Source organism: Achromobacter sp. ACM02 (genome assembly GCF_014851605.1).
Classification (GTDB): Bacteria; Pseudomonadota; Gammaproteobacteria; order Burkholderiales; family Burkholderiaceae_B; genus Achromobacter; species Achromobacter aegrifaciens.
In genome coordinates this window covers 226,322-282,480 of the sequence record NZ_JACUZY010000002.1, presented here as the reverse complement: position 1 = coordinate 282,480, position 56,159 = coordinate 226,322, and the positions used below count along the sequence as shown (strand labels likewise).

56 protein-coding genes and 2 pseudogenes (2 of these 58 running past the window's edge) are annotated in these 56,159 nt (G+C 63.9%); 22 read left to right on the top strand and 36 right to left on the bottom strand.

The genetic code is table 11. The annotated features are described in order from the left end of the window. From IB258_RS06125 to IB258_RS06100, 6 genes are all read left to right on the top strand, one after another. A protein-coding gene (locus IB258_RS06125) for a hydroxyquinol 1,2-dioxygenase (protein WP_192328613.1) crosses the window boundary here: on the top strand, nucleotides 1–1,014 show its 3' portion. Its footprint begins 6 nt before the window's first position; only the last 1,014 of its 1,020 coding nucleotides appear in the window; its start codon lies beyond the left edge, outside the window; it ends in the stop codon at nucleotides 1,012–1,014. A gap of 35 nt (nucleotides 1,015–1,049) precedes the next feature. Next, complete coding sequence (locus IB258_RS06120; protein ID WP_119449282.1) at nucleotides 1,050–2,510, top strand: aldehyde dehydrogenase family protein; 1,461 nt, start codon at nucleotides 1,050–1,052, stop codon at nucleotides 2,508–2,510. 9 nt (nucleotides 2,511–2,519) lie between these two features. Next, complete coding sequence (locus IB258_RS06115; protein ID WP_175164162.1) at nucleotides 2,520–3,392, top strand: intradiol ring-cleavage dioxygenase; 873 nt, start codon at nucleotides 2,520–2,522, stop codon at nucleotides 3,390–3,392. Further along, nucleotides 3,367–3,738 (top strand): Rieske 2Fe-2S domain-containing protein, encoded by a 372-nt coding sequence (locus IB258_RS06110; RefSeq protein ID WP_054452499.1) that lies wholly within the window; start codon nucleotides 3,367–3,369, stop codon nucleotides 3,736–3,738. The genes IB258_RS06115 and IB258_RS06110 overlap by 26 nt, the downstream gene beginning before the upstream one ends. A gap of 82 nt (nucleotides 3,739–3,820) precedes the next feature. Then, complete coding sequence (locus IB258_RS06105; protein WP_119449280.1) at nucleotides 3,821–5,011, top strand: FAD/NAD(P)-binding oxidoreductase; 1,191 nt, start codon at nucleotides 3,821–3,823, stop codon at nucleotides 5,009–5,011. Further along, entirely contained in the window at nucleotides 5,008–5,436 is a 429-nt protein-coding gene (locus tag IB258_RS06100) for a DUF1641 domain-containing protein (RefSeq protein ID WP_175164159.1), read from the top strand. Before IB258_RS06105 ends, IB258_RS06100 begins: the two co-directional genes overlap by 4 nt. A gap of 94 nt (nucleotides 5,437–5,530) precedes the next feature. Here the strand turns inward: IB258_RS06100 and clpB are convergent, their stop codons facing one another. Continuing rightward, a complete protein-coding gene (gene clpB / locus IB258_RS06095) occupies nucleotides 5,531–8,137 on the bottom strand; it encodes an ATP-dependent chaperone ClpB (protein ID WP_054452508.1) in 2,607 nt (868 codons plus the stop codon). 137 nt (nucleotides 8,138–8,274) lie between these two features. Here clpB and IB258_RS06090 point away from each other — a divergent pair, with 137 nt between their 5' ends. The 8 genes from IB258_RS06090 to IB258_RS06055 all read left to right on the top strand — a co-directional run bounded on the left by IB258_RS06090 (nucleotide 8,275) and on the right by IB258_RS06055 (nucleotide 14,257). Continuing rightward, complete coding sequence (locus IB258_RS06090; RefSeq protein ID WP_054452511.1) at nucleotides 8,275–8,709, top strand: gamma-glutamylcyclotransferase; 435 nt, start codon at nucleotides 8,275–8,277, stop codon at nucleotides 8,707–8,709. Between the two features lie 97 nt (nucleotides 8,710–8,806). After that, entirely contained in the window at nucleotides 8,807–9,535 is a 729-nt protein-coding gene (locus IB258_RS06085) for a helix-turn-helix domain-containing protein (RefSeq protein ID WP_013394848.1), read from the top strand. A 14-nt stretch (nucleotides 9,536–9,549) separates the two neighbouring features. After that, nucleotides 9,550–10,734: a hypothetical protein gene (locus tag IB258_RS06080; RefSeq protein WP_225590301.1), complete on the top strand. Its 1,185-nt coding sequence runs from the start codon at nucleotides 9,550–9,552 to the stop codon at nucleotides 10,732–10,734. Nucleotides 10,735–10,896: 162 nt separating this feature from the next. After that, nucleotides 10,897–12,201: an MFS transporter gene (locus IB258_RS06075; RefSeq protein WP_054452516.1), complete on the top strand. Its 1,305-nt coding sequence runs from the start codon at nucleotides 10,897–10,899 to the stop codon at nucleotides 12,199–12,201. A 61-nt stretch (nucleotides 12,202–12,262) separates the two neighbouring features. Continuing rightward, nucleotides 12,263–12,715: a helix-turn-helix transcriptional regulator gene (locus IB258_RS06070; protein WP_119449275.1), complete on the top strand. Its 453-nt coding sequence runs from the start codon at nucleotides 12,263–12,265 to the stop codon at nucleotides 12,713–12,715. Next, the gene (locus tag IB258_RS06065) at nucleotides 12,601–13,065 is read left to right on the top strand and encodes an SRPBCC domain-containing protein (RefSeq protein ID WP_119449274.1); all 465 of its coding nucleotides are present in this window, start codon (nucleotides 12,601–12,603) and stop codon (nucleotides 13,063–13,065) included. The genes IB258_RS06070 and IB258_RS06065 overlap by 115 nt, the downstream gene beginning before the upstream one ends. 54 nt (nucleotides 13,066–13,119) lie before the next feature. Next, the gene (locus IB258_RS06060) at nucleotides 13,120–13,821 is read left to right on the top strand and encodes a DUF899 domain-containing protein (protein ID WP_119449273.1); all 702 of its coding nucleotides are present in this window, start codon (nucleotides 13,120–13,122) and stop codon (nucleotides 13,819–13,821) included. Beyond that, nucleotides 13,772–14,257, top strand: coding sequence for a hypothetical protein (locus tag IB258_RS06055; protein WP_225590300.1), 486 nt, complete (start codon nucleotides 13,772–13,774; stop codon nucleotides 14,255–14,257). Before IB258_RS06060 ends, IB258_RS06055 begins: the two co-directional genes overlap by 50 nt. On the opposite strand, the gene IB258_RS06050 is transcribed toward IB258_RS06055, so the two are convergent. The 3 genes from IB258_RS06050 to IB258_RS06040 form a co-directional block, all read right to left on the bottom strand. After that, entirely contained in the window at nucleotides 14,238–14,573 is a 336-nt protein-coding gene (locus IB258_RS06050; RefSeq protein WP_054452532.1) for a 2Fe-2S iron-sulfur cluster-binding protein, read from the bottom strand. The two genes, IB258_RS06055 and IB258_RS06050, sit on opposite strands and share 20 nt — an antisense overlap. Nucleotides 14,574–14,598: 25 nt before the next feature. Further along, nucleotides 14,599–15,186 carry an NUDIX domain-containing protein gene (locus tag IB258_RS06045; protein ID WP_054452535.1) on the bottom strand — a complete coding sequence of 196 codons (588 nt, stop codon included), beginning with the start codon at nucleotides 15,184–15,186 and terminating at the stop codon, nucleotides 14,599–14,601. A 93-nt stretch (nucleotides 15,187–15,279) separates the two neighbouring features. Next, a complete protein-coding gene (locus IB258_RS06040) occupies nucleotides 15,280–16,299 on the bottom strand; it encodes an NAD(P)-dependent alcohol dehydrogenase (protein WP_119449272.1) in 1,020 nt (339 codons plus the stop codon). A gap of 236 nt (nucleotides 16,300–16,535) precedes the next feature. On the opposite strand from IB258_RS06040, the gene IB258_RS06035 reads away from it, so the two are divergent. Then, nucleotides 16,536–17,456, top strand: coding sequence for a LysR substrate-binding domain-containing protein (locus IB258_RS06035; protein ID WP_119449362.1), 921 nt, complete (start codon nucleotides 16,536–16,538; stop codon nucleotides 17,454–17,456). 5 nt (nucleotides 17,457–17,461) lie between these two features. On the opposite strand, the gene IB258_RS06030 is transcribed toward IB258_RS06035, so the two are convergent. The 13 genes from IB258_RS06030 to IB258_RS05970 all read right to left on the bottom strand — a co-directional run bounded on the left by IB258_RS06030 (nucleotide 17,462) and on the right by IB258_RS05970 (nucleotide 27,752). Then, a complete protein-coding gene (locus IB258_RS06030) occupies nucleotides 17,462–18,715 on the bottom strand; it encodes an Hsp70 family protein (RefSeq protein ID WP_054452538.1) in 1,254 nt (417 codons plus the stop codon). A gap of 65 nt (nucleotides 18,716–18,780) precedes the next feature. Next, nucleotides 18,781–19,959 carry a RhtX/FptX family siderophore transporter gene (locus IB258_RS06025; RefSeq protein ID WP_370539824.1) on the bottom strand — a complete coding sequence of 393 codons (1,179 nt, stop codon included), beginning with the start codon at nucleotides 19,957–19,959 and terminating at the stop codon, nucleotides 18,781–18,783. Nucleotides 19,960–19,984: 25 nt separating this feature from the next. After that, a complete protein-coding gene (locus tag IB258_RS06020; protein ID WP_119449271.1) occupies nucleotides 19,985–20,413 on the bottom strand; it encodes a cupin domain-containing protein in 429 nt (142 codons plus the stop codon). A gap of 56 nt (nucleotides 20,414–20,469) precedes the next feature. Further along, nucleotides 20,470–22,587: a TonB-dependent siderophore receptor gene (locus IB258_RS06015; RefSeq protein WP_370539815.1), complete on the bottom strand. Its 2,118-nt coding sequence runs from the start codon at nucleotides 22,585–22,587 to the stop codon at nucleotides 20,470–20,472. 115 nt (nucleotides 22,588–22,702) lie between these two features. Beyond that, complete coding sequence (locus IB258_RS06010) at nucleotides 22,703–23,581, bottom strand: AraC family transcriptional regulator (RefSeq protein WP_175164269.1); 879 nt, start codon at nucleotides 23,579–23,581, stop codon at nucleotides 22,703–22,705. Nucleotides 23,582–23,681: 100 nt separating this feature from the next. Next, the gene (locus IB258_RS06005; RefSeq protein ID WP_054452546.1) at nucleotides 23,682–24,011 is read right to left on the bottom strand and encodes a hypothetical protein; all 330 of its coding nucleotides are present in this window, start codon (nucleotides 24,009–24,011) and stop codon (nucleotides 23,682–23,684) included. A gap of 168 nt (nucleotides 24,012–24,179) precedes the next feature. After that, nucleotides 24,180–24,404, bottom strand: a complete 225-nt coding sequence (locus IB258_RS06000) for a DUF3820 family protein (protein WP_192352299.1) — start codon at nucleotides 24,402–24,404, stop codon at nucleotides 24,180–24,182. Between the two features lie 5 nt (nucleotides 24,405–24,409). Beyond that, on the bottom strand, nucleotides 24,410–24,559 hold the full coding sequence (locus tag IB258_RS05995; RefSeq protein WP_225590299.1) for a hypothetical protein: 150 nt from the start codon (nucleotides 24,557–24,559) through the stop codon (nucleotides 24,410–24,412). 23 nt (nucleotides 24,560–24,582) lie between these two features. Beyond that, on the bottom strand, nucleotides 24,583–25,140 hold the full coding sequence (locus tag IB258_RS05990) for a GNAT family N-acetyltransferase (protein WP_192352298.1): 558 nt from the start codon (nucleotides 25,138–25,140) through the stop codon (nucleotides 24,583–24,585). Further along, nucleotides 25,121–26,050 (bottom strand): sigma-70 family RNA polymerase sigma factor, encoded by a 930-nt coding sequence (locus IB258_RS05985; RefSeq protein WP_192328636.1) that lies wholly within the window; start codon nucleotides 26,048–26,050, stop codon nucleotides 25,121–25,123. Before IB258_RS05985 ends, IB258_RS05990 begins: the two co-directional genes overlap by 20 nt. Nucleotides 26,051–26,061: 11 nt before the next feature. Then, a complete protein-coding gene (locus tag IB258_RS05980; protein ID WP_054452557.1) occupies nucleotides 26,062–26,508 on the bottom strand; it encodes a carboxymuconolactone decarboxylase family protein in 447 nt (148 codons plus the stop codon). Nucleotides 26,509–26,619: 111 nt separating this feature from the next. Next, nucleotides 26,620–27,267, bottom strand: a complete 648-nt coding sequence (locus IB258_RS05975; protein WP_054452559.1) for a glutathione S-transferase family protein — start codon at nucleotides 27,265–27,267, stop codon at nucleotides 26,620–26,622. A gap of 11 nt (nucleotides 27,268–27,278) precedes the next feature. After that, nucleotides 27,279–27,752, bottom strand: coding sequence for an OsmC family protein (locus IB258_RS05970; protein WP_054452562.1), 474 nt, complete (start codon nucleotides 27,750–27,752; stop codon nucleotides 27,279–27,281). A 163-nt stretch (nucleotides 27,753–27,915) separates the two neighbouring features. Between IB258_RS05970 and IB258_RS05965 the strand changes: the two genes are divergently transcribed. Beyond that, on the top strand, nucleotides 27,916–28,341 hold the full coding sequence (locus IB258_RS05965; RefSeq protein ID WP_054452565.1) for a copper resistance protein NlpE: 426 nt from the start codon (nucleotides 27,916–27,918) through the stop codon (nucleotides 28,339–28,341). An 80-nt stretch (nucleotides 28,342–28,421) separates the two neighbouring features. Further along, nucleotides 28,422–29,159: an ABC transporter substrate-binding protein gene (locus IB258_RS05960; protein ID WP_119449266.1), complete on the top strand. Its 738-nt coding sequence runs from the start codon at nucleotides 28,422–28,424 to the stop codon at nucleotides 29,157–29,159. Between the two features lie 74 nt (nucleotides 29,160–29,233). Here the strand turns inward: IB258_RS05960 and IB258_RS05955 are convergent, their stop codons facing one another. Beyond that, nucleotides 29,234–29,566, bottom strand: a complete 333-nt coding sequence (locus IB258_RS05955; RefSeq protein WP_125472600.1) for an FmdB family zinc ribbon protein — start codon at nucleotides 29,564–29,566, stop codon at nucleotides 29,234–29,236. Between the two features lie 10 nt (nucleotides 29,567–29,576). Further along, on the bottom strand, nucleotides 29,577–30,806 hold the full coding sequence (gene fmdA, locus IB258_RS05950; protein ID WP_054452573.1) for a formamidase: 1,230 nt from the start codon (nucleotides 30,804–30,806) through the stop codon (nucleotides 29,577–29,579). A 368-nt stretch (nucleotides 30,807–31,174) separates the two neighbouring features. Between fmdA and IB258_RS05945 the strand changes: the two genes are divergently transcribed. Next, nucleotides 31,175–32,221 carry a glycosyltransferase family 9 protein gene (locus IB258_RS05945; RefSeq protein ID WP_054452574.1) on the top strand — a complete coding sequence of 349 codons (1,047 nt, stop codon included), beginning with the start codon at nucleotides 31,175–31,177 and terminating at the stop codon, nucleotides 32,219–32,221. Between the two features lie 55 nt (nucleotides 32,222–32,276). Then, complete coding sequence (locus IB258_RS05940) at nucleotides 32,277–32,636, top strand: hypothetical protein (protein WP_054452577.1); 360 nt, start codon at nucleotides 32,277–32,279, stop codon at nucleotides 32,634–32,636. Nucleotides 32,637–32,664: 28 nt separating this feature from the next. On the opposite strand, the gene IB258_RS05935 is transcribed toward IB258_RS05940, so the two are convergent. After that, on the bottom strand, nucleotides 32,665–34,149 hold the full coding sequence (locus IB258_RS05935; protein WP_175164273.1) for an aminotransferase class V-fold PLP-dependent enzyme: 1,485 nt from the start codon (nucleotides 34,147–34,149) through the stop codon (nucleotides 32,665–32,667). Nucleotides 34,150–34,257: 108 nt separating this feature from the next. Between IB258_RS05935 and IB258_RS05930 the strand changes: the two genes are divergently transcribed. Together IB258_RS05930 and IB258_RS05925 are read left to right on the top strand one after the other, a co-directional pair. Further along, nucleotides 34,258–34,731 (top strand): Lrp/AsnC family transcriptional regulator, encoded by a 474-nt coding sequence (locus IB258_RS05930; protein WP_054452588.1) that lies wholly within the window; start codon nucleotides 34,258–34,260, stop codon nucleotides 34,729–34,731. Between the two features lie 191 nt (nucleotides 34,732–34,922). Continuing rightward, nucleotides 34,923–36,080: a porin gene (locus tag IB258_RS05925; RefSeq protein WP_192352297.1), complete on the top strand. Its 1,158-nt coding sequence runs from the start codon at nucleotides 34,923–34,925 to the stop codon at nucleotides 36,078–36,080. Between the two features lie 149 nt (nucleotides 36,081–36,229). On the opposite strand, the gene IB258_RS05920 is transcribed toward IB258_RS05925, so the two are convergent. The 11 genes and pseudogenes from IB258_RS05920 to IB258_RS05870 form a co-directional block, all read right to left on the bottom strand. Beyond that, on the bottom strand, nucleotides 36,230–36,592 hold the full coding sequence (locus tag IB258_RS05920) for a winged helix-turn-helix domain-containing protein (protein ID WP_192352296.1): 363 nt from the start codon (nucleotides 36,590–36,592) through the stop codon (nucleotides 36,230–36,232). 26 nt (nucleotides 36,593–36,618) lie between these two features. After that, on the bottom strand, nucleotides 36,619–36,927 hold the full coding sequence (locus tag IB258_RS05915; protein ID WP_192352295.1) for a DUF4148 domain-containing protein: 309 nt from the start codon (nucleotides 36,925–36,927) through the stop codon (nucleotides 36,619–36,621). 124 nt (nucleotides 36,928–37,051) lie between these two features. Then, the gene (locus IB258_RS05910) at nucleotides 37,052–37,714 is read right to left on the bottom strand and encodes a class I SAM-dependent methyltransferase (RefSeq protein ID WP_119449261.1); all 663 of its coding nucleotides are present in this window, start codon (nucleotides 37,712–37,714) and stop codon (nucleotides 37,052–37,054) included. A gap of 328 nt (nucleotides 37,715–38,042) precedes the next feature. Then, nucleotides 38,043–39,476, bottom strand: a complete 1,434-nt coding sequence (locus IB258_RS30585; RefSeq protein ID WP_192328644.1) for an energy transducer TonB — start codon at nucleotides 39,474–39,476, stop codon at nucleotides 38,043–38,045. Between the two features lie 4 nt (nucleotides 39,477–39,480). Then, on the bottom strand, nucleotides 39,481–41,211 hold the full coding sequence (locus IB258_RS05900; protein ID WP_119449360.1) for a molecular chaperone HscC: 1,731 nt from the start codon (nucleotides 41,209–41,211) through the stop codon (nucleotides 39,481–39,483). Between the two features lie 114 nt (nucleotides 41,212–41,325). After that, nucleotides 41,326–42,000, bottom strand: a complete 675-nt coding sequence (locus IB258_RS05895) for a class I SAM-dependent methyltransferase (RefSeq protein WP_192352294.1) — start codon at nucleotides 41,998–42,000, stop codon at nucleotides 41,326–41,328. Between the two features lie 625 nt (nucleotides 42,001–42,625). After that, a complete protein-coding gene (locus IB258_RS05890; protein WP_192352293.1) occupies nucleotides 42,626–43,771 on the bottom strand; it encodes an IS3 family transposase in 1,146 nt (381 codons plus the stop codon). A gap of 192 nt (nucleotides 43,772–43,963) precedes the next feature. Next, nucleotides 43,964–44,422, bottom strand: a complete 459-nt coding sequence (locus tag IB258_RS05885; RefSeq protein WP_147400215.1) for a hypothetical protein — start codon at nucleotides 44,420–44,422, stop codon at nucleotides 43,964–43,966. A gap of 211 nt (nucleotides 44,423–44,633) precedes the next feature. Beyond that, complete coding sequence (locus tag IB258_RS05880) at nucleotides 44,634–45,440, bottom strand: hypothetical protein (protein WP_192352292.1); 807 nt, start codon at nucleotides 45,438–45,440, stop codon at nucleotides 44,634–44,636. A gap of 343 nt (nucleotides 45,441–45,783) precedes the next feature. After that, complete coding sequence (locus IB258_RS30580; protein ID WP_119449258.1) at nucleotides 45,784–46,038, bottom strand: MafI family immunity protein; 255 nt, start codon at nucleotides 46,036–46,038, stop codon at nucleotides 45,784–45,786. A 5-nt stretch (nucleotides 46,039–46,043) separates the two neighbouring features. Then, nucleotides 46,044–46,226, bottom strand: a pseudogene (locus IB258_RS05870) (hypothetical protein); the annotation flags it as partial. 550 nt (nucleotides 46,227–46,776) lie between these two features. Between IB258_RS05870 and IB258_RS05865 the strand changes: the two are divergent. Continuing rightward, nucleotides 46,777–46,971: pseudogene (locus IB258_RS05865) on the top strand (IS110 family transposase); the annotation flags it as partial. 31 nt (nucleotides 46,972–47,002) lie between these two features. Here the strand turns inward: IB258_RS05865 and IB258_RS05860 are convergent. From IB258_RS05860 to IB258_RS05840, 5 genes are all read right to left on the bottom strand, one after another. Continuing rightward, entirely contained in the window at nucleotides 47,003–47,374 is a 372-nt protein-coding gene (locus tag IB258_RS05860) for a hypothetical protein (protein ID WP_156337349.1), read from the bottom strand. A 1-nt stretch (nucleotide 47,375) separates the two neighbouring features. Further along, complete coding sequence (locus IB258_RS30575) at nucleotides 47,376–47,585, bottom strand: deaminase domain-containing protein (protein ID WP_119449257.1); 210 nt, start codon at nucleotides 47,583–47,585, stop codon at nucleotides 47,376–47,378. A gap of 46 nt (nucleotides 47,586–47,631) precedes the next feature. Further along, nucleotides 47,632–48,198: a hypothetical protein gene (locus tag IB258_RS05850; protein ID WP_192352291.1), complete on the bottom strand. Its 567-nt coding sequence runs from the start codon at nucleotides 48,196–48,198 to the stop codon at nucleotides 47,632–47,634. Between the two features lie 376 nt (nucleotides 48,199–48,574). Further along, nucleotides 48,575–49,030 carry a hypothetical protein gene (locus IB258_RS05845; RefSeq protein WP_192352290.1) on the bottom strand — a complete coding sequence of 152 codons (456 nt, stop codon included), beginning with the start codon at nucleotides 49,028–49,030 and terminating at the stop codon, nucleotides 48,575–48,577. Next, a protein-coding gene (locus IB258_RS05840; RefSeq protein ID WP_192352289.1) for a hemagglutinin repeat-containing protein crosses the window boundary here: on the bottom strand, nucleotides 49,030–56,159 show its 3' portion. It continues 8,545 nt past the right edge of the window; only the last 7,130 of its 15,675 coding nucleotides appear in the window; the start codon falls outside the window, past its right edge; the stop codon is at nucleotides 49,030–49,032. Before IB258_RS05840 ends, IB258_RS05845 begins: the two co-directional genes overlap by 1 nt.

Sequence of the window (56,159 nt, the reverse complement as noted above, 5' to 3'; positions counted from 1 at the left end):
ATGCTGGACACCCCCGCTCCCGCCTCTTCCTTCGCCGCCGGCAAAGTCGTGGCTAGGCCCGCCGACGCCGTCACCGGCTACAAGCGCTTCGATCTCGGCGCGTTCACCTTCACCCGTGACGAATACTTCGTCAAGGTGCACTGGCCTTCCAAGGGCCAGACGCGCACCCACGCCATCGCGGCCGACGCTTTCCTGCGCGCGCTGATGCGCGACGTGGCCTGGGGCTTCTTCTACGGCTGGGTCAACTTCGACCACGTGTTCGGCACGCGCAACCACTACGGCAAGGTGGACGTCTACGCCGGCTCGTTCAACGGCGTCATGAAGGCCGCGGGCGTGGACTACACGGAAACCTTCGACACGCCGCTCATCATGGCCACCTTCAAGGCCATGCTGCACGACTGGACCAACGAAGGCTTCGATCCGTTCGCCGCGCCCGAGGAAACCGGCTCCGCCTTCGGCCGCAAGCACGGCGACAACATCGCCGCCATCGAGCGTTCGCGCATCGCCACGCGCCGCATGCCCGGCCTGCCGGAAGACTCGCCGCTGCGCGACGACCTGCCGGTCAACCGCGCCTTCGCCGACGTGACCCAGGATGAGCCGCAGATCCAGGCCGAACCGGGCTACGAGGGCGCGCTGCACGCGTTCAGCCTGTTCAAGTACCTGTCGCGCTCGGACGTGACCTGGAACCCTTCTGTCACCTCCGTCTGCGGCGCCAGCCTGTTCTGCCCCACCACCGAGGAGTTCATCCTGCCGGTGTTCCATGGCAATGACCGCGTCGAATGGTTCCTGCAACTGTCCGACGAAATCGTCTGGGACATCGGCGACAAGGACACCGGCGCGCCGCGCGCCCGCGTCACCATGCGCGCAGGAGACATCTGCGCCATGCCCGCCGACATCCGCCATCAGGGTTATTCGACCAAGCGCTCGATGCTGCTGGTCTGGGAGAACGCCACCCCCGATCTGCCCCAGCGCTACGAAAGCGGCGAACTCGCGCCCTACCCCGTCGAGTTCTGAACCCGCCTCCTTCCACCCATCACGTATCCAGAGCCATGCAGAACAAACTCTTTATCGACGGCCGTTTCGTGGACGCAGCCGCCGGCGGCACGATAGACGTGCTCAACCCGCACGACGGAACCCTCATCACTGCCATCGCCGCGGCCGAAGCCGAAGACGTGGACCGCGCGGTCGCGGCCGCGCAACGCGCCTTTCCCGCCTGGTCGCGCATGGCGGCGGCCGAACGCGGGCGCCTGCTGCTCAAGCTGGCCGACCTGATCGAAGCCAACGCGGAAGAACTGGCGCAGCTGGAAACGCTGGACACCGGCCATCCGATACGCGACACGCGCGGCCTGGACGTGCCGCGCACCGCCGGCTGCTTCCGTTACTTCGGCGGCATGGCCGACAAACTGCAAGGCAGCGTCATTCCGGTGGAAGCGGGCTTCCTCAACTACGTGCAGCGCGCGCCCATCGGCGTGGTCGGCCAGATCGTGCCGTGGAACTTCCCGCTGATGTTCACCAGCTGGAAGCTGGGGCCGGCGCTGGCGGCCGGCAACACGGTGGTGCTAAAGCCTTCCGAACTCACCCCCCTGTCGACCCTGCGTATCGCCGAACTGATGGCCCAGGCGGGCTTTCCCGAAGGCGTGGTCAACATGGTCCCCGGCTACGGCCACACCGCAGGCCAACGCCTGGCCGAGCATCCCGGCGTGGGCAAGATCGCCTTCACGGGGTCGACTGCCACCGGCCGCCGCATCGTGCAGGCGTCCCAGGGCAACCTCAAGCGGGTACAGCTGGAACTCGGCGGCAAGGGCGCCAATATCGTGTTCGACGACGCCAACCTCGACGCTGCCATCAACGGCGCGGCCTGGGCCATCTTCCACAACCAGGGCCAGGCCTGCATCGCAGGTTCGCGCCTGATGCTGCACGACAAGATCGCCGATGCCTTTCTGGAGCGCTTCACGGCGCTGGCGAATTCCATCCGCCTGGGCGACCCGCGTTCGCCCGATACCGAAATGGGTCCGCTGACCTCGGCGCAGCATCGCGACAAGGTCCTGTCCTACGTGGGCATTGCCGCCGAACAGGGCGCGCGCCTGCTGGCCGGCGGCCAGGCGCCCGGCGGCGAACTGGCCCGCGGCTACTACGTCGCGCCCACCATCGTCGAAGCCCGGCCCCAGGACCGCGTCGCGCAGGAAGAAGTCTTCGGCCCTTTCGTCACCGTGCTGCGCTTTGGCAGCGACGAGGAAGCGCTGGCCATCGCCAACGCCACCGATTACGGCCTGGGCAGCGGCCTGTGGACGCGCGACCTGGCCCGCGCCCACAAAATGGCAGGCGCCATCCACGCCGGCATGTGCTGGATCAACTGCTACAAGCGGGTCAATCCCGGCAGTCCGTTCGGCGGCGTGGGCCAGTCCGGCTACGGACGCGAAATGGGCTTCGAGGCCATGCATGACTACACTGAGGCAAGGTCCGTGTGGGTCAATGTGGACGCCGCCGTGCCGCCGCATTTCAAGCGCTGAGGAGCCGCCATGAACCCTGCCATGCCGAACGCCGAAACCGCCCTGACCGACACGGTCGCCGCCGCCTTCGCCCAGACGCCGGATCCCAGGCTGCGTCAGCTGATGCAGTCCCTGGTGCGGCATCTGCACGCCTTCGTTGCCGACGTCGAGCCCACCGAGGCCGAATGGATGGCCGCGATCCGGTTCCTGACCGAGACCGGCCAGATCTGTGACGGCGCGGTGCGGCAGGAATTCATCCTGCTGTCCGACACGCTGGGCGTATCGATGCTGGTGGACGCCATCAACCACCGCAAGCCGGGCCAGGCCACCGAGAGCACGGTGTTCGGCCCCTTCTACATGGCCGGCATGCCCGAGCGCGCGGCGGGCGAGGACATGGCGCAGACGCCAGGCGAGCCCGCGCTGGTGCATGGTCATGTGCGCGACACCGAAGGCCGGCCGCTGGCCGGCGCCGTGCTCGACGTGTGGCAGACGGCCGCCAACGGCATGTATTCGGGCCAGGACCTGGACCAGCCGCAGGGCAATCTGCGCGGCCGCTACCGCAGCGGCGAAGACGGCAGTTTCGCGATCCGCACCATCCTGCCGGTGTCCTATCCGATCCCGGGCGACGGTCCCGTCGGCCGCATGATGGCGGCGACCGGCCGGCACATCTTCCGGCCGGCGCATCTGCACTTCATGATCGATGCGCCTGGGCACCAGCGGCTGGTAACCCATCTGTTCAACGCCGGCGATCCGTATCTCGCGTCGGACGCGGTGTTCGGCGTGAAGCCCTCGCTGGTGCTGCAATACCGCCCGCAAGCTGCGGATTCCGCGCTGGGCAAGCGCTACGGCTTCGGGTCGGACTTCCACGAGGGACGTTATGACTTCGTGCTGCCCCGCGCTTGAGCACGCCGCCGGGGCGGCGCTGTGCCGGGTCGAAGACATTCCGGATGGCGGCTCGCTGACGGCGGAGATGGGCGCGCAGCCGGTGGTCCTGCTGCGGCGGGGCCAGACGGTCTGGGGCTACGTCAACCGCTGCCCCCACTTCTCGGTGACGCTCAACGCGGCCGACGGCGCGGTCCTGACCTACGAAGCCCAGGTATTGATGTGCGCGCATCATTCGGCCCTGTTCCGCTTCGAGGACGGGTTGTGCATCGAAGGCCCCTGCCAGGGCGCGGCGCTCGACCCGCAACCGCTGCGCGTGGACGCGGGACGCGTCTACGCGGCCGATTCGAATCTGAAAATCGATTGAAAGGTTGACGCCGCCGACAACAGTTGTTACACACACAGACGCATTGCACTTGCCCTCAGAATCTCTCCATAAGAGGTGGTTTATGAACAAGCGTATTGTTGTCGTAGGCGGCGGCGTAGGCGGCACCATGCTCGCCAATCAGCTCGCCGGAAAGCTGTACCCCGAAATCAGCCGCGGTGAAGTCTCCATCACGCTGCTGTCGGACACGCCGGATCACTACTACAAACCGGCGTTCATGTACGTGGCCTTCAACCTCTTCTTCCAAGAGGAACTGAAACGGCCGGAACGTTCCCTGCTGCGCCCCGAGATCGAATTCCGCGTCGACAAGGTCACGCGGTTCCACTTCGACCGCCAAGAGGTCGCCACGCAGGGCGGCAAGCGCTACGGCTATGACTATCTGGTCATCGCCACCGGCTGCGTACCCTCGCCCGAACGCATCGAAGGCCTGAAGGAGGCCGGAGACCACTTCTACCAATACGCGCCCGCCAGGCAGTTGGCGGACCGCCTGTCGCGCATCGAGCGCGGGCGGGTATTCATCAGCGTCACCTTCCCCAAGACGCCCAACGTCCCGCACCAGTGCGGCATCGCGCCGATCGAAACCACGCTGATGCTGGACGACTACCTGCGGCGGCGCGGCGTGCGCGACAAGGTGGAGATCATCTACACCTACCCCACCACCTCGCAGCTGCTTCGCAATTGCCTGTTCCTGCAGCGGCCAACCTGCGAAGTGCTACCCGCCATCTTCGAGCAGAAGGGCATACAGTTTCAACGCGGCTTCACCTTGTCGCGGGTCGATCCCGACCGGCGCATCGCCTACTCGGAGGAAGGCGGCGAACAGCCCTTCGACATCCTCATGGCCACGCCGCCGATACGCGCGGTGGATGTCGTGCTGGAGTCCGGCGTGTCGCAAGCCGAAAACAACGAAGGCTGGCTGCCGACCGACCACGAGACGCTGCAGGTCTACGGGCTGCAGAATGTCTACGTCATCGGCGACACCGTCGATCTGCCGGTCAGCAAGGCGGGCGGCTCCTGCCATAACCAGGCGCCGGTCATCGCCAACAACATCGCCGGCGAGATCCGGCTGGGCCAACCGTGCAGCGCCTATGACGGCCGGGTGCAGGCGGTGGCCCAGATGGGGCTGAACGCCGGCATGCCGCTCTGGTACGACTACACCCATGACGTGCTGCCCACGCCGCCCACCAAACTCGGCGGCCTGCTGCGCCACGGGTTCAACCGCGGCCTGTACTGGGCCGTCGCAAGGGGAATGCTATGAACGCGCCGCACGAAGCAAGCGCCACGCAGGCCGCCGACGCGGCCGCTCCGTTCCTGGGCGGCGGGCCGGGCGCACGCGCGCTGGCCGACAGGCTGGGCCTGCTGGCCGAAGCGGGACGGCTGGACAACATCGCCGACCTGCTGTCGCTGGCGTCCGATCTGGTGGATCTGCTGGATCAGTCCATGGTGGAAAAGCTGGCGCTGCTGTCGGAACAGGCCAGCAGCGCCGCCTGGACCGCCGCCAATACGCTGCGCGATGCCCACACGCGCACATTGCAGGAAGCGCGCCCTCCGAGCCTGACCGGCCTCATCGGCCTGATGCGCGATGAGGACACCCGCCGTGGCATGGCCGTGGTGCTGCGGGCGCTGCAGACGCTGGGCAGGCAGATGGCGGCGCAACGCAAGGACTACGCCGACGCAAGCTGAAGACGCATGTAAAAAACCCCCGGAAACTGGACGTCAGTCCAGCTTCCGGGGGTTGTTTTCATGCGCGGCCGGGATCTCGCCGCGCCGGACCCGTTTACTGCAAGGTCCGCGTAAAGACGAACTGCCCGTCCTGCCAGTCCACCGGCACCACGTCGCGCGGGCCGAAGCGGCCTTCCAGGATCAGGCGCGCCACCGGGTTTTCGATCTGCTGCTGGATCGCGCGCTTCAAGGGGCGCGCGCCGAACACCGGATCGAAGCCGGAGCGGGCCAGTTCCGCCAACGCGGGTTCGCTCACTTCGAGGCGCATCTCCTGCTTTTCCAGGCGCTCGCCCAGGCGGCGCAGCTGGATGCGGGCGATCGACTCGATGTGCTGCGCTTCCAGGCCATGGAACACGACCACTTCGTCGATACGGTTCAGGAATTCGGGGCGCAGGGTCTGCTTGAGCTCGTCCCACACCACTTCCTTGACCACTTCGTAAGGCTTGCCGGCCAGGCTCTGGATATGGTGCGAACCCAGGTTGGACGTCATCACGATCACCGTGTTGCGGAAGTCCACCGTGCGGCCCTGGCCGTCGGTCAGGCGGCCGTCGTCCAGCACCTGCAGCAACACGTTGAAGACGTCCGGATGGGCCTTTTCGACTTCATCCAGCAGCACCACGCTGTACGGCTTGCGGCGCACGGCTTCGGTCAGGTAGCCGCCTTCTTCGTAGCCCACGTATCCCGGCGGCGCGCCGATCAGGCGGGCCACCGAGTGCTTCTCCATGAATTCGCTCATGTCGATGCGGATCATGTGCTCTTCGGAATCGAACAGGAACTCGGCCAGCGCACGCGTCAGCTCGGTCTTGCCCACGCCCGTGGGGCCCAGGAACAGGAAGGAGCCGTAGGGGCGCGACGGGTCCGCCAGGCCGGCGCGCGAACGCCGGATGGCGTCGGACACCAGGCGCACAGCCTCGTCCTGGCCCACCACGCGCTTATGCAGGTATTCCTCCATGTGCAGCAGCTTCTCGCGTTCGCCCTGCATCATCTTGGACACCGGAATGCCGGTGGCGCGCGACACGACCTCGGCGATTTCCTCGGCGCCGACGCGGGTGCGCAACAGGCGCGGACGCCCTTCGCCGCCCTCGGCTTCCTCGGCCGCTTCCGCGGCGCCCACTTCGGCCGCCTTCAGGCGCGCTTCCAGGTCCGGCAGCTTGCCGTACTGCAGCTCGGCCAGCTTGTCGAACTGGCCCTTGCGCTGCAGTTCCGCCATTTCGGCGCGCACGCTGTCGATTTCTTCCTTGATGGCCTGCGTGCCCTGCACCGCCGCTTTCTCGGCCTTCCAGATTTCCTCGAAGTCGTTGTACTCGCGTTGCAGCTTTTCGAGTTCGTCCTCGATCACGCCCAGGCGGCGCTTGGAAGCGTCGTCGGATTCCTTCTTGACGGCTTCGCGCTCGATCTTGAGCTGGATGATGCGGCGGTCCAGCTTGTCCATCACTTCCGGCTTGGAATCGATTTCCATGCGGATGCGCGCGCCGGCCTCGTCGATCAGGTCGATGGCCTTGTCAGGCAGGAAGCGGTCGGTGATGTAGCGGTGCGACAGTTCGGCCGCGGCCACGATGGCCGGGTCGGTGATCTCGACGCCGTGGTGGATTTCATAGCGCTCCTGCAGACCGCGCAGGATGGCGATTGTGGATTCCACGTCGGGCTCGTCGACCAGCACCTTCTGGAAGCGACGCTCCAGCGCCGCGTCCTTCTCGATGTACTTGCGGTATTCGTCCAGCGTGGTCGCGCCGATGCAGTGCAGCTCGCCGCGTGCCAGCGCGGGCTTGAGCATGTTGCCCGCGTCCATCGCGCCTTCGGCCTTGCCCGCGCCCACCATGGTGTGGAGTTCGTCGATGAAGACGATGTTGCTGCCGTCGTCCAGCGACAGCTCTTTCAGCACGGCCTTCAGGCGTTCTTCGAATTCGCCGCGGAACTTCGCGCCGGCCAGCAGCGCGGCCAGATCCAGCGACAGCACACGCTTGCCGCGCAGCGTTTCGGGAACTTCGTCATTGACGATGCGCTGCGCCAGGCCTTCGACGATGGCGGTCTTGCCCACGCCGGGTTCGCCGATCAGCACGGGGTTGTTCTTGGTGCGGCGCTGCAGGATCTGGATGGTGCGGCGGATTTCGTCGTCGCGGCCGATCACCGGGTCGAGCTTGCCTTGGCGGGCGCGCTCGGTCAGGTCCATGGTGTACTTGGACAGGGCTTCGCGGTTGGATTCGCCTTCCGCGCCGGAGACGTTCTCGCCGCCGCGCACGGCGTCGATCGCGGCCTCCAGGGCCTTTTTCTGCAGGCCCGCGTCGCGCAGGATGCGGCCGGCGTCGCCCTTGTCGTCCGCCAGCGCCAGCAGGAACAGTTCGCTGGCAATATAGGTGTCGCCACGGCGCGCGGCTTCCTTGTCGGTGCGGGTCAGCACCGCCTGCAGGTCGCGGCCGACCTGGACGTTGTCGTCGCCCTGCACCTGCGGCAGGGACTTCAGGGCGCTGTCGATGGCCGACTGCACCCGGTTGACGGCCACGCCGGCGCGCGCCAGCAGGCTGCCCGCGCCGCTGTCGGAATCCGACAGCAAGGCGGAGAGCACGTGGATGGGCTCGATGTAGGGATGGTCGTTGCGGGCGGCCAGACTCTGAGCGTCGGCCAGGGCTTGCTGGAACTTGGTAGTCAGTTTGTCGAATCGCATAATGGTCGTTTGGCTTGTTGGGGAGCCTGACCGATACGTGCCGGCTGGCTCGATATCCTGAATATGCGGCCAGATGCGAGAATTTCAACACCCTGCCCGCGCCATGGTTTTTTCGACGTGCAGCAACAACCTGACCTATGAGCATATACGTTTTTGTCTACGGCACCCTACGCGCGGGCGAAATCAATGACCTGGCTCAAGCCGCCGCCCGGCGCGGCCTGCCGGCGGCCCGCCATGTCGGTCCGGCCAGCGTGCCGGGCCGCCTGGTGGACTTCGGCGACTGGCCCGGCCTGATCCCGGTGGACGACGGCCGGCGCGTGCGCGGCGACGTTTTCCAGGTGGAGCCCGCCCTGGTGGCGCTGATGGACGAGATCGAGGAGTACGAATCCGGCAAGCCCTGCTGCTTCGTGCGGCGCGAGGTCGTGGCGCGCCTGGAACCGCCCGCGCAAGCCCCGGAACTGCGCTGCCAGTACTACCCGATAGACCCGGCCCTGCGCGGCGCGGCGGTCGATATAGCCGCCGACGACTGGGTCGCTTACCGCCTTGCGCGCCCCCTATCGGACGCCCCGTAAGACGCCCGTAGTAACAACGGACTACAATACAGCTTGTCTTAAGCTTTATACCCATGCCGGCATCCGTCCGCGCAATGGGCACTATAGAGGTCATCGTATGCAAAAACGGGTCCCCGTTGCCCCTGATGCCGCCCATTGCTCCACATGCATGCTGGGGCATGTATGCGTGCCCGTGGGCATGGCAGCCGCGGAAGTGGAAAAGCTGGACGAACTGGTCAGGGAACGCGTGCGCCTTGAAAAAGGCAAGCCGCTCTATTCGCTGAATCACCCGCTGGACGCGGTCTACAGCGTGCGCTTCGGCAGCCTCAAGACGCAGCTGGAAGACGCGACCGGCCAGATCCAGGTCACCGGCTTTCATCTGCCCGGCGAAATCGTCGGCATGGACGGCATGCTGGACGGCAAGCACGTCTCGACCGCCGTGGCGCTGGAAGATTCCGAGGTCTGCGTCATCCGCCTGGCCGACATCGACCGGGTCGCGGCCCACCTGCCCTCGCTGCAGCAGCAGTTCCGCCGCCTGATGAGCCGCGAAATCAACCGCTCGCACCAGATGCTGGCATCGCTGGGCTCCATGCGCTCCGAGCAGCGCCTGGCCGCGTTCCTGCTGAACTTGTCGCAGCGCTACGCTTCGCTGGGCTATTCCTCCACCGAATTCGTGCTGCGCATGAGCCGCGAGGAAATCGGCAACTACCTCGGCCTGACCCTGGAAACGGTCAGCCGGCTGTTCTCGCGCTTTGCGCGCGACGGCCTCATCAAGATCAACCAGCGCGAGGTCCGCATCCTGGACCTGCCCGCGCTCAAGCAGTTGCTGGGCCAAGAGAGCTGCTGAATTTCCGCCGCGCCATGCGCCGCGCACCCATCCTCCCCTTGCTTGTAGCGCGGCCGGACCGCATGCGCGGCCTGGCCGCGCTGTTCGCCCTGGCGGCGCTCGCGCCGCTGGCCGCGCGCGCGCAGACGCCCCTGCCCGACCCTTACGACTACAGCGAAACCGCGCCCGCGCCCAAGCGCACGGCGCCCTTGCGCTGGCAGTCCGTGGAACTGGGCAAGCCCGGCCACCGCTACAAGATGCCGGTCTACGCCAACCGCGACCTGGCCAAGGACGACCTGCGCAACATCAAGCAGGTCGTGGTCGTGATCCACGGCGTCAAGCGCGACGCCGACCGCTATTACGAATCTGTCGCCGCGCTGCTGGCGCACAACCCCGAGCGGGCCCGCGACACCCTGATCCTGGCGCCGCGCTTCTCGGGCTCCATCGATTCGGGTTTCGGCGGCATGGCGGCCTGGCGCAAGGCCAGCTGGGAAGACGGGGAAGACAGCGTGCAGGCCGCGGGACGCCCCGCGCCCGTCAGCTCGTTCCAGGTGCTGGACGACCTGCTGCGCAGCCTGGACGACCGCAAGCGCCTGGCCTCGCTGGCCGGCATCGTGCTGGCCGGCCACTCGGCCGGCGGGCAGTTGGTACAACGCTACGCGGTGCTGAACAACATCGACGGCCCGCTGCGGCGCGACGGGCTGGCGCTGCGCTACGTCGTCGCCAATCCTTCGTCCTACCTGTACCTGAGCAACGAGCGCCCCCGCGCCGACGGCAAGGGCTATGCGCCCTACGAGCGCGGCATCTGCCCCACCTACAACCAGTACAAGTACGGCCCGGACAAGCTGCCCGCGTACTCGCGCGAGACCGACGAATCCAAGCTCTTTGTGCGCTACGCCGCGCGCGACGTCACCTATCTGCTGGGCGGCGCCGACAACAATCCCGAAGACCGCCTGCTGGACAAGACCTGCGGCGCGGAAGCCCAGGGCGCGACCCGGCTGGCCCGCGGCACAGGCTACGCACAATACGAACACGTGCTGGCCGCCCGCGGCGCCAAACCCGTGACGCTGCACCGGCGCGCCTTCGAAGTGGCCGGCATCGGCCACAACAACAAAGGCATGTTCGGCTCGGTCTGCGGCACGCAGGCGCTGCTGGGCGACGAGGCCCAGTCGGCGGAAGGCGCCGCGCCTTGCGAAGTCATCAAGCCACGCGGCAAGTGAGCCGGCGCGGCCAGGCCTGACAAAAAGCTGAACAAGAAGCGGTATTGATACGCGTGCATTTCCGCGCGCGCAGGCGCAACATAACGCAATGCATGTTCCATTCGCGGCCCACCCGCGATCGCGTGTCCGGCGTCCCCCGACAAACGCACCCGAAGGATGGATATGACACAAGCGTATCTCGACATCCCCGACGCGAAGCGCCGCATCAAGGCGATCTTCATCGGCTCCATGGGCAATCTGGTGGAGTGGTATGACTTCTACGCCTATACCGCTTTCGCCCTGTACTTCGCCCCCGCGTTTTTCCCGTCCCACGACCCGGTCGTCCAGCAACTGAACGCGGCCACGCTGTTCGCGGCCGGCTTCATCGTGCGTCCGCTCGGCGGCTGGCTGTTCGGCCATCTGGCCGACCGCCATGGGCGGCGCCTGTCGCTGATGGTGTCGGTGGGGATGATGTGCGTGGGCTCGCTGATCATCGCGGTCACGCCCACCTATGCCACCATCGGCCTGGCCGCGCCCGCGCTGCTGGCCCTGGCGCGCGTGATCGAGGGGCTGAGCCTGGGCGGCGAGTATGGCGCCAGCGCCACCTACCTGACCGAGATCGCGGACCCCGAGCATCGCGGCTTCTATTCCAGCTTCCAGTACGTCACGCTGATCGGCGGCCAGCTCTGCGCCATCCTGGTGCTGCTGCTGTTGCAGAACGTGTTCCTGACCCACGAGCAGTTGGTGGAATGGGGCTGGCGCATCCCCTTCGTGATCGGCGCCATGCTGGCCATCATCACGGCCCTGATGCGGCGCGACATGCCCGAGACGGATTCCTACAAAGAGGCGCAGAAAGCGCCCAAGCCGCAGACCAGTTCGCTGCGCGGCCTGCTGAAATATCCGCGCGAGGTCGCGATCGTGGTGGGCCTGACCGCGGGCGGCACCGCGGCGTTCTATACCTTCACCACCTACATGCAGACCTTCGTGCGGCAGACCTCGGGCTTCTCCGACATCGTCACCACCTACATCATCGCCGGGTCGCTGATCTTCGCGCTGATCCTGCAGCCGGTGTATGGCGCGCTGTCCGACAAGATCGGGCGCAAGCCGCTGCTGGTGTTCTTCGGCGTGGCAGGCGCGGCGCTCACGGTGCCCATCCTGATGACGCTGTCGCATACGCATTCGCCCTTCATGGCCTTCCTGCTGATCTGCGGCGCCTGGGTGTTCACGGCCGGCTACACCTCCATCAACGCGGTGGTGAAGGCGGAGCTCTTCCCCACCAACATCCGCGCCACCGGCGTGGCCGTGCCCTACGCCGTGACGGTGTCGATCTTCGGCGGCACGGCGCCGGCCATTGCGCTGTTCTTCAAACAGCAGGGGCACGAGGAGTGGTTCTACTACTACCTCGCCGGCATCATCTTCCTGTCGCTGCTGGTGTACGCCACCATGCGCGACACCAAGCACCGGTCGGCCATGCACCAGCACGCCTGATTCCTTTCGCGCCAACTTTGTTGCTTGACAGTCCCGCGGCTTCGGCTTAATACTTAACCCTATGGTTAAGTTTAAAGACGACACACTGGACAGCATCTTTTCGGCCCTGGCAGACGGCACGCGGCGCCGGGTGCTGGCCGACCTGGAACAAGGCGCGGCCTCGGTCAGCGAGCTGGCCCGGCCGCACGCCATGTCCCTGCCCGCTTTCATGAAGCATCTGCGCGTGCTGGAAGACGCCGGCCTGATCGCCCGCGCCAAGGACGGCCGCGTCGTGAACTGCACGCTATCGCCCGAACCCATGCGGGCGGCATCCGACTGGCTGGCCCGCTACGAGAAGTTCTGGAACGGGCAGCTGGATTCGCTGGCGCGCTACCTGTACCACGAGGAAGAGGTCCACCCATGGAAAAACGAAGCACCCGAGGCGAAACAGCCCCCATCGAACTCCGCCTCAAACGCCGCTTCGACGCCCCCGTCGAACGCGTCTGGCGCGCCTGGACGGACCCGCAAGCGCTGATGCGCTGGTTCGGTCCCGCCGAAACCCGCAAGGTGCTGCGGGCGGAAACCGACGTACGCGTGGGCGGCGCCTATCAGGTGGGATTCGCCACCGAGGACGGGCTGGAGCACCACGCCAGCGGCCACTACCGCGAAGTCGAACCGCAGCGCCGCCTGGTGTTTACCTGGGCCTGGCGCGATACGCCCGCGGAAGTCTCGCTGATCACCCTGGAATTCACCCCTGCCGGCGGCGGCACCGAGCTTGCCTTCCTGCAAACCCCGTTCGTCGACCAGGCCACCCGCGACAGCCACCAGCATGGCTGGCTGGGCGCGCTGGAACGGCTGGCGGCCCATCTGGCGAAGCCGGCCTGAATCCCCGCCGTTCGCCCTACCCGGGCCTGCCGGCCCATTCCAAGGAGACACACGATGCAGACCGATCACCCCGTCGTATCCCGAGCGCAATGGGACATCGCGCGCGAGGCGCTGCTGCGCCGCGAAAAAGAACTGACTCGTGCCCAGGACGCGCTGGCCCGCGAGCGCATGGCCCTGCCCTGGGTCAAAGTGGACAAGCCCTATCGCTTCCAGGGCGCGGCCGGCTCCGTGGACCTGGCCGCGCTGTTCCAGGGCAGGAGCCAGCTCATCGTCTACCACTTCATGTTCGGCCCGGACTGGGAGGAAGGCTGCGTGGGCTGCTCGTTCCTGGCCGACCACATGGACAGCGCGCTCATGCACCTGCGCCAGCATGACGTGACGGTGGTCGCCGTGTCGCGAGCCCCCTACGCCAAGCTGGAGGCCTTCAAGCGCCGCATGGGCTGGCAGTTCCCCTGGTACTCGTCCGAAGGCTGCGACTTCAATTTCGACCTGCTGGCCTCCGTGCCCAAGGCCGACGGCAGCATGGAGGAAAACTCCGGCGCCAGCGCGTTCTTCCGCGACCCGGACGGCGAGATCTTTCATACCTATTCAAGCTTCTCGCGCGGCGTGGAAAGGCTGGCCGGGGCCTACAACTACCTGGAATTGGCGCCCCTGGGCCGCAACGAGAACGGCCCGCACTTCAACCTGGGCGACTGGGTACGCCACCATGACCGCTACGACGACGCGCGGCCGCACGCCTGCCACGCCTGCGGCTAGGCGCAAGCCCGGCGATGCAGTCCGCGTGGCCTCCGACGCCGCCGTCCTGTGGCTGGCCTGCACCGCAGCCATGGCCGCGGGGCTGTGGGCAGACACGCTGCGCACGCCGGCGGCGCTGCTGGCCAGCCTGTGCGGGGCGTCCGGCGGGCTGCTGGACCAAGCCTGGCGCCATGCGGCCCTGATGCCCGCCAGCAGCGCAGCCATGCTGATTGCCGCGCTATTGCCGCTGCCAGGCGCGCCGCGCATGGCAGCGCGGCTGGCCTGCGCACTGGCGATGGGGCTGGGCATGCTGGCAGGGGCTCAATGGGGCATGGCGGCGGCGCTGGCCGCGAGCGTCGCGCCATTCGGCGGAATGGCGGCCGGCATGGCGCTGGGAATGGGCGTCGCCATGGCCGCCGCGGCGCTGATTGCAGGCGCTAGCGCCGCGCCCCGGTAAGCGGGCGCGGTGGCGCAACGGGCGCGGCCTCGATCGGCGCGGCCAGGGGCGCCTGGATTTCCAGGGCGGACTCGGCCTGCGCCACGCAGGGCAGGATCCAGCCTTCTTCCTTCTCGTCGCGCGACAGCCCCGGCCACTCGATGCGGTACGAGATCTCGCCTTCCAGCAGCAGGCACATGCAGGCGCGGCATGTGCCGTTACGGCACGAACTGGGCAGCTTGATGCCGGCCGCCTGCGCCGCCAGCAGCACGGAGGTATCGGCCGGCGCGTCAAAGCGCAGGCCGGCGGGCTGCACCAGAACGGGAAATGCGGACATGTCTGGACAGATTCCGGACCGGGCTTCAGCCCGCGTTGTCCTGCCAGTCCAGCTGCCAGGCGCCGGACAGCACGTTCTGCATCCACAGCACGCAGGTCAGCGTCTTGGCGTCGGTGACCTCGCCCTTGGCGCAAGCCTCGATCAGCTCGGCGGGATCCGCGCTGATCACATCCAGGAATTCGTCCTGGTCCAATTGGCGAGGCCCGGCGCGCAGGCCGCGGGCGAAGTAGATATGGATGATCTCGGTGGAATACGCGATGGCCAGGTGCAGCGCTCCCGCATGCGCCCACTGATCCGCGGTATAGCCGGTTTCCTCCAGCAGCTCGCGCTTGCCGCAGGCCAGCGGATCCTCGCCCGGATCCAGCTTCCCGGCCGGGAACTCGGTCATCACGCGTCCGATGGGATAACGGAACTGACGCTCCAGCAGGACCCGGCCATCGTCCAGCAGCGGGATCACCACCACCGCGCCCGGATGCACCACGTACTCGCGCGTGGCCGTGTTGCCGTTGGGCAGGCTGACCGTGTCGCGGCGGATCTTCAGGAAGGCGCCGTTGTATGGCGCCTCGCTGGCGACGAGTTTTTCTTCGAGATGGGAATCGGGCTTGCGGGTCATGGCGGGTCGGATACCTCAAGGGACGCGCGGATGATGGCCAGTCCGCGCGGGCAGCACGAGCTTACCATCGCCGCCCGCCTTCCCCGATGACGCCTACTCCGCGACGCGGATGACGAGCTTGCCGAAGTGCCGGCCCGACGCCAGGTGCTCGAACGCCTCGCGCGCTTCGGCAAACGAGTAGACGCGGTCGATGACCGGCGCGATGCGCGCCACGTCGACGAAACGCGCCACGTCCTCGAGCATCTTGCGGCTGCCGACGAAGATGCCTTCCAGCCGCTTGACGCCCGCAATCAACGCCAAGGGCGCGACCGGCACGGCCGCGAAGCCGCTGACGCCGCCGATGACCGCAATGGTGCCTCCCATGCGCGCGGCCGCGACGGAACGTTCGAGCGTGCCTTCGCCGCCGACTTCCACCACCACGTGGGCGCCCTCGCCGCCGGTCAGGCGCAGCACTTCGTCCTGCCATTGCGGCGTTTCACGGTAGTTGATCGTAAGGTCCGCGCCCAGCTCGCGCGCGCGGGCCAGCTTGTCCGCGCTGGACGAGGTGATGATGGTGCGCATGCCGGCTGCCTTGGCCAGTTGCAGGCCCCAGATGGAAACCCCGCCCGTGCCCAGGAACAAAGCCGTCTGGCCCGCCTTGGCGCGTCCGGCGACGAACAGCGCGTTCCATGCGGTGACGGCGGCGCAAGGCAGGGTCGAGGCCTGCTCGTCGCTCAAGGATGCCGGCGTTGCGACCAGGGCGTGCTCGGCAAACACGCTCTCGGTGGACAGCAGGCCGTCGGTGGCGGCGCCCGGCGCCAGCGCCACCGTGGCGGGCGTGGGCTCGCCATCGATCCAGTCCGGCATGAATGCGCCCATGACGCGGTCGCCGACCTTGAACCGGCTCACGCCCGCACCCACCTCGATCACCTCGCCCGCGGCGTCGGAGGCGGGTATGACCGGATCGCCCGAACCCTTCAGATACTCGCCGCGCGCCACCATCAGGTCGCGGTAGTTCAGCGACACGGCCTTGATGCGCACGCGCAGCTCCAACGGCCCCAGGCTGCGAGGCTGGCGCGTGACGCGCTCCAGCGAAGCGATGTCCTTGCCGCTGGTGACGGTGTATGCCTGCATGTTGTTTCTCCTATCGATTCAAAAAAGGCCCCCACGCTGCGCCTTCGGCTTGCTGCCCCCAAGGGGGCTTTTTTGCCTTGGGGCGGCCCGGCGGCAAAAAAGACCGCCGCCCGCCATTGGCGGCTATCCGTGACGGTCAAGTACCGATAAGATATATGGGAACCAATTTCCCTAGTGGCGAATGTTTTTCATTTCATCGAATCCTACTAGGAACCAATAAATGCAGGGAGTCCATGATGGCTACAGCGATCACCTATGACCGGCTGAGCGGCATCGAAGTCTTCGTTCAGGCCGTGGAAGCAGGCAGCTTCGCGCTCGCGGCGCAACGCCTGAACCTCACGCGCTCCGCGGTGGGCAAGTCCATCGCGCGGCTGGAGGCGCGGCTGGGCGCCAGGCTGTTCCACCGCACCACCCGCCAGCAAAGCCTGACCGACGATGGCCAGGCCTATTACGACCGTTGCGTGCGCGCGCTGGCCGAACTGCAGACCGCCGAGGCCGAGCTGGACAGCGGCCGGCGCGAGCCCCAGGGTCGCTTACGCGTCAGCGCGCCGCTGGTGTTCGGCCGCCATTGCGTCGCGCCCGTGCTGCGCGAACTGGCACAGCAGCATCCGCAACTGCAGGTGGAGGTTTCATTCAACGACCGGGTGGTCGATCTGATCGAGGAAGGCTACGACCTGGGCATCCGCGTGGGCGAGCTGCCCGACAGCGCCAGCCTGGCCGCGCGGCGGCTGGGCATGCAGACCATGGGCATCGGGGCTTCTCCCGCATACATCCAGGCACATGGCCGCCCGGTCACCGTGGATGAGATGCAGCGGCATGCCGCCATCGTCTACACGCGCAACGGCGTGGACAAGGCCTGGGCGCTGCATGGGCCCGACGGCCAGGTACTGCAGCTGCGCCCGCGTCCGTGCCTGCGTCTGGACGACCTGCAAGCCATCGCGGACGCCGCCATCGCCGGCGCGGGGCTCGCCTGGCTGCCCTGCTGGATGCTGACGCACTATGTGCGCACCGGCGAGCTGGACGTGCTGATGCACGGCGATCGCCTGGCCGCGCAAGAGGTGCACGCCGTCTGGCCGCAAGCGCGCTACCTGCCGTCCAAGACGCGCGCCGCCATCGACGCGCTGGCGGCCCGCGTACCCTCGATGCTGGCCGCCTGAGCGGCTCAGCCGAACTTGCGGCGGGCGTCCAGCGCCAGGCCGGCGCCGATGCTGCCGAACAGGTCGCCTTCGACGCTGCGCGCGCCCGGCACCAGGGCTGACACCGATTCGCGCAAACGCGGCACGCGGCTGGAACCGCCGGTGAAGAACACCGTATCCACGTCCGCGGTCGATACGCCGGCGTCGCGCAGCAACGCGCCCACCGTGGTCTCGACCTTTTCGATCAGGCGGCCCACGCAGGCGTCGAACGAGGGGCGCGTCACGTCCACGCCCAGCTCCGGCGCGATGCGCGACAGGTCGATGCGCGCGGCGGGCGTCTCCGACAGTGCGATCTTGGCCTCTTCGACCTGCACCGCCACCCAGTGGCCGGCGCGCTGCTTGACCAGGTTCAGCAGCAGGTCGATCTTCTCGCGGTCGCCAGCCTCGGCGCGGATGTAGGCGAAATGTTCGGCGGCCTTGCGCGTATAGGCCTGGTTGATGGTGTGCCAGCAGGCCAGGTTGCCATATTGCGTGGAGGGCACATCCTTGCCGCTGCGCAGCTGGCTGCCCAGCCCCAGCATGGGCATCACGTGCGCCAGGCTGAGCTGCTTGTCGAAGTCCACCCCGCCGATGTGCACGCCGCCGTAGGCCAGGATGTCTTCGCGGCGGTCGGCCTTGGTGGCGCGGCCGGGCCCCAGGCGGATCAGCGAGAAATCGGAAGTACCGCCGCCGATGTCGATGACCAGCACCAGTTCTTCGCGGTCGATCTGCGATTCATAATCGAATGCGGCGGCCAGCGGCTCGAACTGGAACTCGATATCGGTGAAGCCGACGCTGCGCGCGATCTCGCCCAGCGTGTCCTGGGCGGTCTGGTCGGCGGCCGGATTGTCATCCACGAAGAACACCGGCCGGCCCAGCACGGCGCGCGTGAAGCCGCGCCCCGCTGCGGTTTCCGCGCGGCGCTTGAGTTCGGCGATGAAGCGCGTGAGCAGGACGCGGAACGGAATCGAACGGCCCTGCACTTCCGTCGAGCCGTCGATCAGCGAGCTGCCCAGCAGGCTCTTCATCGAGCGCATTAGGCGCCCGTCGTAGCCCGCCAGGTAGTCGGAGATGGCGGCCCGGCCATAGCTGACTTCGGCGTCTTCGTCATGGAAGAAAATGGCCGAGGGCAAGGTGGTCTTGCCGTCTTCCAGGGCGAGGAGCGCGCGCTGATCGGGGCGGCTCCAGCCCACGGTGGAATTGGACGTGCCGAAGTCGACGCCGCATGCGGTGGAAATCATGGGGAATTCTGGGGCTGAAAGCAAAACGGCGCATAAGTGTAGCCGCAACCGCCAGAATCGCCATATCAGCCCGTGCGCGCCAGCGCCCTGGCCGTGAACGCCAGCGTCGCGGCCGCCACCAGCAAGCCGCTGGCAAAGCCCCCCGCGTAGCCGACCTGGGCCGCCAGCCCGGTCATGAGGGACGAGGTCAGGATCTCGCCCAGGTCGCGCGCGCTCTGCACCGCCGTCATGTCGGTGCCGGCCTGCTCGCCGCGGCTGGCAAAGCGCATGGCCAGCGTCATCAGGGCCACGGACGCGGCGCCCGCGCCGAACGCGCCCAGCGCCTGCGCGCCCAGGGCGCTGCCCGCCTGCGACGGCATCCAGCCCTGGGCCTGCGCCATCCAGGCCAGCGCGGCCGCGCCCGAGGCAGCCAGGCCCAGCGCCAGCACCGCGCGCGCGCCCAGCCGGCCGATCAGCCATGCCCCACCGCCGCAGCCCAGCAGCACCGTCACCACGCCCCCCGCCATGCCGACGCGCCCCACGGCCTCGACCGCCCAGCCCGCATCCACCAGGAACAGCTTGGACAGGCCATAGCCCGCCACCGCCGTCATGGCCGACAGGAAGGCGGCCGCGGCCAGGGCCCAGGCGCCGGGGCGGCGCACGAAGGCGCCCAGCGTGGCGCGGCGCCTGGCCGCGGGCATGGCCAGTTCGGTTTCACGCCAGGCGGCCGCCAGCAGCAGGCTGAACGCCACCACGGCCGCCAGGGTCAGCAACGCCCCGGTCTGTCCGATATGGCCGGCCAGTACCAGGCAACCCGGTCCGCCGAAGAAGAAGCCCACCATGGTGCCGCCCACCTGCACGGCATTGGCGCGCGCCAGATCCTGCCCCTGGAAGCGCTCCGCCGTCAGGCCGTCGGTGGCGATATCCTGCGTCGCACTGGCCAACGAAGCCAGCGCCATCAGGGCGACCACCCAGGCCGCCCCCGCGGCATCGATGCCGAGCAAGGACAGCGCCAGCAGGCAGGCCAGCACCACGGCCTGCATCGGCAGGATCCAGCTGCGCCGCCGGCCCATGGCGCGGGTCCAGCGGTTGTCGACCATGGGCGCCCACAGGAACTTCAGCACCCACGGCAGGCCGACCAGCGGCAGCCAGGCCAGCGCGTGCAGGTCCGCGCCGTCGCGGCGCAGCAGCGTGGGCAAAGCCTCCATGGCCACGCCCAGCGGTATGCCTTGGGAAAAATACAAGGCGCCTATCATCACGAACATGCGTGCGTCTGCAATACGGTTCACTTCAGATTTCCTTCAACAAGGGGCTGCGGGATTGCGGCGCATCCGCGCGACGGTGTTCGCTGCCCTGCCCCGGCGTCACGAACAGGATCTTGCCGGGACAGGCCACGTGCAGCCTGTGCCACACGCCGCGCGGCACGATGGCGCTGCGTCGGGTATCCAGCAGCATGTCGGTCTGGACGCCGTCCTCCGCCATCAGCGTGACCACCACGCGCCCTTCCAGCACGCAGAGCATTTCATCGCCGGCCGGGTGGCGCTCCCACACATCGCCATGCACGTCGGCGTCGCTGGCCACGGCCTTGATGCCGACCAGCCATTCGTCCTGCGGCGCGAGGCGGCGCAGACGGCCCACGTCGCGCATGGCGCCGTCGCGCCCCAGCGCCACGAAGTGGTCCAGCCAGTCGAACACCGGCCCGGTATCGGGTGCACTCATCGATCTCTCCTTCTGGTTGCCGGCGGACGCGCGCGGTGGGCGTCCGCCGCGGGTCATCAGTATTCGGCGCGCAGGGTCAGCATGACGTTGCGGGGCTCGCCGTAGCGGTTGTTCCAGGCCGTGCCCGACAGGCTCTGGTAATAGCCGCGGTCGAACAGGTTGTTGACGTTGAGCGCCGCGGTCACGTGCTTGTCCACGCGATAGGCCATGCGCAGATCCACCAGCGCATAGCCGCCCTGGCGCAGCGTGACGGGACCGGACACCGTGGAATAGCCCGACTGCACCTGCAGCCCGCCGCCCACGCTCAGCCGCCGCTCCATGCCGGGCAAGGCATAGTTGGTCCACAGGCGGAAGATGTGCTTGGGCGTGAAGCGCGCGAACGGCTGTCCGCCGGATTCCGAATCCGTCAGGTACTTGCTGGTGTTGAAGGTGTAGCCCGCGGCCACCGTCCAATAGGGCGTGATGCTGCCGGAGGCTTCAGCCTCGATCCCACGGCTGCGCACTTCCCCACCCGAGATGTAGTAGCAGTTGCGGCCCACGCATGGCCATGCCGGGTCCTCCTGCGCGCGGTTTTTCTGCTGTATCTGGAACACGGCCAGCGACAGGTTCAAGGCGCCGTCCGCCAGTTCGCCTTTGACGCCGGCCTCGTAGTTGGTGCCGGTAATGGGATCCAGCGGCTGGCCGTCGCGCGTCAGCTCGCCCTGCGGCTGGAAGACCTGCGCATAGCTGCCATACAGCGACCATTGGCGGTCGAGGTCGACGATCAGCCCGCCATAGGGCGTGAACTCCGGATCGATGCGCTGGCGCGCGCGGGGCGCGCTCTGGTTCCACCAGCTCATGCGTCCGCCCAGCACCAGCGTCACCGGATCGGCCAGCGAAAAGCGGCCCATGCCGTAGACGCCCTGCTGCTTCAACCGGGTTTCGCCGGGCGAGGTGTACGGCCCCACGCCAGGCTCGGGCACGCTGTGCGGATCCCAGTCGAAGACATTGACCGGCACGTTCGGATAGGGCGTCAGGTCCGCGCTGTACTGCTCGGACGTGGTGCGTTGGGCATTGCCGCCCAGCAGCAGTTCATGGCGCCGGCCGAACAGTTGCACCGGGCCGCCGACATAGGCGTCCACGCTGGCCTGGGTGTTGTCGAACTTGTAGGCCGCGCCCATCAAGGAGGAACCCAACCCGGTCTGGCGGTCTATCGCGCCATAAGCGCCGGCGTACTTCAGGTTGCTGTCCGCGGTCAGGTAATTGGCGCTGATCTTGGCGCTCCAGCCTTGGCCGAAGCGATGCTCCAGGTCCGCGAACACGCGCGTCGTATCCCAGTTGAAGCGGTCCCAGGCCACGTCCAGGTAGGTCGAGCGCTTCAGGCCGATATCGCCGCCGTCCTTGTAGCGCGGCACGCCGGCCATGTTGGTGGTGGAGCGGATGCGTTGAGTCTGCAGGCCGGCGGACAGCACCGTGTCCGGCCCCAGGTCCACCTCGCCTATTGCGTAGAGCAGCGCCGATTGCTGATCCGCGACGTCATAGAAATAACCACGGTCTTCCACGGCGCCGACGATGCGGCCGCGCACGCTGCCGCTGTCGTTCAAGGGGCCGCCCAGGTCGGTCTCCGCACGGTAGCGATCCCAGCTGCCGGCGCTGAGGGAGCCGTTGAACGAGAACTCGCGTTGCGGCCGCTTGCGCACCAGGTTCACCGTGGCGGCGGGATTGCCCGCGCCATGCATCAGGCCGTTGGCGCCGCGCAGGATCTCCACGCGTTCGTACACCGCCATGTCCTGCGGCGATGCCGCCATGTTGCCCATCAGCACGGGCACGCCGTCCTGCTCGAACGAATCTACTTTGAAGCCGCGCGCGTAGTACGCGGTGGTCAGCAGCTGATAGGGCTGCACCGTGATGCCGGTGGCGTGCTGCATCACCTCATCCAGGCTTTGCAGGTTCTGCTCGCGCATCCGCTCCTGCCCGATCACCGTCACCGACTGCGGAATCTCGCGCAGCGTCAGCGGCAGTTTGCCGAGGGTCGCCATGTCCTGCGCCACGCCCTCGCCGCTGACCGTCACCGCCGGCAGCGACGCGGCCTCCTGCGCCAGCGCCGGCCCCGTCGCCACCGCCAGCCACAGCGGCCAATGCCGCGCCCGCGCCGCGTTCCTGCGCGGCGCCCCCGTTTTCACCTGTTTTCGCACTGCCTGTCCTCTTAGAATTTTATTGAGAATAATTCTCAAGTAATTCTAGGAACGACAGCGGCCGCGCGTTGGCGATTGCGGAAGTCTTGCTGGCGATTGCGGAAGTTTCGACGCCTTAGCGGCCCGGCGCGACACTGCTGGGCAGCACGCCGTAGCGGCGCAGGAACGCCTTGGTGAAGTGCGAATCGGTATAGCCGCAGGCGTAGGCCGCCTCGGACACGGTATAGGCGCCTTCGGCCAGCAGCGCCTGGGCCTGCTCCATGCGCCGCTCGCGCACGTAGGCGTAGACGCTCTGGCCGAACAGCTTGCGAAAGCCGGTGGTGAGCTTGTTGACGTTCACGCCCACGCGTCGCGCCAGTTCGGGCAGCGAGGGCGGGTCCTGCAGGTTCGCCGCAACCAGGTCGCGCGCGTGATGCAGGCGTTCCACGTCGGCGCGCGTCAGGCCGCGCACGGGAGCGCCCTGCTCCGCCGGCTGCAGCGCGCCCAAGGCAAGCGCGGTCAGTTCCAGCGCCTTGGCCGAGAGGTACATGCGCCTGAGGGCGCCCTGCACCGGGCAGGCCAGCATCTGGTGGCCCAGGGCCTCCAGCTTGCGGTCCGCCCGCATATTGGCCTCGGCGTATGCGCCAACGGCCCGCGGCGCGCGCAGCAGGCCCGCCAATTGGGCCGGGTCCATGGCAAAGGCATCGCGCAGATGGTCCAGTCCCGTGCGCAAGGACACGAAGCGCAAGGACTGATGGGCGCCAAACTCGTGCTCCATGCCCATGGCGTCCTGGCACACGCTCAGGTGCAGCGCGGGCCCGCTCACGCGGGTGGACGCGGCGCCGCGCACGCTATAGCGCAGGTCCCCGTCCAGCACGAGCACCAGCTTCAGGCCCGGCTCCAGGCGCTCCTGCACGCGCTCGTCGCGGCCAAAGCGCAGCGTGCCGCCCGCCAGCGAAATAGCGGGCGTGGCGGCCGATACGGTCCAATCAGGTTCGGGATGGGCGGCGGTCAAGATGGCGGCTCCGTCGCGGCGGGCAGCGCTGTTGATGAGATTGAATATTATTACCGTTTGACCAGAACGGAAAGCCGCCCGTTGGGCGGCGGCGCGCGCCTTATTGCTGGCGACGCTGCTCCAGCTCTTTCAGGCACTGCGCCACGCCGGCCTGCATCTGCGCGTTCGACACGGCGGCGCGGTCCGACACTTCGCGGCAGCGCACGTACTGGGCCTGGCTTTCCGGCGTGTCGCGGATGACCGCGGGCGCGGAGCCGGCTTCGGGCGTGACCGTCATGCGCAACGTGGAAGGCGGCGACAGGCTGCCGTCCTTGGAGCGCACGCTGGGGTACTGGTACTCCTGCGTGACGGGCGCCGCATTCTGCGCCTGTACGGCGCCGGCCGCGCACAAGGCGGCAAGCAGGAAGGCGGAAATGTGGAGTTTCTTCATGACGACCTCTCTTCAATGGACTGACGTCCAGGGCGCGCTCCGGGGCCCCTGGGCATGCCGCACTATGGTATCCCCGGCCGCTGGCGCGCGGCGTGCCAAGACGCTACACAATCCGCCACAGTTGTTTCCCGGGGTTTCTCTGGCGGGCCGCCCTACGCGGGCCGCACCCTACTTCTTCGGCACGGACTGGCGCAGCGGCGCCAGCAAGGAAGACAAGCCGTTGTGGTCCAGCTCGTGCATCAGGGCCAGCAGACGCCCCAATTCACCCGGCGGAAAGCCCTTGCGCGCGAACCAGGCCAGGTAGGGCCCGGGCAAATCCGCGATCAGGCGTCCCTGGTACTTGCCGAAGGGCATGGTGCGCGTGACCAGCAAGGACAGCAGTTCAGGATCCATGGCGGTCACCAGGCAGCCGCGGCGGCGAAGACGATGTCCGCCGCACGCCCGGCCAGCGCATTGATACGGGCCAGCACGGCCTCGGCATCGGCTGGCGCGGGATTCGTCTCGAACAGCGCGCGCTGCACGTCTATCACGATCAAAGCGGAGGTCATGGTTTTCTCAAATTGGTTGGGCTTCAGTCCTGCGCGGCAGCGACCCGCGCGTACATCCAGAAGTCGCGAGGTTCGCCGCGCACCAGGCGGTAGCGGCGCATCAGTCCTTCGCACTGAAATCCGCAGCGTTCCAGCACGCCGGCCGACGCCACGTTGGTATCCAGCACGGTAGCCTGGATGCGTGCGAAGCCCAGCTCGCGCAAGGCCCACTCGGTCACGGACACACAGGCGCGCGTGGCGATGCCACGCCGCCAGTACGGCGGCGCGACGTCATAGGCGATCTCCGCGCGCCGCGCGGACGCAGCGATCTCGTTCAAGCCTATGGTGCCCGCCAAGACGCCGTCCAGCGTGACGATGGCCAGGCGCAGGCTGTGCGATACCGCTGGCTGACCATAACTGCGGATCAGGCGCACCAGCGTATCCGGTCCGTCCAACTGCCAGCTGGTATGGCGCGTGACCGCCTCGTCGCGCAGATATGCGTGCCAATCGGCCGCGTCTGCTTCCCGCAATGGGCGCAGCCGCAAGCCTTCCAGCCCCAGTACGGGCAGGTCCTGCGGATAGTCAGTGAGGTGCGGAATCATCCTGGGGCGCGGTCGGCTGCGGCGGCAGCGCCGCGACATGGCGCAGCTTATCAGGGTTGCGCACGATGTAGATGGCGGCGATCCTGCCGTCGCGCACCTCCAGCGTGGTGGACCGGGGCAAACCGTCCAGTTCGGTCGCCAGCACCCCCGGCATGCCGTTCAATTGCGTCACCACGGCGTCCAGGAACTGGCCGCTGGGCTTTTTCGCCAGACCGGCAAAAAAACGCGCGATCTTGTCGCTGCCCAGAATGGGCCTGAACACGGCCAGCTTTTTGCCGCCGCCGTCCGCATGCAGCACGGCGTCATGCGCCAACAGGCTGCGCAGGGCATCCACATCGCCCGCGCGCGATGCCTGCCAGAAGGCATCGGCGATGCGCGCGCCTTCCTGCTCCGTCACTGCGAACCGCGGACGCGCGTCGCGCACGCGGCTGCGCGCCCGCGCGGCCAACTGGCGGCAGGCTGCCTCGTTGCGGCCCAGCGTCGCCGCGATCTCCGCGAACGGCATGTCGAACACGTCGTGCAGCAGGAAAGCGGCCCGTTCCAATGCGGACAGGCGCTCCAGCGCCAGCATCAGCGCCACCGACAGATCGTGCGCAATCTCCCCCGCACCCGCCGCCTCATAGCTGCCCGCGTCGGGCAAGGGTTCGGGCAGCCATGGCCCCACGTACTCCTCGCGCCGCGCGCGCGCCGATTTCAACTGGTCCAGGCACAGCCGCGTGACCGTCCGCGACAGGAAGGCGCGAGGCGTCTCGACCCGGCCGCGGTCCGCGTCGCGCCAGCGCAGCCACGCGTCCTGCACGATGTCCTCGGCCTCCGCCCATGACCCCAACATGCGGTAGGCCAGACCCTGCAAATGCCTGCGATGGGGCTCGAAGTCGGCAACGGCATCGGGAATGGCGGACGCGCTCATACGGCCTGGCCTCAGTGCTTGGGATGCTGCGAGCGGAACCCGACTGCGATGCGGTTCCAGCTATTGATCATGTTGATGGCGACGGTCAGGTTGACCTGCTCTTCCTCGTTGAAATGCCTTGCCATTTCGGCGTAGTCCGCGTCCGGCGCGCGAGTATCGGCAAGTCTGGTCAACGACTCCGTCCACGCCAGCGCGGCGCGCTCACGCTCGCTATACAGCGAAGATTCGCGCCAGGCATCCAGCAGGTACAGGCGCATTTCGGTTTCGCCCTGTTTACGGGCATCGGTGGAATGCATGTGCAGGCAGTAGGCGCAACCATTGATCTGCGAAGCGCGCATCTTCACCAGTTCGAGCAGGCTGTGTTCCAGGCCGCAGCTTTCGACGAAGTCGTTCAGGGCGATCATGGCTTTCATGGCCTTGGGCGAGGCGGTGTAGGCGTTCAGGCGGGCGGTGCTCATGGCGGGTCTCCGGCAAGGTAGGCATGCGCCGCAGGATGCGGCGCCATTACCCGTAGGACGAGACAGCCTGCCATGACGTGACATCGCCCGCCGGAAAATTTGTAAATCCGGCTAGAAAGCCAGCCGTCCGCGCAGCTCCCCGAACGGCACCATCACATGTTCGCGATAGGCTGGACGGGCCTGCAGGCGCTCGTACCAGGCCTGCAGATGGGGCATGGACGGATGCGGGATGTCCAGTTCGAAGTAGCGGTAGAGCGTGGTGCCCGCCGGAATGTCGGCCAGGCCCAGGGTTTCGCCGCCCAGATACGGACGGTCCGCCAGCGCGCGGTCCAGTTGCCGCAGGCAGGCATGCGTGGCGGCGATGGAGCGCTCGATGGCCGCCGTGTCGCGCTGCGCCTCGGGAGTGCGGTAACAGCCCCAGAACACGCCCGTCAGAAAGGCTGGCTGCAAGGCGGTCTGGGCCCAGTCCATCCAGCCGTCGGCGCCGGCCCGCTGCGCGGGGTCGTCCGCCCAGAAGCGGCCGGCGCCGTCGCGCGCGGCCAGATAGCGCAGGATGGCATGGGACTCCCAGACCGTCGTCGCGCCATCGCGCAGCAGCGGCACCTTGCCGTGCGGATTCATGGCGCGGAACTCGGCCGTGTCCAGCAGCCCGTGCTCGCCGCCAGCCAGCACATGTTCGTACTCCAGGCCCAGCTCTCCCGCCAGCCACAGCACCTTCTGCACATTGAATGAACTGCGGCGTCCCCAAATGGTCAGCATGGCGATGGTCCTCAGGCAGCTTGCACGATGCGCGGCTCGCAACGCACCGGGAAGTTGACCGAATTGGCGATGAAGCAGAAATGATGCGCGCGCTCGTGCAGTTCGGCCGCCAGCGCAGCGTCGTCGCCAGCGCGGATGGTCACTTCGGGGCGCAAGGTGACGGCGCTGAAGAAGCCGCCACGCTCGCGGTCCTCGACCATGACGCCTTCGGCCTCGTCGCGGTAGGCCTCCACCGTCACCCCTTCGACCGCGCAGAAGTGCAGATACCAGAGCTTGTGGCACGCGGACAGCGACGCCACCAGCATGTCCTCGGGATTCCAGCGCGCGGGATCGCCGCGGAAGGCCGGATCGGACGATCCCGGCACATCGGGCTTGCCCGCCGCACGGATCACGTGGTCGCGGGAATAGGCCGCGTAGCTGGACGTGCCGGAGCCGGTGTTGCCGGTCCAGTCGACGGTGACGTTGTAACGGTGTTCGCCTTTCATCGGAATCGTCCTGTTCAAGAGGGAAGGCCCGGGCCGGTGCGCCTGGAAAATAAGGTAGCGTAGCGCATGCACGGCCGCTGCCGGCCCCCGCGCTTTACATCCCGTTTCAGCACCGCCCCGTTACTGTCCGTATCGTGACCGGTTTGCCAAACAGGAGCTCGCCATGATGAAAACCACCCTGACCTGCGCCCTGACGCTAGCCCTGCTCGCCGGCTGCGCGCCCTCCCGGCCCGGCGCCGGCGGTTCCGCCCCCGTCGACAGCCACACCGCCCGCGATTCGCTGGACTGGGCCGGCAGCTACGAAGGCACCCTGCCCTGCGCCGACTGCCCGGGCATCCGAACCCGCCTGACCTTGGAACAGGATGGCCGCTACGAAAGACAGACCCAGTACCTGGACCGCCAGCCGCAGCCCGAGGTGGTAACCGGCACATTCAGCTGGGAGTCCGACGGCAGCACCATCCGCCTGGACGCGTCCGGCGACAGCCAGCGCTACTTCGTGGGCGAAAACCAGGTGACCATGCTGTACCGCGACGGCACCCGACCTACAGGTCCGCTGGCCCCGCACTACGTACTGCGCCGCGCACAATAAGGCATCGCGCAACGCGCGCGCTTGCGGCTATGCTTGCCGCATCGTGCGCGCCAGCGCGCGCCCCTACGCCCAAGGAAACCATGAAGACCGACCACGAGCTGCTTTCCGCCTTCGCCCCCACCGGCGCGTTGCGCGCGTCCATCAACCTGGGCAATCCCATCCTCGCCCACGCCGATCCCGTCACCGGCCAGGCCGGCGGCGTCTCGGTCGACCTGGCAACTGAACTGGCGCGGCGCCTGGACGTGCAGCTGGAACTGGTGGTCTTCAAGTCGGCCGGCGAATCCGTCAATGCCGTGGCCGCAGAAGAGGCCGACGTGGGCTTCTTCGCCATCGATCCGCTGCGCGGCGCGCAGATCGCATTCACCGCGCCCTACGTGGTCATCGAAGGCGCGTACCTGGTGCGCCAGGACTCGCCCATCGCCAGCATGGACCAGGTGGACCGCAAGGGCCAGCGCGTGGTGGTCGGCAAGGGCAGCGCCTACGACCTGCACCTCACGCGGGAACTCAAGCAGGCAGAGATCTTCCGCGCGCCAACCTCGCCCGCCGTCGTCGACACCTTCATGCAGGAAAACATGGAAGTCGCCGCAGGCGTGAAGCAGCAGCTTGAAGCCGACGCGCAGCGCCTGGGCGGCCTGCGCCTGCTGGACGGCCACTTCATGCTGATCCGGCAGGCCATGGGCGTGCCCAAGAGCCGCGGCGACAAGGCCAGCGCCTACCTGGCTGCCTTCGTCGAGGCCATGAAGAAATCGGGCTTCGTCGCCGAAGCCCTGGCCCGCCACAAGATCCAGGGCGCCGCGGTGGCGCCACTGGAGGCCTGAGCCCGTTGCTCGCGCCTCGCAAGAACAAGGCCCCGCTCGAGCGGGGCCTTGTTTTATGCGCCATCGTCGCATCCTCAGTGGCTGATCATCCAGGGCCTTGCGCCCGCGAACGACTTCGCCCCATCGGGCGTGGTGCGCGTCTTGCCCGCCGTCTTGCCGCCGGAGCAGCATCCGCAATTCATGCCGTGGCCGGAACGCGAACTGCGCGGCTCGTGGGCGCTGCGTTCATTGACCGCGCGCGCCCGGTTCACCGCGGACGATAGCGCCGAGATCGCCGGCGCTCCGCCCAGGATGCGGCCGCACATCGCGCCGCATTGCGGGCAGGCCGCGGGATCGCGCCACTGGGCCAGAGGCACCAGCGCCGCGAACTCGCCGCAATCGCCGCAGGCATAGTCATACATGGGCATGGGATGGCTCCTAGCGGTCGCGCGACAGCGGCATGTCCACGCCGCCCTGGATGTGCTTGACGGGGCCGGACGCCGACGGTTGGATGTCGAAGTCGAAAATCTCCGTCGGCAGCCACAGCGTGGCGCAGGAGTTAGGGATGTCCACCACCCCGCTGATATGCCCCTGCACCGGCGCGCAGCCCAGCAACGAATACGCCTGGGCGCCCGAATAACCGAACTTCTTCAGGTACTCGATGGCGTTCAGGCAGGCCTGCCGGTACGCGACGTTCACGTCCAGGTAGTGCTGCTTGCCGGATTCGTCCACCGAAATGCCTTCGAAGATCAGGAAGTCCTTGTAGGCCGGCGTGATCGGGCTGGGCTTGAAGATCGGATTCCTGATCGCGTACTTGTCCATGCCGCCCTTGATCAGCGACACGCGCATGTGCACCCAGCCCGCCATTTCAATGGCGCCGCAGAACGTGATCTCGCCGTCGCCCTGCGAAAAATGCAGGTCGCCCACCGACAGGCCGCCGCCCTTCACATAGACCGGAAAGAACACGCGCGCGCCGCGCGAAAGGTCCTTGATGTCGCAGTTGCCGCCGTGCTCGCGCGGCGGCACCGTGCGCGCGCCTTCGCCCGCCGCCTTGTCGCGCTCCGCTCCCTGCATGGCGCCCATGTGTGCCGTCTTCGGCGCGGGCGGATTGGCCAGCGGCGGCACGCGGTTGGGATTGGTGTCGATCAGCGCCTGCTCGCGCCGGTTCCAGGTATCCAGAAGCTTCTTGTCCGGCAGGCAGCCGATCAGCCCGGGATGGATCAACCCGGCGAAGTTCACGCCCGGGATATGGCGGGACGACGTGAACATGCCATGGAAATCCCAGATGGATTTCTGCGCGTGCGGAAAATGCTCGGTCAGGAAGCCGCCGCCGTTATTGCGGCTGAAGAAGCCGTTGAACCCCCACAGGCTGTCCGGCTTGGCGCCGATGTCCAGCAGGTCCACCACCAGCAAGTCGCCAGGCTCGGCCCCTTCCACACCCACCGGCCCCGAGAGAAAGTGCACCGTGGACAGGTCTACGTCGCGGACGTCGTCGGCGCTGTCGTCGTTCTTGATTGCGCCGCCGGTCCAGTCATAGGTTTCCAGCACGAAGTCATCCCCGGGCTTGACCCACACGGCCATCGGAATGTCCGGATGCCAGCGATTGTGGATCTGTGCGTTCTCGTAGGGGGATTGGGCCAGGTCGACCTTGATGAGGGTATCGGTCATTCTCTTTCATCTCCAACGTAACTTGTTGATAAAACAGAAATTTCTATCTCCGACTGTCTCGCGAGCGCGCCAGGCGGCGTTGCAAGTCGTTGATATGTAAAGAACAGTAGGCGAGTTTCAGGCAACCGTAAACTGGGTTTTCGACCAGTAACCAGGGGATAAATCGGAGTAGAACTTAAGAGGCATGGGATGCGTCATGCGCCCGCTGCACCCCCACCTGCCATCACCTGATCCAGGGCCATCGCACAACACTCTTTCCATATATTCAATACAAAAAACTACACACGCAGGAAACATACCTCCGCCAGACTAATGGATCCGAAATTCAGTTCCTTTTCAAAGGGCAGTGAGCGTATCTATTGGATGCCATGTCGACCGCCCCCTCCGTCTCGTGCAGCACTGCGCGAAATTGTGCGATTTATATTTCCGGCGGCATCGGCGACGGAGTGCTCAGCATGGTTTTTGCCCGGGCATTGGCCGAACAAACCGGAGGGACGGTCTCATTGCTCATGACTCAAAATGAGTCCGCGCAAGAACTGTTCCGCGCTCAGCCCTATGTAGGGGAAGTCATCTCGCTGCGATCGGAAAACCGGCTGCAAGGCTGGGAACGAATCACACGGGTGAAGCAGGTCCTGGCGGATCGCGCCTACGACAGCCTGTTTCTCTTTACCTTCCGTACTCACATTGCGCTGGCGGCCCGCTTGGCAGGAATTCCACGGCGCATCGGTTTCGTACGCATGCATCATCCGCATCTCGCGGCACTGCTCACGCATCGTCTCTGGGTACGCCGCAAAGGAACCCCGCACCCCGACATCTATACATGGCTGCCGTTGCTGTATGCCAAGGCTGGCTATCAGTATGAGCCACGTTATCCGTCGCTATTCTGTACGGATTCGGCGAGCAGCAAGGCCATCCAGTTCTGCCAAGCGCAATCGCGGACGGTTGGCTTCGGCTTGAATGGATCGATACCCTGCAAACGCTATAGCGGCAGAGCTTTTGCGGAGGTCGCGCGCATCTTGCATGCGCAAGATAGCGGACTGCGTTTTGCATTGGTGGGCGGCAGCGATGTCCAGGAGATCGCCCAAGAAATTCGCAGCTTGCTGCCCGAGTCCATTGTTTTGCTGGACGCAACGCAACAGGCCACGGACATATGCGATAGCCAGGCGCTGATCGCGCGCTGTTCGGTGTTTGTTTCCAACGACAGCATGGGCATGCACATTGCGGCGGCCCACGGAATACCGACCATAGGTCTGTTCGGCGCCACTCCTGCGTTGCGGTATGTGCCCTGGCTGCATCCGATTGAAGCCGCCGTAAAGGGCGACATGGCCAGCATTGCGCCGCAGACAGTGGCCGAGGCGATCTGGAAGCATCTGGCGGCAGCGGGTTCGGACGGATCTGCCCATCCGGCGCACTGATGCTCGCGGCAGTTATGATGCTGCCCATTCAGTCGCATTCCCAAGGTATCCCCGCATGGCCGCTCTTGACCGACGCTCCCTCGCCGTCCTGCTCCTCTGCGCCGCCAGCGCCCCCGCCGTCGCGCAAGACTGCGTTGCGCAGGTCCAGGCAGAGCAGGCGCGCATCGACCGCGCGCAGGACGTGCAGCGCACGCGCGAAGCATCCAACGATCTGCAATTGAATCGCGAGCTGTGCCAGGGCCGGCTGGACCTGCTGGATGCGCGCTACGCCCTGGTCGACGACTTCGAGGCCTGCCGCCGCAAGGGGGTCGAGTTTCCGGCGAAGATGGCGCGCGCGCTGAGCGACGCGTCCGAGGAACTGGCCGACAAAAAGGCCGCATGGATCAGAACCTGCGGCCTGCAGATGAAGGATTGAGCGGCCCGCCAGCCGGCGGGCGCGCGGCTCAGGCGGCCTGCTTCTCAGCGCTGTGCGGGAAGAAGATGGCCCGGCTTGGATCGAAGCCGTAGCGGTGCTCGAACTCGGTCGCATCCGCGGCCAGCGCCAGCACCGAATCCAGGATGAAATCGGCCTTCTCGTCTGGCAGCAGCACGCTGAAGTTCAGCCGGATGAAGCCCGGCTTTTCCATCTCGCGGCCGTCCAGGATGGCCTGGCGCATCTGCTGCGATTCTTCAGCGTCGATATCCAGCAGGCGATGCACGTAGGGTCCCGCGCAGGCGCAACCGCCGCGCGCCTGGATGCCGAAGCGGTCGCTCAGCATGCGCGTCACCAGTTGCTGGTGCACGAAGCCGCCGCGTCCATTGCGCACCCGGAACGAGAAGATCGGCAGGCGCGCCGCCGTCAGCGAACCCAGCAGCTCCAGCTGCGCGACGCCTTGCCATCTGGCCAGCGCACGCTCCACGAAGTGTTGATTGCGCTGGCGCATGAAGTCGGCGCCCAGGGCTTCCTTCACCAGCAGCACCAGCGCGGCGCGGATATCGCCCACCACATTGGGCGTGCCCGCTTCCTCGCGCGCTTCCAGGCTGCCGCTGTAGTCGTGGCCCGCGGGCGAAACGAAGCGCACCGTGCCGCCGCCGGGCCAGGTGGGCTTGGTGTCCAGCACCGCGTCGCGGCGCACGATCAGCACCCCAGACGCGCCCGGGCCGCCGATGAATTTGTGCGGCGAAAAAACAATCGCGTCGATCGCCGCGTCGGCGGCGGGCGTCATCCGGATCGGCAGATAGGGCGCGCCGCCTGCGTAGTCCCACAGCATCTTGGCGCCCGCGGCCTTGACGCGCCGGGTCACTGCCGCCACGTCCGCCACGATGCCCGTCACGTTCGAAGCCGCCGACAGCGCGCAGACGACCAGCGCGCCCTTCCCGGCTTGCAGCGCCGCGTCCAGCTGGGCCAGCTCGGGGCCGCCTTCCGGGCTTTCCGCCAGCTCGACGACTTCAGCGCCGCATTCGCGCCACGGCAGGATGTTGGAATGGTGTTCGTAGGGGCCGATGATGATGCGCACCTTGCGGCCCGCGGCGATGGCCTCGCGCACGCCGAACAGATGCACCAGCCGGTTGATCCCCGCCGTCGCGCCAGACCCCGCAAAAATCACGGCATGCTCATCGCTCGCGCCGCAGCACCGCGCAATCGCCGCGCGCGCCTCGCGGCGCAGGCGGGTAATGAAACCGCCGCAGTATGACGCCTCGGTATGCGAGTTGGCGTAGTACGGCAGCACCTGCTCAAGAATGAAACGCTCGACCTGCATCAGCGCCCGGCCGGACGCAACGTAGTCGGCGTACACCAGCGGCTTGATGCCATAGGGCCCCTCGACCACCGCATCCTTGCCGATCAGCCCCTCGGCCAGCGCCGCGGCCACGTCGTCCGTCTTCAGGCTTTCCTGGAATTGCTGCAACGGAGTGATCTTGGCGGGGGTGGTTTTGGTAGGCGTATTCATGTCGGGGATGTTCCTGGGCACACCGAAATATCATACGATGGAAAGAAATTTGAAACCTCACCTAAATTTTGCCGAAAACCTCATAAATTGGGTCATTTGATCTTTTAAATGGAAAAAATAGATAAATTTGATCTGAATATCATCTCCTGCCTGCAAAAGGACGGCGCGCTGTCCCAGCGCGAGCTGGCCGATCGCGTCGGCCTGTCGCAAAACGCCTGCTGGCGCAGGCTCCAGCGCTTGAACGCCTGCGGCATCATTCGCGGCACCCGGGCCGAGGTCAATCTGGTTGAACTGGGGCTGGACCTGACGGTATTCGTGATGATCCGCACCAGCCACCACGCCAAGGCCTGGGCCGACGGCTTTCGCCAGCACGTCGAACGCCTGCCCGAAGTGACGGAGTTCTATCGCATCGGTGGAGACTGGGACTACCTGATCAAGGTGGTCTGCCGCGGCATGGCCGGATACGACCGCTTCTACCAGAAGCTGATCACGGATTTCGAACTGTCGACGGTGACGGGGTTCTTCAGCATGGAGGCCATCATCGAGAACCGGCCTCCGGATCTGGGGGGATTGGAGGGATAAGGCAGGCGGGGTACGACCCATGCGGACATGACAGAACCGTGACGCCGGGACGATCGGATTTGTAATTCCAATGACTGCGGATTGTCGGGCGACGGCCTGCACACTGGCCCTGCCAATCCGCCAGAAGACATGGTTTCCGTGGCTTCCGGTCGGTATGACGCATATCGATCTTCCCCGCTCACGGAGTCCCCATGAAAAAGCTATACGCCGCGGCGGCCGCCACGGCACTGTCTGGCGCCGCCTATGCGCAGCCCTCTTCCGTCACGCTCTATGGCCTTATCGACACCGGCATCGGCTACGCCAACGTCGATGGCGCCTACACTGATCCCGCCACCGGCAGCCGCACCCGCGTCGACAGCAGCCGCATCGGATCCACCACCGGCACCACAGCGGGTTCGCGCTGGGGCCTGCGCGGCAAGGAAGACTTGGGCGACGGCCTGTATGCGCTCTTCCAGCTGGAGTCCGGCTACGACAGCCGCAACGGCAACTCGCTGCAAAGCGACCGCCTGTTCGGCCGCGAAGCCACCGTGGGCCTGGGCAGCGCCGACTGGGGCGAAGTCCGCCTGGGCCGGCAATATAACGTCGCCGCGCGCTACTTCACCGGCATGTTCGGCTCGTCGTTCGGCGGCGGCTTCAATCAGTTGAACACCGGCGCGGGCCTGGGCTTCAGCTCGGCCTACTTCGTGCGCTACGACAACCTGGTCGTCTATGAAACCCCGTCGATGGGCGGCTTCAAGGGCGCCGTCGGCTATGCCTTCAACGCCGACGACCGCCGCCTGGCCCAGACAGGCTTCGCCACTGCCGACAACACCCGCGCCATCACGACCGGCCTGCGCTACGACAACGGCCCCGTGATGGGCTTTGCCACCTATGACCAGCTCAATGCCTCGAACAAGCTGAGCCCAAGTCAGACCGACGCCACACCGCGCTCCTACATTGTCGGCGGCTCCTACGACTTCGAGGTCGTCAAGCTGGCCCTGGCCTATAACCGCACGACCGACGGCTGGTTCGCCGGCAAAGGCTTCCCCAATGGCGGCAGCATCGGCGGCTTCACCGGCACGCCGTCCTACGCATTCGTCAAGGGCTTCCGCTCCAACGCCTACATGCTGGCGCTGGCCGCCCCGGTCGGCAAATCCGGCGGCGCGTTCGCATCGTGGCAGCGCGCCGACGCCAACAACAAGCAGCTCACGGGCGGCGATGCCACCAGCAACACCTACAGCCTGGGCTACAACTACAACCTGTCCAAGCGGACCGACCTGTACGCAGTGGCGTCCTACACCACCAACTGGGCGTTCCTGGACAACGTCAAGGCGACCGAAGTGAACATGGGCATCCGCCACCGGTTCTAGCGCACGCTTTCACAAGACGCTGTATGCAGGGAGTCCCTTGATCGCGCCCTCCTCCGCGAAGGGAAGGCCAGATGATCGCCGCGCGCCTTTCCGGCGCGCGTTTTTTTGACACCGCGCAGTTGCCGGCCGCGCATGAAGGCTTGTGCCGATCACAAAGGACCCGCCGCCAGCATATAGCTGCCGCCCCGTATCGTATGCAGCAGCTTGGGCCCCGGGCCTGCGTCCACTTTCTTGCGCAGCCTGCGCATGGCGACCGCAACCGCATGCGACTTGAAATTGCGCTTGTCGTGGATATGCAGCTTCATTTTCCAGACCTGCTCGGCCAGCTCCCATCCCAAGCACACGACCCCGGGCCGCTGCATCAGAAAGGCCAGCAAGCCGAATTCCTTGGGCGTGAGCGGCAGGAACTGCCGGTCGCGGTAGGCGCGGCAACGCAACAAGTCCAGCTCCAGGTCGGCAAGCTGCAACCTGGGGCTGGACTGGGGGGGATTGATCACGGAGGATTCGGCCACGCCGGGCGCTCCTGCCCCGCGGACGGCTATCGCCGCGACGCGTTCTGGCGTTGCACTTCAGCCTGGTACTCCGGCCCCGAACGCAGGCGGAAGTATTCGGTGAATGCCGCCTTGTACTCCCGGCTATAGATGTCCGGCGTCTCTTCGCCGCGCCAGAACCGGTCCACCCCCGCGCGCTTCCAGAGCGCCAGGTCGGCCAGCACTTCGGCGCGCGTCAACGAGGGGCCATAAGGATTGGCCAAACCAGCGGGCGGCGGCGCGGACTGCGCCAGCGCCGCGCCGGTAGCGGCGGCCGACAGTGCCAGGATGAATGCGGCTTTGCGGATGATCTGCATGCTTGTTTCCTATGTATCGTGGAGGGGACTGCACGATCAAATTCTAGGAAAGCGATGCGGACAGAAAGCGGATAGCGGGATTACGTTTTTGACATGGCGGGCCGCTTTGCGCTTTGCGATGCCCCTACCAAGCCACGCCCTGCTGCGCCAGTCCAAGGCGCCGCGGCCTCAAGAACACATAACAATGCTGAAACCCGTCCGCCACGACGTGGCGCGCGCCCGTCATTCCCACTATTCCGGGCTCGAATGTCTTGAAGACCTGAAATCCCTTCGCCTGCTCGACCTTGAATTTCAGCCGATCGGGCTTGTCGTTATAGCCAAGCACCAGCATCCCGTCGTCGGCCAGCACGTGATGGCATTCAAACATCAACTGATTGAATGCGTCTTCCGTATCCAGGCCGAAGCCGATCAGTCCGTTGGCGAACACCACGTCAAAGCCATGCGGCGGATAGTACGAAGACAGTTCAGTCGCCGAACCCACCACGTGCCTGTTGGGTGGGCCGTAGGCGGCGTTGCGCGGATTCAGGTCGATCGAATAGAAGTCCAGATCCAGCAGCCGGTCGTAATGCCAGTTGTGCTTGTCCAGGCCAATGAAAAGGCACCTGGCCGCCGGCGCCGCCGCGCCGCGGCGGAAATGTTCATTGACGTAGTCGAAGACCTCCTGCTCCATGAACATCCGGCTAGGCACACGCAGCCGGAAATCGACGCCTAGCGATTTGGCAAGAGCCGGAGAAGCCCTAAAAGCCGCGCGTTTCAGGGCATACGATATTTTTTTTATGAACTTCATGATCCCTAAAACCCCGAATAGCGCCTATATCCGAGTGGCCTTCCAGCAGGCCATCAGCGTCATTTTTTTGAATTCTAGGTTGAGGCTTTTTCTTCTATTCTGAGTTTTTCTGGACTCGTATTTACCTATTCTTGTAGCGGCAGCAGACCGCAGGTCCGGACCTGCAAGACAAGGCTCAAGGCGTCCATGATTCCTGGCGTCCGGCATTCACGTTGCGAACTGACTTGGCGTCGCGGGTCGTGAAATGGCCGTTCCGGGATCGATGAGAATGATGCTGTCAATCTCCTTTTTTTATCATCGCGGGCGGAGCTGCACGTCAACACCGGATTCACGGAACGTCCATCTCATAACTGAACACAAGCAGCGCCTGGCTCGGCACTGCGTTGCCATCCTGGATCGCGGGCATCATGCGCACCGCGCCCGAGGCTTCGACGGCAGCCTGATCCAAGGTGCGGTTCCCTGATGGGAACATCAGCGCGCTACGCAGCACCTTGCCCTGCGCATCCAGCATCACACGTACCCAGACTGTGCCCTTGGCCCCAGCCGACTTGGCCTGCGGTGGATAGGACAGCGCGGGAACGCCGGTAATGACCAGCGTCTTGGGCATGGCCGTCGGCCATGGCTCAGGCGACGCCTGATCCGCCTGCGCCACGGGACAACCCAACGGCGGCGAAAGCGGAGATCGAACCTGGCAGGGTTGAACTTCGGGTGCCGCGCGTTGCGCATGCACGGTCACCAGGCCATTCGCCAGTTGCTCCCGGGTCGGCCCTGGCTTCTCGTAGGTCGTGCCGTCGCGCGCGTCCCGGTACATCAAAACCAATCCCATGACGCAAATCGCCGCAAGCACCATCTTCAGCTTGTTGGCCGCCAACCACCGCAACGCGTTCCGGCCGCGGTCAAAGCGTGCGGAAGCCGCGCGCCATGCCTCGATGCGCGCCCATCCCAGGTCCAGCACCGACAGATCAGGCGCAATGCCCAACAACTGTGCGAAATCCCTTCCATGCCAGTACGCTTGTACAAGATTGGGTTCAGCCCACCTGTGCGCCAACCTCAGGACTGCATCCAGGCGCACACGCAAGGGCGGCGGCAGCTGGCTGTACTGCTCCATCTGGTCCAACAGCATGTCGACCCAATCGGATAGGTCCTGGTCATGCGGAAATGGCGCACTCAGGCCGTTCCAGCCGAACGCCCGGCGCGCGCCATTGAAGAGCGCCAGGCGGCCGTCCGGCTGCAGGCGCATCGCCCGGGCCAGGCTCCAGGCCAGAGCATCCCTGGCCTCCAGATGGTCTAGCCGGCGGTCAGCCAGGGCGCTAGCGAGCATCTGCGCAACCTCGTCATCGGGCGCCTGCATCAGGCGGCCGGTCCAGTGCTCGATATCTGCTTCCAGTTCCTCTCGGGATGGCGGAAACCATTCTGCTTGAACCGCTGGCCCTGGCTCCTGCGCATGCGCTGGCGGTGCTTGCCTCGGGACCGCTTCCATCCCGGACTCGGGCGCGAACTCGGGCGTGTCCCCCGGCGCTGCGTCAGGTCCCGCTTGCGGCGCGTCGGACAAAGGCAACGCACTGCAAGCGGCGGATTCCCCTTCCTCGATCTGTATCTCGGCCCAGGATCGCGCATGCTCGTATGCGCCGCGCAGGTTGGCAAAGCCTTCCGGGTCAGCGGCCTGGTCGATCCGCTTGAGCGCCGCCGCATAGGCGCGGCGGATGACCTTCTGGTCGCTGGTGGGCTCGATGCCCAATCTGGTAAAGCTCGCTGCTGCCACCGTACTAGTCCTGTTGTGTGGGATCAAAACCTGGAGCAAACACGGCGGCCCGTTCAAGGACGTCGACCACGCGACGTAGCCGCTCTGCGGCACGCACGGCAAGCCGCTCCTCCTGGGTTTCCAGCGCCTGTTCAAACAGCACTATTTCGTGGGCGAGCAGTTCACGGTCATTGCCGCGCGCCACCTGGTAGACACGCTCGGCCCGCGCCACCAAGGCGCGGTTGACCGCCAGCTCCCGGGGATGGATCTTCAACTCGGCCAATACACCCAGGCGGCGCTGGATATCGGCGTCGCTCATCTGCGTGCCGCCGCCCTGAATCACCAGACGTTGTGCCGCGCCGCCCTGCGCCAGCGCAGCCTCGACCTCCAACAATCCGTTCACGTCATAGGTAAAACGCACATTGATGGCGCTTTCCAACCGCGACAAGCGCGGCAACGGCATGTTCAGGGTGCCTAGCAGGATGTTGTCGCGGACAAGGCGGGACTCTCCCTGGTAGATGTGCAGCTCGACCTCGCCCTGGCCGTCTTCCATCGGCATGTATGTTTCCTGGCGGCTGACCGGCACGATGGTGTTGCGTTCGATGATGGGCGAAAACTGGCCCGGCAAACGCTGTCCAGACGAGGTGGTGCGCGTGGTGCTGATGCCCAGCGTGTAGGGACATACGTCGGTCATCACGACCTCTTCCAGCGCCTGGTCCTTCATCTTTAGCCCCGCCATCACCGCAGCGCCTGCCGCCACCACTTGATCGGGATCCATCTCGGCATTCGGAAAGCGGCCGAACATGCGCGTGACCAGCTGGCGCACCAGCGGCATGCGCGTGGCGCCGCCCGCCAGCACCACGGTGGCGATGTCATGGCTCTTGATGTTGGCATCGCGCAATGAGCGCTCAACCGGCATGCGCAAACGCGTCAGCAGCGGCGTGCACAACTGCCCAAGCAGTTCCTGGCTCAATTCGAACGCATATTCTTCGCCGCGCCAGTCCAGCGCAATGCGGGCTGCAGCTTGCGTCGACAACTGGCGCTTGGCGCTTTCAGCCTGCGCCAGCAGCCGTTGCATGAAGCGCCGGTCCTCGCGCGCAGCCGCCGCCCGCGCATGGGTATCGAAGAATTTCTGAACGATCTCATTGACGAAATCCTCGCCGCCAAGGAAGTTGTCGCCGGCGGTGGCGCGCACCTCCATCACGCCTTCAAACAGTTCCAGCACCGACACATCGAACGTGCCGCCACCAAGGTCAAAAACCAGGAACTGAGTCTCGTCCTCGCTCTGGTGCAGACCATAGGCCAGGGCGGCCGCGGTGGGTTCGTTGACCAGACGTTCGACGGTCAGGCCCGCCAACATCCCCGCGTTGCGCGTTGCCTTGCGCTGCGAGTCGGAAAAGTAGGCCGGTACGCTGATCACGGCCTCGGTAACCGGGTGGCCCAGCACGGCTTCGGCGTCTGCCTTCAGCGCGCGCAGCACCAGCGACGATAGTTCTTCGGCGCGGAACTCCTTGTCGCCCAACTGGAACAGCTTGTCGCTGCCCATGTGCCGCTTGAACAACGCGGCGGTGCGCTCGGGATGCGTTTGAAGGCGCTCTTGGGCGGCCTGCCCCACCAGCACACGGCCATCTTCATCCAGGCTTACGCAGGAGGGTGTCAGAAAGCTCCCCAACGGATTGGGCACCAGGCGCGCCCGGCCGTCCTGCCACAGGGCCGCCAAGCTATTTGTCGTACCCAGGTCGATACCGATGATCATGAGAAAAGCCTGTTCCGGTTCCATAAATACGGGCGCTCCGCACAAGCGCGGAACGCCCCAAAGGACCTACGATTAACGGCCAGAAATGGGAAAAATGTAGCGGCCGCGACCCGGTCAGGCCGCAGCAACCAGATCCATCTGGCCCGCCGCATGACCCAAGCGCCGTGGACGAAGGAACACATAACAATGCCGGAACCCGTCCGCCACGATGTGACGCGCGCCAGTCATTCCTGTTATGCCGGGTTCAAAAGTCTTGAAGGCCTCAAAGCCTGCAGCCTGTTCAACCTTGAAGCTCAGACGGTCGGGCTTGTCGTTATAGCCCAGCACCAGCATCCCGTCGCTGGCCAGGACGCGATGGCATTCGAACATCAGCTGATTGAACGCTTCCTCGGTATCCAAACCGAAACCGATAAGCCCATTTGCAAAAATCACATCGAAGCTGTTCGGCGGATAGTACGAAGACAATTCGGTCGCCGAACCTACCACGTGCCTGCCGGGCGGGCCGTAGGCCGCATTGCGCGGATTCAGGTCTATCGAATAGAAGTCTAGGTCCAGCAGACGGTCGTAGTGCCAGTTGTGCTTATCCAAGCCGATGAACAAGCACCTCGCAGCCGGAGCGGTCGCCGCGCGGCGGAACTGCTGATTGACGTACTTGAAGACTTCTTGCTCCATGAACATCCGGCTAGGCACCCGCAAGCGGAAATCCAGGCCTAGTGTTCTGGCAAGGGCCGGAGACGCGCGAAAAACGGCGCGCTTCAGCCCGTAAGGTATTATTTTTACGAACTTCATGATCCTCCAGAACTTCAAAAACAAACCCGTATGGCACCAAGTACCAAAGCAGCCCTCCGCAGGGTGCCAGCCTCACCTTTTTTGTGAGGTCTATTATTTATTCGAATTCTTCCTTGACTTTGGGGATAGCTGACGAATCGTAGCTATCTCAAGCTGGAATATTATTTATTCGAAGATTTGTCATTCCGATACCACTTCGGCAGTCGCAGGCCACGCCCCATTCGTCCAAAACCTTGGACATGAACAGGTTGCGTGGAGGGGAATCCTGGCTGGACCGTCCGATGGACGGTTATTTATTGATTCAATCTATCCAGCGTTCCCCCTATGCATCGCCCCGCAGCGCTGCATTGAGACAGGATTTCTACGCCCTACCGTTCCAGATGGAAGCCAAAAACCATGCCTCCTCTACTTATTCCTAACGGCAAGGCACGGCTATTCTTAATGCCGGTCTGATTTTTTATTTTTGGCCGAATGGCGCCAAAAAAAATAAACATAGTTTTATTAATTCTCAAGCATACCCAACGCCACGCCCACTAACCGGCGTTGACAAGGCCGTCCGCCACCCCGCCTATTTAATTTAAAAAGGTGTCAGACTGAGCTGACCTGGATTTCTCGGACAGTTTGGTTAAGGCACGGAGGCCTCGACCTGGGCAGGGGTTCGATAACCTAGCCCCTGGTGGATTCGCTGGCGGTTATAGAAAACCTCAATGTAGTTAAAGATCGCCAGCCGCGCATGCTCCCTGCTGTGGAAGACCTTGTGATGCGTTAATTCTTTCTTTAAGTTGCTGAAGAAGCTCTCTGCGACGGCATTATCGTAGGGATCCCCCTTGGCGCTCATGCTGATGATGATGCCGTGGTCCTTAAGCATGCCTCGGTACTCTGCCGAACTGTACTGCGCACCGCGATCGTTGTGGTGCAACAGTCCAGGATCGGGACGGCGCCGGGCTAGGGCCATTTGAAGTGCATGAACCAACAACCTGCGGTCGGCCTTCTCCGCCATGCTCCAGCCGATCACCGACCGAGAGTAGAGATCCAGCAGTACGGCCAGATATAGCCAGCCTGTCCGTGTTGGTACAACCGTTATGTCGCCCACCCAGACTTTATTGGGACATTGCACGGTGAACTGACGTTGCAGGCGGTTCGGGGCTGGCCCCAGCAGCGAATGCTTCTCCAGCCGACGAAACCGCTGCTTGCGCAGCGCCTCGATGCCGGCCTGGCGTCGCAGTCTTGCGACGCGATGCTTGCCGCACGCCACGCCGTTGGCGTTAAGCGCGCGCCAGGTCTTTTCCGCGCCATACACTTGCCGGCAGGTCTGATGGGTCTGCTCGATGGCCGCGAGCAGCTTGACGTCCTCTTGCTGCCTTGCCGAGGGTTCACGACGTTGCCAGTCGTAATATCCGCTGCGGCTGACGTGCAAGGCCCGGCATAACCGAGCGACCCGGAACTGCTGCTGATGAGCCTGCACAAAGGCGTACCTCACGGCAGTTCCCGCTTCGGTGACCTCGGCCAACTGACGCTTGAGGCGCTGAATCTCGGTCTGCTCGTCGGTGCGAGCCTTGCCTTTACCGGGAAATGAGACGTCTGGGCCGTGTGTAGCCAGCTCTTTCTTCCATCGGTAAATAATCGACCGCTTCAGGCCCAGCATCAGCGATAGTTGCGTGCCGCTGACCTTGCCTTCCTCCAGTTGTCTGACCGCCTCGATCTTGAACTCTCGACTGTGATACGGGCGTTTGGCTTCAAGCGGCTTGCCTTCGGGTTTGGATTTATCCATGGGACACCTCCTTCAAGTATTGTCTACTTCTTCGGGTGTCCGGAAAACCCGGGTTAGCTCAGACTACATTTTCAGATTTGGAAAATGTAGTCTGACACCTTTTCTCACGCCTAATATCTCGACGGACAAGACGGTATATTTTTCCCATCCTGACACCATACTCCCTGGCAATTCCAGCCTGACGCCTTAATCTCATATCTTATATTTTTTCTCAAGCTCTTTGCGAACATGTTCAGCCAATCCCAACATATCTTTATACGCTTTCAACGCAAAGTCAGGATAATGCTCCGACATAAAATCTTGTGAATTCCCTACATCCCCTCCCGCCATTGCAACCGCTTCGTCAACAAAAGCAGGACGAATCACCCAATTGACATCCGGAAACATCAATCTTTGGTGCGGAAACATCTTCCAAACCATATCTCCCTCGTAGCCTTCTACTGCCTTTCGCAGTTCTTCGACAAATTCTCGATTTTCAACCCTAAATCTAATTGTGGTAAACGGAGGGGCTTTGGAATTATCTCTCTGATAGACCCCTCCCCCTTTCAATCTAACCATTACCATTCTCGTCTGGAACTTTCTCCATTCCAAATCGGAAAATTCTTCTATTACTTTATATAGTTCATCACCATCAGCCAGACTCTTATTCATGCCGCCCCCTACTTAATCTTTGAAATTGAAATTCCGTCAGGATTGGTCCCTTTCATCAATTGAAGCCAATCACCTTGCGGCACCGGTCGTGACGACACTCGTGGATCGTATACGTACTGCCCATCGGAGTAAACTTGATGGTAAGTTTGCCTTTTTTCTAATACTCCATTTTCCAGAACGTTCAGGTTATTTCGCAGAGCGGGTTTAACATTCAATATTGCCCCTTTTGTCCCGCCGCCTTATACAAGTAGGCCGCAATGTCCGAGCAATCTGCGCACGTAACATCCTTCACCATCTTCTGCACCCGCGGATCACTCATCGCTTCCACAACATCATGGTTAGGTGGAAAATCAGGATTTGGCTCACGAAATGGTCGACCGATCCCCGGTAGCGCTCGTTCTTCATACTCTGAGCCACCAAGATCGCCTTTATCAAATATTAACCATGGCCCCGGCTCATCCGGCAACGGCGTAGTGGTCGTGACCCCCACCCACGGCCCCTTATTCTCCTGTCCTGGCACCCCACCACTCTCAGGCACATCCCCCGACTTACCAGGCAACTGCGTATCCGGCACCGTTCCCACACCACCACCCGGCGGCACTCCCACCGGTGGCACCGGGTCTCCGGGTTTCCCTGGAATGTTCTGTGGCTCGCCACCGGTGGCGATGTACTGAACAACCGCCAACAACAGCGCTTGGTCCTCCGATAAGCCAGGCGTCTTGCCCATCAAGTCTGCGGTCATCGCTGTGATCACTGCGAATGCAACTGGCCCGATCACCTTCTCTTCGCATGCTGGTGACCGGAAGCAAGCCCCTAGCGCCGCCATACCACCGCGCTTGAGCAGGGTCGCTACCGCGTTGTTCTCCGTTTCCAGTCTGCCGCTGTTGACCACCGCACTCGCATCTGCTCCCAGCCCGACTGCGACGCCTGCCAACAGCGAGGACACCAGATGGCTACGAGCCTCCTTGTCCTCCGGTGACAACGCCGAACCAGACTTGCCGCTGGCTGCATCCAACAAGGCGTTCACCACGGAGGCAGCTCCCGCGCCTAGCGCGGAAGCCCCGCAACCCTCACCGCGCGCCGAGCCTCCAGCACATCCCACCAACGTGTGCAGCGCGGCGCGTGCAGCTTGTGCTTCCGCACTGTCGCCCAACGCATCCGAGTAAAGCTTGACCTGTTGTGTAAAAAAGGTGTCAGACTACATTTTCAGATTTGGAAAATGTAATCTGACACCTTTTTTTCCGACACTGCAATGAGAAAGCGTGCTCATCTCTGCTTCGGCGTGCTCAAAACGCGTTCATCCTATCGCCCGGATTACGCCTAATCTCTTGACGGACAAGACGGTCTCTTTTTCTCACTGCTTATTTTCTTAGTCCTGCCAAGTGCTTGAAAGGTCCTTCTTCCAAACTTAATCCCATGTCAGAAGCCAATTTAATAGCCTCCACATACTCCTCATCCGTTATCAAGATATCGTACTCACAAAGATGATCACATAGAATTTCGAAGGCCAAGCCCTCTTCATTGTATGAGATATAGTCCAACGTGTCCTGAAGCAGGAAGGAACTAATTCTTCCTTTGAATCTATTTCCAAATTTTATAATGCGATCCGAGTACATAGAAATCAATTTATATGTTTATAGGGTGGAATTGGTGCATTATCAGGGAAAGCGGTAATTACCTCCCCTGTTGCTGGCTGATACACGACGCGCATACGTACTCCATCACGAACCTCATATGCCACCCATTTTGCGGGATCTCCCTTCGCGGTGTAGATCCCGCCGGTTCCAGTTTGGGCGTACCATTTAAAAAATGTCAAAAAAAGGTGTCAGACTACATTTTCAGATTTGGAAAATGTAGTCTGACACCTTTTTTATTCTTCCGGCAAGAAAATTTCAAACAGACGGCAAATCAGCGAAAAATTCCGAAATGGTTCCCACGCGGGAGGGGATCGCCCACCAACAATTGAAACAACATGCCACCAGACCTTAATATAAAAAATTAAATTAATTAACACCCACTTTCTAAGTATGCATCATGCCAGCCTGAGATCGGCATAGATTCATAAATCCTGCAAATCCAAAAGAAAACAAAGAGGAATAAAAAACATTCCAAGTCGGCTCACTATATAAAAACCACAACATAAGAGCAAAAGCTGTGATTGCGGTCGATTTTAGCCAGTACAGGAATTTTTCCCGTTTTCCATGACGTTCCACTCGACCAAACAAACACCACGTTATAAACATGAATACTAAACAAACGACCAACACTCCAATACCCGTACTCATAATTCGCTCAAATAAGGTGTCAGACTACATTTTCAGGTTTGAAAAATGTAGTCTGACACCTTATTTCTCAGAGTGAGAGCAACGCTGTACATGGCCGCGATTGTGACCACGCGCTATAACCCGCATGTTCAAGCCCTCTACGCCCGACTGCTAGACGCCGGTAAAAGCAAGATGTCCGCGCTCGGCGCTGCAATGAGAAAGCTTGCTCATCTCTGCTTCGGTGTGCTCAAAACGCGTTCATCCTATCGCCCGGATTACGCCTAATCTCTTGACGGGCAAGACGCTATCTTATTTACTATATAAATCCTAAGATGCTTAGATCGTGCCTAAACTCATCATTCTCGTCCTGAGGCACCAATTGAAGCAAATTATCTAGAGCATGCTCCGAAAGCAAACGACAGATTTGCGCTCTATGATATTCGGCTTGTGCCGGATACCAGCAAGCCAAAACCAAACAAACAACCTCAAGCATCAAGTACTCCAGGGGAGAATCAAAGCTACCCTCTCCCCCCGCATATCCATCGTAAACGTCAGACGCTATCTGCTCTAGTGTCCATCCTCTTTGTCCCTTGCCCGTGGGGAACGGCCCATGATCCCGGCAGCCGTCCCAGTAGTTCTCCAAAATCCAGCTCTTAATTTGAAAATAGGAAACACGATCTTGTTCCACATTAATTTCCTTTCGGAGGTCGCATGACCACACCATTGTTATCCAAAATATTAACCTGAATATTCGGATACTTAGCTTTGAACTGCTCAGCCACCCCCAAACAACTACTGCACGCAGCCCGCTCCGTAAATATCGTAACAGTATAAAAAGGCGTCAGACTACATTTTCGGCTGAGATAAAAACTCCAACTATCGAAAATGTAGTCTGACACCTTTTTTCACAGCTAAAAAAAATCCGACGCTCTACTAATTTACAGATTATTTCCCGAATGCATCGCGAGGTTCCGCAAAACGCAGTAGACCTGTCTTGTGACATTGGTAGGGATACTTTTCGGTGCACCGCTGTACCATGGAGCGCGCCAGTTTACTCGCGACATCCGCCGCGATCCGCTGTCCTTCGGCATTCGGCCCACGATTTGAAAAATCACGCAGAGAGATCCCATACGTATCCTCGGCCATGCCACGGTACTCGCCCGACTCTGCGTCATACATACGGATACCCACTGACACACTGGCAGGATACTGTTGTGAACCCTCGAATGCGCCCGGCTCGCTCACCGCAACCACATATTTGACACCAGCCGCCAACGCGTCCTCGTTCATCGTTTTCGGTCTGGCCGTCTTGAGATCGAACTTGCGCAACTTGAATACAGCCTTAACTCCCGCTGCGTCCATGGCACCTGGCAGTTCGGCATTCAATGCGTTGCATACTGATTCGGCAGCGTAGGTCGCAGGATAGGCTGTCCTGGCACCTATGAAACCGACGCTATCGATCTTCTTTTTGAAATCGCAATCGGTGGTGTAGATCAGCACCGGACTGATCATTTCGCGAGGTTCCGGGTTCGTTGCCAAGGCTGCCGGCGGCGAGCCCATGATGAAGGAGCAGCCTGCGGAAGCGAATAGCGAGGAGAGTGTCAATATAAATCTACAGAAAAGCATAGTCTTCTAATTCTCTGATTTCTAAGAAATCCACCTAAAAGAGCTTCCGACTGCCATTGGAGCAATGCGGGACAAAGTGCTCACTCAACCGGAAGTCCCGCATCGAGAGTCCATCTTCGCCCCATATATCTTTTAAAATATTCTCCAGATAAAAATCTCAACTATCGAAAACGTAGTCTGACACCTTTTTCACATTTTCAGCTGTGGAAAATGTAGTCTGGCACCTTATTTTTTCGCTGCCGGGGCTTTTGTGTAGAGCACTTTATGGCTTTGGATTCCACGGGGAGCGCATTTGAAATAGTCCCGCCTCCAAATCTCCAGTTTCATAAAGCTCCTTGAAAATAGCTTCTGCTACTGAGATGTCCGTGCAAACTGTTCGGGCATCGCAATCATCATCACCAAACCTGACCGCACCCCTAAAAGTGGATTCGGAAAGCTCCCACCACTCGAGATATTCTTCTTTAGGATTAGGCGAGCGCGTTAGAACCTCCAGCCTAAACATTCCCTGCAGAGATTTCATCGACAGAAGACTAATGAAGGAGGTCTTAGGACTAACAACTTTCAGCCTAACAAACCCCCCAAAATTAAATGATTTAATTATGCCCTCCTCTATGCTTTCCCAGACCGGCCTCTCAATTGTGACCGCCAGGGAGGAAGATGAATTATCACCATAACACAACTCAAGAATAGTTTCTGAGGCTTCTTCATAATCAATCATTATTGCCATCCTTCGACACCGCGCGTCCAGGTGAAAGTCTTCCCAGTCTTTGCTTCTACCAACTTCAAGCTATTCAACCCTGAACGCTCGGCAGCAGCCAATATATTGGTTGAAGACTGACAGAACGAACATATCTCCTCACCGCGAACAACAATAGACATATTCTGACCGCGAGTTAATCCAGAATCATACGCTCTCTGAATCACTGCAACTTCAGCGTGGGCATTAGCCATTGTTGAGTTTGGCTTTCCTGGTGGAATCAAGTCTGCAATAAGAGTTGGCTTATTAGGATCAGCAACGATGGTAGAGCGCGCCGTCTGGTTAGTATCAACCAGCACTTTCCCACCAACGCTACCTTCCGCAGTAACGGTAACTGGAGCCTTCGCACCTGGCAAAGTAGTGCCGATAAGCTGGTCTTTGGCTTGAGCTGCTCGAAGGTCGTTGTATAAGCCCTCTCGTGCAATTACAGAAGTAGCTGGCACCTCAGCCGCTCCAGCTCCTTTTGCAGCTAAGGACTCAGAGGACTGCGCAATCTCACCACCTCGAACACCAGATACCGCCTCCACTCTAGCCTTCGCCACCATCGCCCGAACCTGAGCTGCCGAGAGTTTCCCGCCTTCCAATGCGGCCTGAAACGCAGCACCAAGCGCATCCCGTTGCTCCCAGGTCAGATCTTGTAGATCGAACAGCCCACCGTTCTGCATGAGCGATATGTTCGTCAGCTTGTCGTCAATGACGCGGGCAAGAACATAATCCTGCGCAGCCTCTGCTTTGGCTTTCTCTTCCTGCAGTGCCTGCGCTACCTTGGCGACCTCCTCTGGATAGTGAATGTAATTCGCGACATCCCTGCTTGCATCCGCGAGCGCCAAATTGGAGCCCGTCAGTCTTGTGGGATGCTTCGCTCCTTCTTGTACCTTCTCCCACGCCAGGTCATACAACTCTGCCAAGTCAGCGTTTGACTTAATACCACCCGCGAACAAGAGCTGGTCGTAATAAGATCCATCAGCCTTGCCATCAAAATAGACGAACCCGGTACCTTGGGTTCCAGTCATCTCAGCCAAGAATGCTCGAGCGTTCTGGTTCTCGACATGGCGCAAAGCCACCTCGGCATCGGCTTGCAGTTCCGCCTGCCCTGTCAGTTCAGCTAGCGCCTGAGTTAGAGAGATACCTTGCTGCTCTGCATAGCGCGCAGCGTTCTTTCTAATCCACTCGCCCTCGTCGGGATGCAATTGCCGGTTGTACATGTCGGCAACGGAGGCTCCCCCTGCTCCGCTGAGCCCCCCAACAGCCCCGCCAGCCGCACTTCCGATGACGTTGAGAATCACCCTGGTGACCTGTTCTCGCGCTTCGCCTGACAAGCCCGCAACGGCTTGTTCCACCTGCTCCTTAACCAAGTTGGTTGCAAGATCTCCAGCAACCGTGCCCGCAATGGCCCCAGCTACATTTCCCCCGCCCAACGCCGCCCCAATCCCCGCCACTGCCGCATGCAACCCGATCGCGCCCGGCTTACCTTCCCCCCAAAGATCCGGATCCTTCTCCTTTAGGGTCTTCAGCGCATCCCCCGCAAGCTGCATCCCCAACTGGCCGAAGGCTTGCTGGAACTCCAACTGCTCGCGGACCTTGTCCTTGTCGAAGATCTGCCCGATGCTGCCATTCGCGCCCGCAGTATCCCGGCTAAGTCCCGCCGTGCTATCCCGGCCGCTGTCCTTGTCCGAACGCACCTCGATCGTGCCCGGAGCAATCGCAGCGTAGGTGGTGCCGGAATCGCTGCCACTGGTTTGGCCGAAGCTGAACCCTGACGGACCGGCCTTGTTTGCGCCGCCCTTGTTGGCAACGTCGAATGCGCCTGACATGCCCAGGTTCACGCCCACGGTGGTGGACTTGTAGTCGGCCTTGTTCTTCAGATCGGTAAAGCCCAACGTTTCCGTCGACAGCCTGTTCTTCGCCGCATCCGCGTCGCTGGCGATCACCGCGCCGTTGAGCTGGGTATGTTTGCCCACGTAGACGTCGAAGCCGCCCGACCCCGCATACAGTCCGGACTGCTCAATCACGCTGTCGTAGTTCGACTTGGTCTTGCCCGTGCTGGCGCCGATGTAGGCGCTGCCGGTCATGGAACCGAAGCTGAAGCTGCCACCCGCGTTGGCCTGCTTCTGCTTGGCGTTGTAGCGGTCGGTGTCTTGCTGGCTGGCAATGGTCAGATTCCTGCCGATGTCCGCGCGGATGCTGTCGGCGCGCGCCTGCGCGCCTTCCAGCAACGTGTCGCGCCCCGAAGCCAGCGTCAGGTTGTCGCGGGCGCTAATCTGGGTTTCGCGGTACGTCGTGCCGTTGCCCTTGGCGTTGCCGCTGCCCATGTAGCCGCTGGCGAAGATGTTGATGCCTCCGCCGCTGCCGCTATCGGACACGCCGATGCCCACACCGACCTTCCAGCCGCTGTTCTTGTTGGTTGAGATCTCTGTGGAACTCTGTGCCTGGCTAAACAGTGAAAGATCGTTCGTGGCTCCCAGCAGTACGTTCTTGCCAGTGACATCGCTTCCGATGATGGACAGATTGCCCGAGCCTGGAACGCCTCGCTCGCCCAGGGCCACGATGGAGACATTGCCGCCTCCCATGACGGAAGAGCCGAACACCGACTCCTGCGTGCGCTTCGTTTCGCTGACGGATTTACTGGCGCCTATACTGATCTGGATCTGGGCGCTGGCGTTCTCCTTTTCAGCTGCCGTGGCGTTGGCCCCTTCCGCAGCCTCCAGCATGCGGTTGGCCTGCACCGCCTGATAGGCGGCCTGGCCCACTTTGACCGCAGCCAGGCGGCTGCTCTTGGCGTCATCTGCCTGTTTGAGCGTGCCGTGTATCTGTTGGGCAGCTCCGAGCACACCGCCCGCCACGCCTATCGTGATTCCGGACTGCTTGAACTCGTGGTATTCGTGCTGACGGGCTTCACCCACGCCGGCAACGATCGCCACATTGCGGCCGCTGATCGAGATATCGCCGTCCTGCGCCAGTACGTTGCTGGCGAAGATCCCCACGTCGCGCCCGGCGTCCATGGTCAGATTGCCGCCCACGCTGCCGACAGTGCTGCTGGAGTAGCCTCCGCTTTCGCCCTTCATCCAGTCGGTTCGTTGCTGCTTGCTATAGCCGACGCTGAAGCCGCCGCCACCGCCAAAGCCAGACTTGGTCACCTTCTCGTACTGGTAGTCCTTGTACGACTCGGTCGCTGCGGCAATGTTGATGTCCCGATTCGCCATCAGCGTGACGTCGTTGTCGCCGATGACATTCGACCCCACCACATTCAAATCCCGCCCAGCCATCAACACCGCCGTGTCGCCGGTAAAGGTCGACCCCTTGGCCTGTTCCCAGTCGCTGGAAGTAATGGTGTGCGTGGTCTTGGAAGACAGGAAGCTCTTGGTCTTGTAGCGAACCTCGTCATAAGCCGAGCCGGTTTCCACCCCAGCGACCAGATTGATGTCGCGTCCCGCGCCCACCGCCAGCTGCTTGCCGGCGGTGACTTCGGCCGCACGCGCGTTGACGTCCTGTCCCGCGACCAGCGTGAGGTTGCCGCCCGCCGCGATGGTCGAGCCGACTTCGGAGCTGGTGCTCAGGTCGTGGCGATTGTTCTTGTTCAAGACCAGCGTTTCGCCATGGCTCTCCGTAAGCGTTTCCAGCGCGATATCGCGCCCGGCCTGCAGGCGCGCGTCGTCCTTGACCGAGACTTGCGCCGCGGTCAGCGTGATATCGCGGCCGGCCTGCATGTTGAGGTTGTCGGCATCGATGCGGGCCACGCCGCTGACGTGCGTGCCCCAGGTGCTGCCGAAGTTCTCGGACGCCGCAGTGGACGTCAGGGCGATGTCGTTCCCGGCCTTCAGGGCGACGTTGTCGCCCTTGATCAGCGATACCAGGTTGGTCAGGTCCTCGCGGGCGGCGAGGTCGACGGTGGAGCCCTGGATCAGCCCGCCGCCCTGGTTGACGATGTTGCCGGCGGTCATGACGGTGGCTTCGCGCGCGCCGATGGTGCCGCTGTTGACGATGTCGCCTTCGGCCTCCAGCTTGACGTTGCGGCCGGCCATGAGAGTGCCGTCGCCCTTCAGGTCGCCTTCGCGCACCAGCAGGTAGACCTGCGGGACCAGCACGGTCTCGGTGGTGCCGTCGGGCAGCGTGACGGTCTGTTCGACCAGCCAGACCAGGTCGGTGGTCAGCTGGCGCTGTTGCGCCTCGGTCAGCGCGACACCGAGCTGGACGCCGTTGTCGCGGGCGAATTGCGCGCCAGCGGCGAGCAGGGCCTTGTACTGGCTGTCGTTGTCGCTGTACTTATCGAGAAAGCGCTGGCCGGTGGTGGCCAGGATCTGGTCGGACACGAGCTTCTGTTCATAGAAGCCGTCGCCCAGGCGCTTGGGCTGGCCCGAGGGCGTCAGGAACTTGGCGCCTGCGGGTACCAGGGAATCCCAGCTGCCCAGACGCGCGCCGGACAGGTTCTGGCCGTCCGCCGCGGCGGTGGCGCCGCTGGCGGAGAGCGAGCCGCCCGTGCCGAGCGCGGCGCCGGCGGGTCCGGATGCGCCTTGCGCGTCCAGGCGCTGGCCATCCAGGCCGCCGCTGGCGCCGACGGTGGCGCCGGCTTGGCCCGCATTCGAAACTGAACCCGCGCCGACGCCGGCGTTGACAGGGCCGGAGCCGCCTTGGCCGTCCATACGCTGGCCTTCAAGGCCGCTGCTGGCACCAACGGACGTGCCGCCTTGGCCCGGGGTCGAGACCGAACCGGTGCCCACGCCGGCATTGACCGTACCGGCCGTGCCGGGCTGGTCGTTGCGTTGGCCTGCCAGGCCGCCGCCCGAGCCGGCGCCGTTGCCGATGGTGGTGCCGGGCAGCACGCCCGGCTGGCTCAGCAGGTCCAGCAGGTAGTCACTGGAGACGGTCGGACGCTGGCCGACGAAGCGCGGATCGGTGGCGACGACGTAGGGCGCGTCCGGCCTGCCGTTGACTGTGTAGAGCTGGCTGTCCGGAATGCCGGCAGGATTGGAGACGGTGCGAACCACCGTGCCGCCGGGCAGGCCGACGCTGGCGACCAGTACCGGCCCGGGCGCGGCGCCGCCATTGCTGGCGCTGGGCTTGGAGCCGTTGAGCTGGACGGCGACGTTGCCGCCGGACGTGCCGACTGGCAGTTCGATCGGCTGGCCGGCCAGGGTTGCGTTGTAAGCCTCGGAGTATTCCTTGCGGTCGCGCGAACGCGCCTGGGTAACCGTCATGGTCCCCGTCCGCGTGATGGTACGCTCGCCGCCCGCACCGATGTTGTTGATGGCGGGACCGGCCACCGTGAGCGCGCCGCCTGCGGCGATCTGGCTCTTGTCATTGGTGACTGAGCCCGTGAGCGTCATGGCCCCGCCCGACAGGATCTTGCCGGGATCGGAGGACAGGGTGCGGGTCTCGGTGACGGTCTCCTGCACCCGGTAGTAGGTGAAGGTGCCGACCAGGCGGTTGTTGAAGTCGGCGTTGAACTCCCGGATGCGCGCTTCCAGCTCCATGTGCGGCGCCTTGTACGCGGCGTAGGCATCTTCGTAGGCCTTGCGACGCGCTTTCTCGGCAGCGCATTCATTGAGGATCGCGCAGTTCTCGTAGCGCGGCGGCACCCAGACCGGCATCGGGCCGGACGGCGGCGTGACACCGAAGACAGCCCAGATGCGCTCTCCGGAACCGTAGAGGAACTTCTCCGGCGTGTCCCAGCAAAGATCGGCCGCATCGCCGCCGGAACAACCGGATTCAGGCGGGGTATAGGTCGGCGTGATAGGCGACGTCTCGCCACCCCTGCCCTTCTTGCTAGGCGCGTAGTCAAACGGCGGCCCATAACGCGACGCCGGATACTTGGTCGACGGCAACAGGAACATGCGTTCCGGATCGTCGTCCAGCCAGGCCGGATCCTTGCTGCACATCGGCGTCACTTCGTCGCACAGCCAATTGGTCTCGGCGTCGTACATGTCGGTGGTGCCGGCCGGGGTGAAGTACACCTTGGACGTGCTGGACACCTGCACTGTTTCGTTGGTGTAGCGGTCGTTCTGGTTGCGAATGGACGCGGCCGAGATGTTGGCATTGCCGGCCGCTTCAATGGTCGCGGAGGCGTTCAGGAGCGAGCCGGCCTGGCCGATGGCACGGCCGGCGGCATCCAGCGCGCCGCCGATGCGCAGGTCGGCGCCCGCGTAGATCAGCGCGTGGTCGCGGTTGATGAGCGATCCCACGCCCAGGTCCATGTTCCCGCGCGACGCAATGACGGCGCCGCCGCCTGCGCCCGCGCCGTTGACCAGCGTGCCAGCCTGGATCGACACGGCATCGCCGTAGATGCGGCCGGTGTTGTCGACGCGGCCTGCGGTGATGCGGGTGGAACCGCCGTCGATGAGGCCGGCGTTGGTCAGGCCCTGCGTCACCGTGATGCGGTTCTGGCCTCCGGCCAGCAATTGGCCGGAGGCCTGGTTATTCAGCGAGTCCGCCGAGATGCTCAGGTCGCGGCCGGCGCTGATCTTGGCGCGGTTGTCCATCGCGCCGCCGACCGACAGGTTGAGGTCGCGGCCGCTGGAGATGTCGCCCTGCTGGTTCAGCGGGCCGGCATAGGCGAACGACAGGTCGCCCGCGGATTGCAGCACGCCCAGCCCTTGCAGCGCCTGCGCGATGACGGTCAGGCTCTTGCCCGCCTGCAGCGTGCCTTGGGTGTTCTTGAGCGTGTCCGCGACGATGCGCGCGTTGCCTTGGGAAGCGACGGCGCCGCCCGTGTTGTCCAGTTCCTTGGTGGTAAGGGTCAGGTCCTCGATCGCTTCGATGGAGCCGCCCTGGTTGTTGACGCGGTCCGCCATGATGGAGACGACCTTGCCCAGCACGCCCTTGGGCGGCGTGCCGGCCGCGGTCAGCGTGCCGCTGTTGTCCAGGCTGGCGGCGTTCAGCGTCAGCACGTTGTCGGCCTGGATCAGGCCGCCGCGGTTGTCCACCGCACCCGGGGCGGTGATGGTCAGGTCGCGAGCGGCCAGCGTGCCGTCGCGGTTGACGACGCTTGCAGCTTCGATGCTCGCATTGCCTGCGGCTGCGATCACCCCGCCGGTGTTGTTCAGGCCGCCGCCCAGCTTGATCGCGGCATCGCCCGTCGACGTCAGTTTGCCGC

Coding starts and splice junctions, on each gene's coding strand:
- IB258_RS06120 (WP_119449282.1), top strand. CDS start 1,050: ATGCAGAACAAACTCTTTATCGACGGCCGTTTCGTGGACGCAGCCGCC.
- IB258_RS06115 (WP_175164162.1), top strand. CDS start 2,520: ATGAACCCTGCCATGCCGAACGCCGAAACCGCCCTGACCGACACGGTC.
- IB258_RS06110 (WP_054452499.1), top strand. CDS start 3,367: ATGACTTCGTGCTGCCCCGCGCTTGAGCACGCCGCCGGGGCGGCGCTG.
- IB258_RS06105 (WP_119449280.1), top strand. CDS start 3,821: ATGAACAAGCGTATTGTTGTCGTAGGCGGCGGCGTAGGCGGCACCATG.
- IB258_RS06100 (WP_175164159.1), top strand. CDS start 5,008: ATGAACGCGCCGCACGAAGCAAGCGCCACGCAGGCCGCCGACGCGGCC.
- clpB (WP_054452508.1), bottom strand. CDS start 8,137: ATGCGATTCGACAAACTGACTACCAAGTTCCAGCAAGCCCTGGCCGAC.
- IB258_RS06090 (WP_054452511.1), top strand. CDS start 8,275: ATGAGCATATACGTTTTTGTCTACGGCACCCTACGCGCGGGCGAAATC.
- IB258_RS06085 (WP_013394848.1), top strand. CDS start 8,807: ATGCAAAAACGGGTCCCCGTTGCCCCTGATGCCGCCCATTGCTCCACA.
- IB258_RS06080 (WP_225590301.1), top strand. CDS start 9,550: ATGCGCCGCGCACCCATCCTCCCCTTGCTTGTAGCGCGGCCGGACCGC.
- IB258_RS06075 (WP_054452516.1), top strand. CDS start 10,897: ATGACACAAGCGTATCTCGACATCCCCGACGCGAAGCGCCGCATCAAG.
- IB258_RS06070 (WP_119449275.1), top strand. CDS start 12,263: ATGGTTAAGTTTAAAGACGACACACTGGACAGCATCTTTTCGGCCCTG.
- IB258_RS06065 (WP_119449274.1), top strand. CDS start 12,601: ATGGAAAAACGAAGCACCCGAGGCGAAACAGCCCCCATCGAACTCCGC.
- IB258_RS06060 (WP_119449273.1), top strand. CDS start 13,120: ATGCAGACCGATCACCCCGTCGTATCCCGAGCGCAATGGGACATCGCG.
- IB258_RS06055 (WP_225590300.1), top strand. CDS start 13,772: ATGACCGCTACGACGACGCGCGGCCGCACGCCTGCCACGCCTGCGGCT.
- IB258_RS06050 (WP_054452532.1), bottom strand. CDS start 14,573: ATGTCCGCATTTCCCGTTCTGGTGCAGCCCGCCGGCCTGCGCTTTGAC.
- IB258_RS06045 (WP_054452535.1), bottom strand. CDS start 15,186: ATGACCCGCAAGCCCGATTCCCATCTCGAAGAAAAACTCGTCGCCAGC.
- IB258_RS06040 (WP_119449272.1), bottom strand. CDS start 16,299: ATGCAGGCATACACCGTCACCAGCGGCAAGGACATCGCTTCGCTGGAG.
- IB258_RS06035 (WP_119449362.1), top strand. CDS start 16,536: ATGGCTACAGCGATCACCTATGACCGGCTGAGCGGCATCGAAGTCTTC.
- IB258_RS06030 (WP_054452538.1), bottom strand. CDS start 18,715: ATGATTTCCACCGCATGCGGCGTCGACTTCGGCACGTCCAATTCCACC.
- IB258_RS06025 (WP_370539824.1), bottom strand. CDS start 19,959: ATGTTCGTGATGATAGGCGCCTTGTATTTTTCCCAAGGCATACCGCTG.
- IB258_RS06020 (WP_119449271.1), bottom strand. CDS start 20,413: ATGAGTGCACCCGATACCGGGCCGGTGTTCGACTGGCTGGACCACTTC.
- IB258_RS06005 (WP_054452546.1), bottom strand. CDS start 24,011: ATGAAGAAACTCCACATTTCCGCCTTCCTGCTTGCCGCCTTGTGCGCG.
- IB258_RS06000 (WP_192352299.1), bottom strand. CDS start 24,404: ATGGATCCTGAACTGCTGTCCTTGCTGGTCACGCGCACCATGCCCTTC.
- IB258_RS05995 (WP_225590299.1), bottom strand. CDS start 24,559: ATGACCTCCGCTTTGATCGTGATAGACGTGCAGCGCGCGCTGTTCGAG.
- IB258_RS05990 (WP_192352298.1), bottom strand. CDS start 25,140: ATGATTCCGCACCTCACTGACTATCCGCAGGACCTGCCCGTACTGGGG.
- IB258_RS05985 (WP_192328636.1), bottom strand. CDS start 26,050: ATGAGCGCGTCCGCCATTCCCGATGCCGTTGCCGACTTCGAGCCCCAT.
- IB258_RS05980 (WP_054452557.1), bottom strand. CDS start 26,508: ATGAGCACCGCCCGCCTGAACGCCTACACCGCCTCGCCCAAGGCCATG.
- IB258_RS05975 (WP_054452559.1), bottom strand. CDS start 27,267: ATGCTGACCATTTGGGGACGCCGCAGTTCATTCAATGTGCAGAAGGTG.
- IB258_RS05970 (WP_054452562.1), bottom strand. CDS start 27,752: ATGAAAGGCGAACACCGTTACAACGTCACCGTCGACTGGACCGGCAAC.
- IB258_RS05965 (WP_054452565.1), top strand. CDS start 27,916: ATGATGAAAACCACCCTGACCTGCGCCCTGACGCTAGCCCTGCTCGCC.
- IB258_RS05960 (WP_119449266.1), top strand. CDS start 28,422: ATGAAGACCGACCACGAGCTGCTTTCCGCCTTCGCCCCCACCGGCGCG.
- IB258_RS05955 (WP_125472600.1), bottom strand. CDS start 29,566: ATGCCCATGTATGACTATGCCTGCGGCGATTGCGGCGAGTTCGCGGCG.
- fmdA (WP_054452573.1), bottom strand. CDS start 30,806: ATGACCGATACCCTCATCAAGGTCGACCTGGCCCAATCCCCCTACGAG.
- IB258_RS05945 (WP_054452574.1), top strand. CDS start 31,175: ATGTCGACCGCCCCCTCCGTCTCGTGCAGCACTGCGCGAAATTGTGCG.
- IB258_RS05940 (WP_054452577.1), top strand. CDS start 32,277: ATGGCCGCTCTTGACCGACGCTCCCTCGCCGTCCTGCTCCTCTGCGCC.
- IB258_RS05935 (WP_175164273.1), bottom strand. CDS start 34,149: ATGAATACGCCTACCAAAACCACCCCCGCCAAGATCACTCCGTTGCAG.
- IB258_RS05930 (WP_054452588.1), top strand. CDS start 34,258: ATGGAAAAAATAGATAAATTTGATCTGAATATCATCTCCTGCCTGCAA.
- IB258_RS05925 (WP_192352297.1), top strand. CDS start 34,923: ATGAAAAAGCTATACGCCGCGGCGGCCGCCACGGCACTGTCTGGCGCC.
- IB258_RS05915 (WP_192352295.1), bottom strand. CDS start 36,927: ATGCAGATCATCCGCAAAGCCGCATTCATCCTGGCACTGTCGGCCGCC.
- IB258_RS05910 (WP_119449261.1), bottom strand. CDS start 37,714: ATGAAGTTCATAAAAAAAATATCGTATGCCCTGAAACGCGCGGCTTTT.
- IB258_RS05900 (WP_119449360.1), bottom strand. CDS start 41,211: ATGATCATCGGTATCGACCTGGGTACGACAAATAGCTTGGCGGCCCTG.
- IB258_RS05895 (WP_192352294.1), bottom strand. CDS start 42,000: ATGAAGTTCGTAAAAATAATACCTTACGGGCTGAAGCGCGCCGTTTTT.
- IB258_RS05890 (WP_192352293.1), bottom strand. CDS start 43,771: ATGGATAAATCCAAACCCGAAGGCAAGCCGCTTGAAGCCAAACGCCCG.
- IB258_RS05885 (WP_147400215.1), bottom strand. CDS start 44,422: ATGAATAAGAGTCTGGCTGATGGTGATGAACTATATAAAGTAATAGAA.
- IB258_RS30580 (WP_119449258.1), bottom strand. CDS start 46,038: ATGTACTCGGATCGCATTATAAAATTTGGAAATAGATTCAAAGGAAGA.
- IB258_RS05850 (WP_192352291.1), bottom strand. CDS start 48,198: ATGATCAGTCCGGTGCTGATCTACACCACCGATTGCGATTTCAAAAAG.
- IB258_RS05845 (WP_192352290.1), bottom strand. CDS start 49,030: ATGATTGATTATGAAGAAGCCTCAGAAACTATTCTTGAGTTGTGTTAT.